This window comes from Acidiphilium sp. PA (genome assembly GCF_026191915.1).
Lineage (GTDB): Bacteria > Pseudomonadota > Alphaproteobacteria > Acetobacterales > Acetobacteraceae > Acidiphilium.
Genome location: NZ_JAIMBY010000001.1, coordinates 395,733 through 452,739, shown reverse-complemented (window position 1 = coordinate 452,739; position 57,007 = coordinate 395,733). Strand labels below are relative to the sequence as shown.

Genomic DNA, 57,007 nt, shown 5'->3' with positions numbered 1-57,007 from the left:
GCTCGACCGCTACGTGTTCGGCCAGCTTGCCCTGGGGCTGGCGGTGGCGACGGTCGGGCTGGTGGCGCTGATCTGGCTGACCCAGTCGCTTCGGTTCATTCAACTGATCATCCAACGCGGGCTGTCGCCCTTCGTGTTCGTGCATCTGACCGGATTGCTGCTGCCCAGTTTTGTCGCGGTCATCCTGCCGATCACGGTCTTCATCGTGACAATGTTCGTCTACACCCGGCTCACGGCCGATCGCGAACTGGTGGTGATGAGGGCGAGCGGCATGTCGGATGGTCTGATCGCCCGCCCCGCGATCGCAATGGCCGCACTGTCGATGATTGCGTGCTCCATATTGAATGTCTGGGTGGTGCCGGCCAGCCTGCATGATTTCAGCAAATTCGAGTTCCAGATTCGCAACAAGGTGGCGGCCTTTCTGTTGGAACCGGGCGTTTTCACGCCGATCCCGGGCCATATCACCGTCTATATCCAAAGCCGCGACAAGCATTCGGTACTGCACGGCATTCTGATCGAGGATTCCAGACAGAAGGGTCAACCGGCGACGATCCTGGCCCGGACCGGGCGGTTGGTCGCCGGGCCGAACGGTCCGGAAGTACTGCTCCGCGACGGCTCGCGCGAGCAGATCGATCCCAAGACCGGCCGCCTGAACGTGCTGAGCTTTCGGCGTAATCTGATCGATCTCGCGCAGTCGAGCACCGCGACCGATCAGGCGGCGCCCAAAACCTCGGAAGCGACCATCTGGCAGCTGTTTCACCCCAATCCCGCGCAGATCCCTCCGGCGACCCGGCGGAAATGGCATGCCGAGGCATGGCGCCGGCTGCTGACGCCGTTCGAGGTCATGTCCTACACGCTGGTTGCCCTGCTCGCCGTGCTGCGCAGCCCGTTTCGTCGCCAGTCGGGCATCATCGTCCTCGCCGGTGCGGTGCTCGGCGTCATGGCACTGGTGGCGCTGGGCATTGGCGTCGATAGTCTGGCGGCGCGGCAGAATGCCATGATCCCGCTGATATTCGTGGTCGCGGCTGGCCCCGCGCTGGTGTGTGGCGTGCTTCTGCTGCGCGGCGCGCGCTACGCGCGGGCGCAGCCGGCATGAGGCGGCCACGCGTGTTTTCGATCCCGATTACGCTGTCGCTGTATGTCGGACGGCGCTTTCTGTTGGCGGTGCTCGGCATGCAGGCGGGGTTGACCGCGATCGGCTCGCTGTTCGATTTTCTCGATCTGCTGCGCCAGGCCTCCGACAAGCCGCACGCCACGTTTGGCCGGGTGCTGGCGATGGAAATTCTGCGGGTGCCCTGGCTGGGGATGCAGATTTTGCCCTTCGCGGTGTTACTGGGCGGGATTTTCGCCTTCTGGCGGTTGACCCGCAGTTCAGAGCTGGTCGTGGCGCGGGCGAGCGGGGTTTCGGCATGGCAGTTTCTGGCCATGCCGGTGGTGTGCGCCGCCCTGGTCGGCGCCGTGACCACCACGATGGTCAGCCCGCTTTCGGCCGTGATGTACGCCCGGGCGGAGACGCTGTATGCGATGTATCTGCAGGTTGGCTCGGGCCCATTGTCGCTCACCGGCGGCCAATTGTGGTTGCGCCAGGCCGATCCGGCGAGCGGTGCGGGCGGCGTTGCGATTCTCCACGCGCGGGATGTGCATCTCAAGGGCAAGGAATTGACGACCGGACACGTCACCGTGCTGCGACTCGATCGGCATACCAGCCTGCACGATCGGATCGAGGCACAGACCGGCGTACTGCAGCCCGGTGGCTGGACGCTCTACCACGTGGCGGTACTGAAAGCCGATGCCGCGCCGGTTTTGAGGACGACGATGCGGTTTCCGACCGATCTGACGGTCGGCCGCGTGCAGGAAAGTTTCGCCAGTCCCAGTGCGTTGTCGTTCTGGGCGCTGCCGCGGTTCATCAATCTGCTGGAGCAATCGGGGTTTTCGCCGACGCGCCATGAACTCGCGTTTCAGAGCCTGCTGGCGCTGCCGTTGCTGTGCGCGACGATGGCTCTGGTCGCGGCCGGATTCTCGATGCGCCCGGCCCGGCGCGGCGGCGCGGCGCAGATGCTGGGTGCGGGGTTGGTGTTCGGTTTCATTCTGTTCATGCTATCGGACGTCGCCGAGCAGTTCGGCAAATCCGGCGCGCTGCCGGTGATCCTGGCAGCCTGGGCGCCGGCGGCGGCTGGGTTGATGCTCGCGCTTGCGCTACTGCTGCATCTGGAGGATGGCTGAGCCATGAAGGGTGCCAACCAACGCCGTAACCGGCAACGTGCTATCATCGGCATTGGTCTTGCGGTTGCAACCCTCGCTGGTGCGCCGCTGGCCCATGCGCAGATGGCCGGATTGATCGCCGGGCCGGAGCGGCCGATTTCCAAGACGGCGCCCGTCACGTTTCTAGCCGATAAGGTCTCCTACGATCGCCAGACCGGGATCGTGACCGCCACGGGTGATGTCGAGGCGTGGCAGAACGGCCATGTTCTGTATGCCGACAAGGTCGTGATCGATCGCAACAACAACACAGCGACCGCGATCGGTCATGTGGTGATGATGGAACCGTCCGGCGAAATCGCGTTCGCCAAGCGGGCCCGCCTCTCGAACGGCATGAAGAACGCGGTGATGAATAAGGTCGCGACCATACTGGCCGAAAACGGCCGCATCGTCGCCAACGGGGCACGGCGCTATGGCGGCGTGCTCAATGAATTGTCCAAGCCGGTCTACTCCACGTGCGATCTGTGTAAGCACGACCCGACCGCAGCACCCCTATGGCAGATCAAGGCACGCAGCGCGGTTGAAGATCTGCAGCACAAAGTCATTGAATACCACGACGCCGAGCTGGAGATTTACGGCTTCCCGATTTTCTACCTGCCGTATATGTCCCAGCCCGATCCTTCGGTGCGGCGCCAGAGCGGCCTGCTGATCCCCTCGTTCGGGTCATCGACGCATATCGGCGAGTTTTTCGTGATCCCCTATTTCTGGGATATCAGCAAATCGCAGGATGCGACGATCGTGCCGATCCTCGCGACCAAGGCCGGTCCGGTGCTGGACGTGAAATACCGCCAGGCCTTGAACAACGGCAAGCTGACGGTGAACATCTCGGCCGGGCATGACCGTTATGCCCAGAATACCGGACTGTCGGACGCGATTTTTTCGAACGGCGTTTTCGACCTCAACAACACCTGGCGGGCCGGGTTTTCGTATAATCACACCTCGAGCACCCAGTATCTGAACGATTTCCGGTATCTGCCGAACCAGAATTTCCTCGCATCCAACGCCTATCTTGAAGGATTCGGTGTCGGTTCCTATGCCAAGATCAGCGCCGATACCTATCAAGGCCTGGTCGCGACCGTCACCCAGAGCAATGTACCGATCGTCGCCCCCTATGCGCGCTATGATTATTTTGGTGCGCCGGATCGATGGGGCGGCCGGTTCTCGATGGCGGCCAGCGCCTACAACGTATCCCGCAATGTGGGAACCAGCAGCCGCCGCGTGGCGGTCGTGTCGAATTACGATCTGCCGGCAACCGGGCCGGATGGCATATTGTTCGATAGTCGGGTGCGGTTGATCGCGGCGGGTTACGATGCCGCGAAGCTCAACCAACAGCCGAATTATTCCAACATCGGTTCGGCTGAGACGGCGCGCGCCATTCCGATCGCGGCGGTTTCGGCGCGCTGGCCGCTGGAACGCAGCGCCGGCGATTGGGGTGAGCAGATCATCGAGCCGCGCGTGCAGCTCGAGGTCGCGCCGAACTACGGCGTGACGCAAAACCAGGTGATTCCGAACGAAGACAGTCTCGATTTCCAATTCACCGACGCCAATCTCTTCAGCCTGCAACGCTTCGGCGGGATCGACCGCTTTGCCGGCGGCTCGCGCGTCGATTACGCGTTGCAGGGGGCATGGTACCTGCCGGACGGCGCTTATGCGACCGGCTTGATCGGTCAGTCCTACGCATTTCACAAATCGCTGGTGTATCCGGTCGATAGTGGCCTGAACGATAATGTATCCGACATCGTGGGACGGGCGACGGTCGCACCGGTATCGTGGCTGAGTTTCACCTATCGGACCCGGCTTGCGCACCAGGATCTGGGCGCGCGGATGATCGATACATACGCAACCGTGGGCAACAAGGCCCTGCGGTTCAGCGGTGGTTACTTTTATAGCGCGGTCAATCCGTACTACCTGTTCACCCAGCCCGGGGCGCCGCCCGCCGCGTATTTCGTACCGCAGCGCGAAATCACGCTTGGCACCGCGACCTCGCTGATCCCGCATTGGACCTTCTCGGGCGCGACGCAGCGCAACATCGCCACGGGCAAGTTCGACAACGCCGCCCTGTCGGCCACCTGGCAGAATGAATGCACGGCGGTGAACATCAGTTTCTATCGCTCGTTTACCTCCTTCAACTACGATCACGGCACCACCACGCTGTTGATCAACATCACGCTCAAAACGCTCGGCAACATCGGATTCAGCGCCCTATGAAATTTCTGCGACGTTATGGTTTTCTGCTCGGCCTCGGGGCCGTATCTCTGGCGTCGCTCGGGCTGGCGCGCGCGCAGGACGCCCGGATTGCGGTGGTGGTGAACGGCACAGTGATCACCAATCAGGACGTGGATGCCCGGGCACGCTTGTTTGCCCTCTCGGCCGGCCTGCCGCCGACATCGCAGACGCTGGACCATCTCAAACCGCAGATTACCAGCGAATTGATCGACCAGGCGTTGCAGCTGCAAGCGATCGAGCGGAACAAGATCGTCGTCTCACAGGCCGATATCGCGAAAGCGCTCGCGCGGATCGACAAGGCAAACGGTCTGCCGCCCGGCGGACTCCAGAAAAAGCTCGAAGCATCCGGTGTGCCCTATTCCACCCTGGTCAGTCAGTTTCGCACCGAGCTTGGCTGGACCGATGTGCTGAAAAAGAAACTCGGGCCCGACCTGCGACCGACCAGGGAAGACGTGCTGGCCGAGCAACGTGCGATGAAGCACGAACTTGGCGAGACGCAATACCATATCGCCGAGATCTTCATCCCGATCGAACGGCCGTTCGACGAAGGCAACGCGAGGCTGTTCGCTCAGACCGTGATCAAGCAGCTGCGCAACGGCGCGCCGTTTCCGGTGGTCGCGGCGCAGTTCAGCCAGAGCCAGAGTGCGCTGACCGGGGGTGACCGTGGCTGGGTCGAGCCCGACCTGCTCGACCCTGCGGTGCGCGCCATCGTGCAGCGGATGCCGGCGGGCGCGATCAGTGATCCGGTGCGGGTCGCGGGCGGTTTTGAAATCGTCAACCTGCTGGGCACGCGCAAATTCGGCGAGGTGAAGGAAACGATTCTGAACATCCGCCAGGTGTTTCTGCCGTTCCCGAGTCCATTCCAGGGCGGTCAGCCCAGCGCAGCGCAATTGGCGGTCTTGACCCATGCCAACGCGCTGCGCGGCGGACTGCACAGTTGCGATGCGGTTGCCGCAGCGAACGCGGCGGTCGGCAATGTCCGCAAGGCCGATCCAGGCCCGGTCAACCTCGCGACCGTGCAGCCTGCGGCATTTCAGTCGTTGCTGGCAACCTTACCCATCGGGCAGATCAGCCAGCCGTTGGTCTCCCAGCACGGGGTCGCAATGGTCATGGTGTGCAAGCGCGCCACGAGTACCACCGGATTGCCGTCGGTTCCCGCCATTGCCAACATTCTGGTGCAGCGCCGTGTCTCGCTTGAATCGCAACAATTGATGGACGCGCTGCATCGCAACGCCGTCATCGAGCGGTATCAGGCGGGTTGAAATCATGAATCTGGACCCGCTGCGCGATGTCATAGCGCGGCATGGTCTGGCGACGCGCAAATCGCTCGGGCAGCATTTTCTGCTCGATGGCAATCTGCTCGCGCGCATTGTCCGCGTCGCCGGGCCGCTGGATGGTGTCAATGTCATCGAAGTCGGACCCGGGCCGGGCGGCCTGACGCGCGCGATCCTTGCGACCGGGGCAGCGCGGATCACCGCCATAGACATCGATCCGCGCGCGATCGCGGCGACATCGGAGCTTCTGAGCGTAGCGGGAGGGCGATTGCACGTCGTCGAAGCCGATGCGCTCACGATCGACGTTTGCGCACTGACCGACGCGCCGCGCATCGTCATCGCCAACCTGCCTTACAACGCCGGTACTGCGATGCTGGTGCGCTGGCTGCACCAGGCGGCCTCTTTTCAGGCATTGGTGTTGATGTTCCAGCATGAGGTCGCTGAACGCATCGTCGCGCCACCCGGTACGGCACACTACGGCCGTCTTGCCGTCCTCGGCGCTCTAACGGTCGATGCCAGCATCGCCATGTCGGTATCGCCCGCAGCCTTTTCCCCGCCGCCGAAAGTGGAATCAGCCGTGGTCCGGCTGATTCCGCGCTCCACCCAACTTTCATCCGCACTGTTGACCCGCGTCGGTACCGTCACGGCCGCCGCCTTCGGCCAACGACGCAAAATGCTCCGCGGTTCTCTCAAATCGCTGGGTGGCGCCGCCTTGCTCCATCGAGTCGGCATCGACCCTGAACGCCGTGCCGAAACCCTGAGCCCCGCCGAATACGTCCGACTGGCTGAGGCGCTATAGAACGGGCGCACCGATGCTGGGGAACAGCCGGGAGTTGGCGTCCCTTATCGATGCCGGATCGCCAGGCAATTAAACGGGTTCGGCGTGACGCGACCGCATCTTCCCCCGATTGTTTCAGAGCCAGGGGCGATCGGTATTATCCAAAGCTTCGACACGATCCGGCAGGGATACGACCCAATCGCGATGGATCGTTGCGATAGCCGGGGCAGTTTGTAGGCTTCGCGCTTGATATTGCGATCCGACCCGGAATGAGGGGCAGTGAACCTGGTTCACTGCGGGTGGCGCTCTGCGGCGAACCGTCAATTGGTCTGGGCGCAAATGTCTTCGGCGAGGGACAGGGGGTCTAGCAGTGTAAAAGTGGTCCAGGCGGTGACTTCTGCGTATGGCCGCAGCGCCGGCGTGATAAAGCTTTGTCGGAGGTTCCTGGCACGCGCGACGGCGTCGTAGAACAGCTTGCCGATGCCGGGTCGCTCTACGAGCAACAATCGGGCCCGGGGCGCTGTTGACAGCAGGGCCGCATGAAACGCCGAGCCTATAAATCCGGCAACCACTTCCGCGGTTGCGAACAGGTCTACCTGTGCCGCAACAGGCAAGGTCTCCGGGCGCACGATGTCCCAGCCGCGTACTGCCAACGCGGATTCGAGTGCCTCTTCGCCGTCCAGCCGGCCAAATTGCGCCGGCAGGCCACGGCGCGACAGCCAGACACGATCGTGGGAGCGGGCGTTGGCCGGCGGTCGATGCGTTGCGAGAGCGTCGACCTGTTTCTCATGCAGGAGATCGGGCGCGACCAGACCGGATCGCGGCAAGATGATCCGGGCGACGGACAGCGGCGCCGAGACAAAGCGGTGCTCGCATTGATCGAGGCCCAAAACGCGCCAGAGCTGCTCAAGCCAGCCTGGCCACGTGCGATGCGGCACGGGTAGATCGATCCAGTGCCAGAGCACGGGTAAGTCGGGCCGCTCGCGGATGAACCAAAGGCTTGCCAGGGAATCGCGGATCACATGGCCGAAATGGTCCATGAGGACACCGCCATAGATAAACGTCCGGTCATCGCGAACCGGGACATCGCTGGATTGGCGCATTGTCAACCATGGATGCGAGAAGTCAGCGATCGGTATACCCGCCCGGTCGAGAATGCCGAAACTGTAACCATAGCGACCCGCGCCATCGCGGCGAGACGGTAACAAGGTGACATCTGCATAGCGCGACGTTTCGAGCGGGTAGGCCCGTAATGCGGGGATGCCCGGGATAATGCCCGGCGCTGCGCCCTCACCCGCCGGAAAGTAACGCCGCTGTTCATCGCGTCCATGGGCCAGGAAATGGGCGTAGCCGTTTCTGAATTGTCGGGCAGCGACGGCCTGGGCGACATCGGCATGCTCCAGCAGGTAGCCACGTTCCGAAAAATTCGGCGAGGGGTCAAATGCCGTCGGCGAGTCGGTCGCCAGGTAGTGATGCAGCGCGCACGTCCAGACGCCTTGCGTGATGGCTTGCGCAACGTCCGGATATCGCATGAGATACCATGCGGGATCGAACATGTTCGAGGCGATGGGCACGCAGCCAGGCAATCGGCTATGGCGAAGGAAGGTCGTGAATGGGCCATCCTGCGCGATCCGGCAGGCAATGTCGTAGGTGGCGCGCGCCTTATAGACATCGGGGTCGAACAAATGGTGGCCGGAGAGCCCCTCGAACTGTCCGAAGCTCAGAAAATGCTCATACGGGTCTCCGTGCGTCGATGAGTCGAACGCCTTGCCGTGACGGCGGCCGAACTGGGCGGCGTAGTAACCGGGATCGAACAGCCAGGCCGGGCGCGGATCGATAGAGTCTTGTGTCGCACGACGGTCGCCCGCGCCGGCGTTACTCATGTAACATTAGGACCTGTCGAAGCCGGCGTCATCAACCTGGATGGGAGATGGGTGCTGAGGGATACCCATTCCGCCCCGGCTTATTCGTGCGCGAGGGCGTCGATGCGGGCCTGGGCGGTGATCAGCCGGTCCGAGGCGTTGCGCCAGGCGGTGGTGTCGGCTTCGTCGACCTCGCGGTACGCGGTTTCGGCGGCGGCGAGTTGCTCCATGGCGGTCTCGCGGTTGATCTCGGACGGTTTCATGATCTGGTCGGCGAGGACCGTGCAGCGGGTTTCGGTGATTTCCGCGAAGCCGCCGGAGACGAAGAAACGGTCGATGATTTCGTCGTCCTCGTAGATGTCGATCATGCCGCCGCGCAGCGAGGTGATGAGTTTCGCGTGGTCGGGCAGGATGCCGAGGTCGCCTTCGGTGCCGGGGATAACGACCATGGAGACCTGCCGCGCGAGCAGCAGGCGTTCCGGGCTGATGATTTCGAGCGCGAGCGTCATCGGATCAGACGGTGGCGTTGAGGGATTCGGCTTTCTTCACCGCGTCCTCGATGGTGCCGACCATGTAGAAGGCGGCTTCCGGCAGGTGATCGTATTCGCCGGCGCAGATGGCCTTGAAGCTGCGGACGGTGTCTTCGACGGCGACGAACAGGCCGGGCGAACCGGTGAAAACCTCAGCGACGTGGAAGGGCTGCGAGAGGAAGCGTTCGATCTTGCGGGCGCGGGCGACGGTGAGTTTATCGTCCTCGGAAAGCTCGTCCATGCCGAGAATGGCGATGATGTCCTGCAGGGATTTGTAGCTTTGCAGGATGCGCTGCACTTCGCGCGCGGTGTTGTAGTGTTCTTCGCCGACGATGCGCGGGTCGAGCGCGCGGGAGGTGGAGTCGAGCGGGTCGACTGCGGGGTAGATGCCTTTTTCGGAGATTGCGCGGTTCAGCGTGGTCGTGGCATCGAGATGGGCGAAGGAGGCGGCGGGCGCGGGGTCGGTGAGGTCGTCGGCGGGGACGTAGATCGCCTGGACCGAGGTGATCGAGCCTTTTTTGGTCGAGGTGATGCGTTCCTGCAGCGCGCCCATGTCGGTCGCGAGCGTCGGCTGATAGCCGACCGCCGACGGGATGCGGCCCAGCAGGGCGGAAACTTCGGCGCCGGCCTGGGTGAAGCGGAAGATGTTGTCGACGAAGAACAGCACGTCCTGGCCTTCCTCGTCGCGGAAATATTCGGCCATGGTGAGGCCGGAGAGGCCGACGCGCATGCGCGCACCGGGCGGCTCGTTCATCTGGCCGTAGACGAGGGCGACCTTGGAACCTGCGGTGGTGTCCTCGCCGAGCTTGATGACGCCGGCATCGATCATTTCGTGGTAGAGATCGTTGCCCTCGCGGGTGCGCTCGCCGACGCCGGCGAACACCGAGACGCCGCCGTGGCCTTTGGCGATGTTGTTGATCAGTTCCTGGATCAGCACGGTCTTGCCGACGCCGGCGCCGCCGAACAGGCCGATCTTGCCGCCCTTGAGATAGGGGGCGAGCAGATCGATGACCTTGATGCCGGTGACCAGGATTTCCGAGGAGGTCGCCTGATCTTCGAAGCTGGGGGCATCGCGGTGGATCGGCATGGTGGTTTTAGCACCAATCGGGCCGCGTTCGTCGATCGCTTCGCCGATCACGTTGAGGATGCGGCCGAGCACTTCGGGACCGACCGGAACCGAGATGGCGGCCCCGGTGTCGGACACTTCGGCGCCGCGGGCCAGGCCATCGGTGCTGTCCATCGCGATGCAGCGGACGGTGCGTTCGCCGATTTCCTGGGCGACTTCGAGCACCAGACGGCGGTCGCCGACGCGGGTTTCGAGCGCGTTGAGGATGAAGGGGAGTTCGCCTTCGAACTGAACGTCGATCACGGGGCCCATGATCTGGGTGATGCGGCCGGTGTTATTGCTTGCCATGATATTGTTTTCCTAACTCGGTCTCACAGCGCTTCGGCGCCGGAGATGATCTCGATCAGTTCGCGGGTGATGTTGGCCTGGCGTGTGCGGTTATAGTTCATGGTCAGGCGGTTGATCATGTCGCCGGCGTTGCGGGAGGCGCCGTCCATCGCGGTCATCTGGCTCGCGTAGAAGCCGGCGCTGCTTTCGAGCAGGGCGCGGTAGATCTGGATGGCGAGGTTGCGCGGCAGCAGGCGGTCGAGCAGGGAGCCGTCATCGGGTTCGATTTCGTAATCGGCCGAGCCGGATGCGTCGCTCTCCGGGCGCTGGTTATCGTTTGCGGGGCCGCCGGCGGCCGGGATGAGCGGGGTTTCGGCGACGGTCTGCACCATGACCGAGACGAATTTGTTGAACATCAAGGTACAGACGTCGAACTGACCATCGTTGAAGGCGGCGATGATGCGATCGGCGATGGCCTCGGCGTCCTTGAACTCGACGGTCTTGCGGCCGACGAAATTGACGTCGCCCATCATAAGGTCGGCCATGTCGCGGCGGAAGGAATCGCGGCCCTTGCGGCCGACCGCGAACAGCTGAACCGTCTTGCCCTCGGCCTGCAGGGCGCGGACGCGGGCCTTGGCGGCGCGGCTGAGCGCGGCGTTGAAGGGGCCGGCCAGGCCACGATCGGCGGTGACGGCGACGATCAGGTGGCGCTTGTCGGCACCGGTGCCGACCAGGAGTTTCGGCGCGTTGGGATTGCTGGCGGCCCCCTGGGCGAGGGCCGCCATCATCGCCGCCATGCGGGTGGCATAGGGTTGCGCGGCCTCGGCCTGGCTCTGGGCGCGGCGCAGCTTGGCGGCCGCGACCATTTTCATCGCCTTGGTGATCTTCTGCGTCGATTTGACGCTGGAGATCCGGTTGCGGAGGGATTTCAGGCTGGGCATCGCGGGGTTCCGCCGATCACGCGAAGCTGTTGGCGAAGGATTTGACGAACGCGATCAGCTTGGCCTCGGTTTCTTTCTTGATTTCACGGTCGTTGCGGATCGCGTCCATGATGTCGGGCGACTGGGCTTTCAGCTCGGAGAGGAGCTGGGCCTCGAAATCGCCGATCCGGTCGATCGCGATGGCGTCGAGATAGCCGCGGGTGCCGACGAAGATGGAGACGACCTGCTCTTCGACCGGCAGGGGCTTGTATTGCGGCTGTTTGAGCAATTCCGTGAGGCGCGCGCCGCGGGCGAGGAGCTTTTGGGTCGAGGCATCGAGGTCGGAGGCGAACTGGGCGAAGGCGGCCATTTCGCGGTACTGGGCGAGCTCGAGTTTGATCTTGCCGGCGACCTGTTTCATCGCCTTGATCTGCGCGGCGGAGCCGACGCGCGAGACCGAGGCGCCGACGTTGACGGCGGGGCGGATGCCTTTGAAGAACAGCTCGGTTTCGAGGAAGATCTGGCCATCGGTGATCGAGATCACGTTGGTCGGGATGTAGCCGCCGATATCGCCGGCCTGGGTTTCGATCACCGGCAGGGCGGTGAGGCTGCCGCCGCCGAATTCATCGGACATTTTGGCGGCGCGTTCGAGCAGGCGCGAGTGGAGGTAGAACACGTCGCCCGGATAGGCTTCGCGGCCGGGCGGGCGGCGCAGCAGCAGGGACATCTGGCGGTAGGCGACCGCCTGTTTGGAAAGATCGTCGTACACGATCAGGGCATGCATGGAATTGTCGCGGAAATATTCGCCCATCGCGCAGCCCGTGTAGGGGGCGAGGAACTGCATCGGGGCGGGTTCGGAGGCGGTGGCGGCGATGACGATGGAGTATTCCATCGCGCCGTTTTCCTCGAGTGTGCGGACCAGCTGGGCGACGGTGGAGCGCTTCTGGCCGATCGCCACGTAGATGCAGTAGAGTTTTTTGTTTTCGTCATCCTGCGCGTTGAGCGGCTTCTGATTCAGGATGGTGTCGATGATGACGGCGGTCTTGCCGGTCTGGCGGTCGCCGATGATCAGCTCGCGCTGGCCGCGACCGATCGGCACCAGGGCGTCGATCGATTTGATGCCGGTCTGCATCGGTTCGAACACCGACTGGCGCGGCATGATGCCGGGGGCCTTGACCTCGACCTTGCGGCGTTCGGTGAATTCGATCGGGCCCTTGCCGTCGATCGGGTTGCCGAGCGCATCGACCACGCGGCCGAGCAGGCCCTTGCCGACCGGGACATCAACGATCTGGCCGGTGCGGGTGACGGTGTCGCCCTCGCGGACCGCGCGGTCTTCGCCGAAGATGACGATGCCGACATTGTCGTTTTCGAGGTTGAGCGCCATGCCCTTGACGCCGGCACTCGGGAACTCGACCATTTCGCCGGCCATGACGTTGGCGAGGCCGAACACGCGGGCGATGCCGTCACCGACGGAGAGGACCTGGCCGGTTTCGGCCACGTCGGTTTCGGTGTCGAAACTCGCGATCTGCTTTTTCAGGATTTCGGAGATTTCGGCGGGACGGATGTCCATGTCAGGCGGCTCCCTTCATTACAAAGCGCAGCCGTTGCAGGCGCGATTTCAAGCTGGTGTCGTAGAGTTTCGAACCGATCTTCACAACCAGGCCACCGAGGAGGCTGGGATCGACCGATTCGCGGATGGTGACGCGCCCGTAGCCGGCTTCCGCAAGGCGGGCGCCAAGCTGGGCACGCTGGGTATCGGTGAGCGGGTGGGCGGAGGCGACCTCGGCGGTCATGATGCCGCGCTTGGCCGCGACGTAAGCAGCGAACCCGCTGATCAGTTCCGGCAGGTCGCGCAGGCGGCGGTTGGCGACGGCGGTGCCGATGAAATGGCGCACGAGGTCGGAAAATCCCTGGCCGGCCAGCACGGCTTCCATCGCGCGCGCGGCTTCGGCGGCATCGATCGAGCGGCTGGCGATCAGCTGGCGCAGCGGGGCGGAGTCGCCGATCAGGCTGCCGAGGGCAGCCATTTCGCTGACGGTCTGGTCGAGCTGCTTGCGCTCGTCCGCGAGGTCGTAGAGCGCCCTTGCGTAGCGGGCGGACAGACCGGAGGCGCGGTCAGCGATCGGGGATGCGGCAATGGTGGACGACACAAGTTGGACCCTGCTCTCGGTTCATTCTGACGTTTCAACCCCGGAAGGACGTCTTGCGATGACCGTGCAATCACCGTGGGCGCGTCTGTCCGTTCGCTCCTTCGAGCGATGCGCGCCACTAGCATAGGCATCCGGTCCGCGCAACGCATTCGGTCCTGAGAATAAGAGGGGTGATCACAGGAACGAGATGGGATCGATGTCGATATCGATGCGGGCGGCGCGGGGCAGGGTCGCACGGGCGAGCCAGGCGCGGATGATCGGTTGCAGGGCGACGGCGCGGGGGGCGCGCAGCAACAGGCGGCGGCGGTGGCGGCCGCGCAGCATGGCGAAGGGCGCGGGCGCGGGGCCGAGGACGATGACTTCCTCGGTGGGCGCGGTGCGGGCGAGGGCGTTGGCGGCGGCATCGGCGATTTCGGCCTGATCGGCGCTGACGATCAGGCCGGCGAGACGCCCGAACGGCGGCCAGTGACCGGGTTCGCGCAAGGCGGCCTCCGCGGCGCGGAAGCCTGAGAGATCACCCGCGCAGAGGGCCCGCATCACCGGGTGATCCGGCGCGAAAGTTTGCAGGATGACGCGGCCGGGCAGGGCAGCGCGCCCGGCGCGGCCGGCGACCTGGTGGAGCAGCTGGGCGCTGCGTTCACCGGCGCGCAGATCGCCGCCACCGAGGCCGAGATCGGCATCGACCACGCCGACCAGGGTGAGGTCGGGGAAGTGCCAGGCCTTGGCGATCATCTGGGTGCCGATGATGAGATCGACGTCATGCGCGATGATGGCGCGGGTGGCGGCGGCGGCTTGTTCGGGCGTGGTGATGACGTCGCTCGCCATGACGATGTGGCGGACGCCGGGGAAGAGTTCGGCGACTTCCTCGGCGATGCGTTCGACGCCCGGGCCGATCGGCACAAAACTGTGTTCGGCGCTGCAGAACGGGCAGAGGGTGGGCTGGCGCTCGGTATGGCCGCAATGGTGGCAGAGCAGGCTGATGCGGGCGCGGTGTTCGACCAGCCAGGCGGTGCAGTTGGGGCAGGTGACGCGGTGGCCGCAGGCGCGACAGAGCGTGAGCGGGGCGTAGCCGCGGCGGTTGAGGAACAGCATCGCCTGGCCGCCGGCGGCGATCGTGGCGGTGAGGGCTTCGATCAGCACCGGGGAGAGGAATTTGCCGCGCGGCGGTGGGGCGAGGCGGAGGTCGAGGGTTTCGATGGCCGGCATCGCGGCACCGCCGTGGCGGGCGGTGAGGGTGAGGTGGCGGTAGCGCCCGGCCTCGGCATTGATCGCGGATTCCAGGCTCGGCGTGGCGGAGGCGAGGATGCAGCCGGCGGCCGAGAGGCGGGCGCGGACCACCGCCATGTCGCGCGCGTGGTAGATGACGCCGTCTTCCTGTTTGTAGGCGGCTTCGTGTTCCTCATCGACGATGATCGCGCCGAGATCGGTGAAGGGCAGGAACAGGGCGGAGCGCGCGCCGAGCACGAGCTGGGCGGTGCCGTTGGCAATGGCGTGCCAGTTGGCGCGGCGTGTCGCGGGCGAGAGGCCGGAATGCCAGAGCGTGGGAGCAGCGCCGAAGCGGGCGGCGAGGCGGGCGGTGAACTGGGTGGAGAGCGCGATTTCGGGCAGCAGGATCAAGGCCTGCCGGCCCTGGCGCAGGGCTTGCGCGACGGCTTCGCAATAAATTTCGGTTTTGCCCGAGCCGGTGACGCCTTCGAGCAAGGTGACGCTGAACGCCTTGGCGGCGATGCTGGCGCGGATGGCGTCCGCGGCGGTGGTCTGTTCGGGCGATAGGATGGGGGGTGCGGCATCGGGATCAAGCCGCGCGGCGCCGGGATCGCGCCGGATTTGCGTGAGCAGCCCTGCATCGGCCATGGCGCGGACGGTGCCGGGCGAGACGCCGGCGGCGGCGGCGAGGGCGGCGGTGTCCGGCCGGTCGAGCGTGGCGAGGGCATCGAGCACGGCCTGGCGGCGGGGGCTGGTTGCGGTGGCGCTGGTCGCGGCCCAGCCGAAGCGGTCGGGCGGGCGGTCGAGCAGGTTGGATTTCAGGGCGAGGGCCAGCACCTCGCCGCGCGGGGCCATGGTGTAATTGGCGACCCAATCGATGAAGCGGCGCAGGGTTGCCGGCAGGGTTGGTGCGTCGATGATGGCCGCGATGGGTTTCAGGCGCTGGTCCGGCATGGCGGCGTCGGGCGGATCGTCCCACACCACGCCGGGCACCATGCGCTTGCCGAGCGGCACGGTGACGATGGTGCCTTTTGGCAAGGTGTCGGGCGTCGTGACGAGCGCATCGGGCAATGTGTAGGCGAACGCGCGGTCGAACGGGTAGGGCAGCAATACCGCAACCCGTGTCGCGGCCATCGCGCGGTCTCAGACGTTGAAGCGGAACAGCAGGACGTCGCCGTCCTGGACGGTGTAGTTGCGGCCTTCGATGCGCAGCTTGCCGACCTCGCGCGCGCCGGCTTCGCCGTTATGGGCGATATAGTCTTCGTACGCGATGGTTTCGCAGGCGATGAAGCCGCGTTCGAAATCGCCATGGATCACGCCGGCGGCGGCGGGGGCAAGCATACCGCGCGTGATGGTCCAAGCACGGGTTTCCTTGGGGCCGACCGTGAAATAGGTAATCAGTCCTAAAAGCTCGTAGCCGGCGCGGATCACGCGGTCGAGCCCGGAGTCCGACAGGCCGAGGCCTTCGAGGAATTCGGCGCGTTCGGCGAGCGGGAGCTGGGCGACCTCCGCCTCGATCGCTGCGGAGACGACGACGGATCGTGCCCCCTGGGCGGCGGCCATGGCGGCGACGCGCGCGGATTGGGCGTTGCCGGTGGCCGCCGAGGCTTCCTCGACATTGCAGACGAACAGGACCGGCTTGGCTGTGAGCAGGTTGAGGCGGCGGACCGCCTCCTCCTCGCCCTTGGGGATGGCGGTGCGGGCGGGTTTGCCGGCTTCGAGGGCCGCGAGGATGGGTTCGACCAGGGCGAGTTCCGCGGCGGCGGTACGGTCGTTGCCGCGGGCTTTTTTCTGCAGGTTGGGGACGCGCTTGAGCAGACTGTCGAGATCGGCGAGCATCAGCTCGGTCTCGACGGTCTCCGCGTCGCGCAGCGGGTCGATGCTGCCTTCGACATGGGTGACATCGTCATCGACGAAGCAGCGCAGGACGTGGATGATGGCATCGACCTCGCGGATGTTGGCGAGGAACTGGTTGCCGAGACCCTCCCCTTTCGCAGCACCCCGCACCAGGCCGGCGATGTCGACGAATTCGAGGCTGGTCGGGACGATTTTCACCGATTTGCCGATTTTCGCCAGGGCGTCGAGCCTGGGATCGGGCACGGCGACGCGGCCGACGTTGGGCTCGATGGTGCAGAATGGATAGTTCGCCGCCTGCGCCGCGACGGTGGCGGTGAGCGCGTTGAACAGAGTGGATTTGCCGACGTTGGGGAGGCCGACGATGCCGCAGTTGAAGCCCATGGTTTTGCCTAGTGGTTGGGTGAGGAAGAAGACGTCTTTTTTGGAAAAAAGAAGCAAAAAACTTTTATTTGCTGGTTCGGGGGCGCACGGCCGTCAGGGGCAATGCACTGGAGTCAGAAAGTTTTTTGGTTCTTTTTTACAAAAAAGAACCCTTACCCTACCCCCTTCGTCTCCAGCGCCACCCTGGTCATGAACTCCTCTGGCTTGCCCTGCGCCAGCAGCGGCGCTGCGTCCGACACCGATTCCAGCGTCGGGATCAACCAATCTTCGTCGCCCTTGGCGAAATTGCCCAGCACCCAGCCGTGGACGCGGGCTTTGTCACCCGGGTGGCCGATGCCGAGGCGGACGCGCCAATACTCCGGCGCGGCGAGATGCTGGTCCATGCTGCGCAGCCCATTGTGGCCGGCGGCACCGCCGCCTTGCTTGACCCGGATTTTGCCGGGCGCGAGGTCGAGCTCGTCGTGGAAAACGGTGATGGCGGCGGGTTCGAGCTTATAGAAGGCGGCGGCCGGCTGCACCGAGAGGCCGGAATCGTTCATGTAGGTCAGTGGTTTGAGGGCGACGATTTTTTCGCCGCCGATCGTGCCCTCGGCCACCAGACCGGAAAACCGCCGCCGCCAGGGGGTGAACCCGTGGCGGTCGGCGATGATGTCGATCGCCATGAAGCCGATGTTGTGCCGGTGCCGCGCCATTCCCGGTTCGGGATTGCCGAGGCCGACCCACAGCTTCACGGCGGGTTACTTCTTGGCGGCTGGCTTGGCCGGCGCCTTGGCCGCCGGTGCGGCTGCCTTGGCGGGACCACCCTTGCCACCCTTGGCCGGTGCTGCCGCCGCTGCCGCACCCGGTTCCGGCGCCGCTTCGGCGATGACAGTGGGGGCGGCGACCGTCGCGATGACGAAATCGCGGTCGATGATGGTGGGGCGGGTCTTTTCGGTGCCCTTCAGATCGTGCCAGCGGATGTTGTCGTTGATGTCGAGCGGGCCGAGATCGGCTTCGAAATGGTCGGGGATCGTATCCGGATCGCACCACACTTCGACCGCGTGCCGCACCACGTTCAGCACACCGCCGCGCTTCATGCCGACCGAGAGCAATTCGTTCATGAAATTGACCGCAACCGCGACGCGGACCGGCTCACCAACCGCGAGGCGCTGGAAATCGATGTGTTCGGGCTGGTCGGTCACCGGGTGGAACTGCACGTCGCGCATCAGGGCGCGCGTCTTGCCGGTGGCGGTTTCGATTTCGTACAGGCGCGAACGCCAGCCGCCGCGCTTGAGTTCGCGCATCACCACGCGCGGGTCGATCGCGATCAGGGTAGGGTCCTGTTTCGCGCCATAGATCACGCCGGGCACCATGCCGGCTCGCCGTGTCGCCCGCGCCACCCCCTTGCCGGCCCGCGCGCGATCCTCGGCCGCAATAGTCTCGAAATTGGCCATGTGTCGCTCCTTCAACCAATGAAAAAAGGTCGGCCTCCAGGGGTGCCGACTGGGGCGGGCAGTAGCGGATCGGGGGGGGTTAGGCAAGCGGCGGCCGGGGTGGCGGGTGGGCGTTACTGATCCGCGTGGGGGTGCGGGGTGGAAAACGGCCGGTGACGGGTCGCGTGGAAACTGTTAGATTTTCGGTAACGTGGGGGGTGTGCATGATTTCATACGGTCCGTTTGGTGATCCGGTCCGGGCGAAAATCGGGCTGAACCGTTTGATCGGTCACAAGCTTGGCGTCACGCGTGCGGCGAACATGGGGATCATGTGGCGAGACGGGGATCAGTGCCAGTTCCTCCAGCCATGTCTGCCGTATCCGAACGGGTATTCGGAACTGATGGTCGTGACGGCGGATCATGTGAAGAAGCCGGGGCCGAAGCTCGATGATGTATCGGCTGGAAAAATGGCTTGGGAGGTGGCGAATGACGTGGGGGATGCGGCGTTCGTTTATCTTTCGGTAGCTGCCGCGTCCGCAGCGATCGTCGCGGCCTTTGCCGCTGCTGCGGATGCCACTTTGACGGCTGGTGTTATTTTCATGGCGGCGTTCACGGCGGTCGAACTTTTGGATGGGGTGGCTCTTCTGCTGGCCGATGGAAGGATGACGATTTCGGAGGCGATTGATAAAGCCACCGGAACGGATTACGCGCGGTCCCTGAAAGCGAGCAAAACCTACAATTTCATCGAGACGTGGGGACCGATCATCGCATTGCCGGCGGTTGCGCACGATATATTTTTGGCATTCAGTATTCCGCGTGATGTACGTCTTTTGACTGAATTACGGGCCCAGATGCTGACGCGCGCGAAAGCGGTGCTGCGGGAAATGAGGGCGACGGAGGCGTTCATCGGCGCCGAGGGCGATCTGGCGGCGCGCGATTCATATGAGTTCCTCAAGGAGAGCGTTCATGAGTTGCGGGAAAATCTGGTGGATATCAAGCGCGATCTAACGCTACTGACGCGTGTTGCATTGCCGGCTGATGCGATCGGTCTGATCAACGATGAAGTTAATTGGCACGATATTCGCGATGGTGCGATGGCGGATTTGACCAGCATGGATGTTTCGATACGGAGCGGTTTCACCGGCATCGATGCTGCGGCGGGACGATGGGCGCATAGTGCCGGGGCATGGTTAGGGGCCGGCACGGCCCGCGCCGCTTCTCATATGCCGCGGCAGGTTGGGTCGAGTTACCAAGCTGCCCGGTTCGGTGGCATTCATAATAGTCCCGGCGAGGCCAGATTGAAGATTAAGAGCATGTTTCCGATTACGTTGCATCTGATTGGCGGAACCCATGCCAAGCGGGTGAAAGGCAAGAGATGATAAATTATCGGTTGGATTCAGGGGAAGGTGAACATGACCGTTTAGCGGAGGTGAAGCGGTTCGCTTTTTATTTGATTTGTGCGATGTATTCTTATACTTTTGCACTTGTTACTGCTGGAGTTTTGATATTTCGTAGAAGTATGGATTTTGATACTCAGATAATGGTGGCCGTGGGTATAAGTACCGGCGTTATCTTTCTGTTTTTTATGTATTTTGGTGTCATCAGAAAGCGAATGATCGTTATTCCCATTCTCAGGGTGTGGACGATCGGCTTTCTTACGTTGCAATGTTTGGTCTTTGTGGTCGCACTTGCGGTCTGGTTGCACTACGGGGTGCACAATCCGGCGCTTGCAGGGGCAGACAGCGCGATGGCGGCGGGACTTTCGTTGATCGGCCTGTTTTTCGGAGTGTTCGGCCTGGTGCGTGGCATAAGGCATCGGTGGTTCGAGGCTGTGCTGCTGCCGCGGTAGCGGGGCGGCTTCATGGGTATTGCGGCTACTGCGGGACGATGGGCGCATCGTGCAGGGCATGGTTAAAGGGCCGGTACGGCCCGCGCCGCTTCTCATATGCCGCGGCAGGTTGGGTCGAGTTACCAAGCTGCCCGGTTCGGTGGGATTCATAATAGTCCGGGTGAGGCTAAATTGAAGATTAAGAGCATGTTTCCGATCACGTTGTATCTGATTGGCGGAACCCATGCCAAGCGGGTAAAGGGTAAGAAATGAAAAACTTTCGATTCGAACCAAGGGTACGTGATGATGATCGTTTTGCTGAAGGGAAGCGTTTCGGGTTTTATTTGATTTGTGCGATGAATTCTTATGGTTTCGCACTCGTTACTGCTGGAGTTTTGATATTTCGTAGAAGTATAGACTTTGATATGAATTTAATCGTGGCCGTGGGCATAAGTCTCGGCGTTATCTTTCTGTTTTTTATGTATTTTGGTGTCATCAGAAAGCGAATGATCGTTATTCCCATTCTCAGGGTGTGGACGATCGGCTTTCTTACGTTGCAATGTTTGGTTCTTGTGGTCGCACTTGCGGTCTGGTTGCACTACGGGGTGCACAATCCGGCGCTTGCAGGGGCAGACAGCGCGATGGCGGCGGGACTTTCGTTGATCGGCCTGTTTTTCGGAGTGTTCGGCCTGGTGCGTGGCATAAGGCATCGGTGGTTCGAGGCTTTGCTGCTGCCGCGGTAGCGGAGCGGCTTCATGGGCATTGCGGCTACTGCGGGACGATGGGCGCATAGTGCAGGGGCATGGTTAGCGGCCGGTACGGCCCGCGCCGCTTCTCATATGCCGCGGCAGGTGGGGTCGAGTTACCAAGCTGCCCGGTTCGGTGGGATTCATAATAGTCCGGCTGAGGCTAAATTGAAGATTAAGAGCATGTTTCCGATCACGTTGCATCTGATAGGAGGAACTCATGCCAAGCGGGTGAAAGGCAAGAGATGATAAATTATCGGTTGGATTCAGGGGAAGGTGAATATGACCGTTTAGCGGAGGTGAAGCGGTTCGCTTTTTATTTGATTTGTGCGATGTTTTCCTACGTCTTCACTCTGGTGACGTCCGGCGTATTGATCCGACGTGGAAGTATAGAGTTCGACATGGATTTGATCATAATCGCAAGCTTAAGTGGCGGACTATTCGTTGGTTTGTTTACATACTTTAGTGCCATAAGAAAACAAGTTATTGTTATTCAAATTCTTAAGCTTTGGACGATTGTTTTTTTGGTATTGCAGTTTTTGACCTTTATTATTGCCTTGGTAGTCTGGCTGCATTATGGGGTTCACAATCCGGCACTTGGAGCGGCAGACAGTTTTTTAGCGGCGGGTCTTTCATTGATCGGCCTATTTTTTGGGGTGTTCGGTCTGGTGCGTGGCATGAGGCATCGGTGGTTTGAGGCTGTGCTGCTGCCGCGGTAGCGGGGCGGCCTGATGATCGAGCGTTTTTTGGTTCTTTTTTGCAAAAGAGAACAGGGTTCCTGGCTTTCCAAGCGTCAATTGGCGGGTCAGTCGGCGGCGGCCTGAATCGGGTTGATGGCTTCGTCGTGCCAGGCGCTGTCGCCGGTCAGGCGGAGGCGGCGGGTGTGGTATTTCACGATGGTGGAGCGGTGGCCGACGCTGATGATGGTGGCGCGGGGCAGGGCGGTGGTGAGGGTTTGGTACATCAGGGCTTCGTAGTCTTCATCAAGGGCGGAGGTGGCTTCATCGAGAATGATGACGTCGGGTTCGAGCAGGATGCAGCGGGCGAAGGCGATGCGTTGTTGTTCGCCGGGGGAGAGTTCGCGGTCCCAGGGTTCGGCGGTGTCCAGTTTGGTAGCGAGGCGGCCGAGGCCGACGCTGGTCAGCACGGCGGCGACGCGGGTGGGGTCGAGCGGTTGGTTGTAGGGGAAGGTGAGGCTCTGGATCAGGGCGCCGTTGGGCAGGTAGGGGCGTTGCGGGATGAACAGCACACGCCCGGCAGGGGTGCGGACGCTGCCCGCGCCGAACGGCCAGATGCCGGCGATGGCACGGATGAGCGTGCTTTTGCCTGAGCCGGTCGGGCCGCTGATCAGCACGCGGTCGCCGGGGGCGACGTGGAGGTTGAGGTTGGCGATCAGGCAGCGATTGTCGGGCACGGTCAGCGAGAGATTGTCGATATCGAGGGCGCTGGTGGGGTTTGCTGCATATTCGATCTGGGGCGCGGCGGCGTCGGTTTCATGGTGGCGGAGGCTGACTTCGAGCGTGTAGAGACGATCGATCACGGCGCGCCATTCGGTGATCGACAGATACCCCGATCCGAGCGTGCTGAAATTGTTGATGATGAAGGCGAAGGCCTGCTGCGTCTGGTTGAAGGCGCCGAAGGTCTGCGACACGGTGCCGATGAGGATGCGTTTGGCGAGGTAGGAGGGCAGCACCAGCAGGAACGGCAGAATGCCCGATGCGCCGGAGTAGGAAAACGAAAACAGATTGACCATGATGGTCCGCCGGATTCGTTGATAGAAGATATCGACGACCGGTGCGAAACGCGAGGTCAGGCGGGCGGATTCGGCGCTGCCGGAATGGGCGGTGGCGATGGTTTCGGAATTATCGCGGACTCGGATGAGTTCGAAGCGGAAGTCGCCGACGGCGCGCTGCTGGATGTTGTTGAGAAAGAACAGGGGACGGCCGATCAGCAGCATCAGATACGTACCGCCGAAGGCGTATACCAGATTGAACCAGAACAGCATGCCGGGGATGTAGACGCCGAACATGCGGAGATTGCGCGACAGTCCCCAGAGCATGAAGCCGAACGAGACGATGGTGACCGCCGATTGCAGCGCGTTGATCGGCAGGTTGACGGTCTGGCCTGAGAAAAAATCGACGTCGTCGGAAATACGCTGGTCGGGGTTGTCGACCTTCGTGGCATCGATCTGCATGCGGTAATGGGTTTGATTGCGCATCCAACGGCCGAGCAGGTGATTGGTGAGCCAGCCGCGCCATTCGATTTGCAGTTTCTGGATCGTGTATTGCTGCACGGTGCTGATCAGGGTGATGACGGCGACGATGCCGAAGAACAGGAAGCCGAGAAACCAGAGGCGGTTGACGTCGTATTTCTGCATCGCGTTGTAGAAACTGCCGTTCCAGACGACGATGGCGTAGTTCGCTGCTACGACCAGCAGTGTCAGGACGACGTTGACGATCGCCAGAAACCAGGCGGTTTTTTTGCGCTCGGAGCGAAAAAACGGTCCGACCAGATAGCGGAGCCTGTAGAAAAATCCGGTGCGGGCAAGGTCAGCGTCCATCAATCTCTCCTAGAAGCATCGGCATTGGCCGTGGCGGGCGTCCCTGATTCGTAAAAGTTTTTTGGTTCTTTTTTTCAAAAAAGAACGCCTTACTTCTTCACCTACGCGTCGATCTGCATAGCCCCCGACTGCCGGCGCCAGAGATTCGCATAAATCCCGCCGCGCGCAAGCAGTTCCTCGTGTTTGCCTTGTTCGACGATGCGGCCGGCGTCGAGGATGATCAGGCGGTCCATGCGTGCGATGGTCGAGAGGCGGTGGGCGATGGCGATGACGGTGCGGCCTTCCATCAAGCCGGCCAGTTGTTCCTGGATGGCGGCCTCGACTTCGGAATCGAGCGCCGAGGTCGCTTCGTCCAGCACCAGGATGGGTGCGTCCTTGAGGATGACGCGGGCGATGGCGATGCGCTGGCGCTGGCCGCCGGACAGTTTGACGCCGCGTTCACCGACATGGGCATCGAAGCCGCGCCGACCATCCCAGTCTTCGAGTTCCTCGATGAAGTCGAGCGCGTGTGCTTCGCGGGCGGCGTCGAGCACGTCCTGCATGGTCGCTTCGGGGCGGCCATAGCGGATGTTTTCGGCGATCGAGCGGTGCAGCAACGAGGTATCCTGCGTCACCATGCCGATGGCACCGCGCAGCGATTCCTGGGTGAGGGATTTGATATCCTGGCCATCGATGGTGATGCGGCCTGTGGCGGGGTCGTGGAAGCGGAGCAGCAGGTTGACCAGGGTGGATTTGCCGGCGCCGGAGCGGCCGATCAGGCCGACGCGTTCGCCGGGCTGGATATCGAGCGAGAGATCGTGCAGCACACCACCCCGCGCGCCTTTTTCACGGATGCGGCCGTAGTCGAAGCTGACGTGCTCGAACCTGATCAGGCCCCGGTGGAATTTGAAGGGGATGGCGTCGGGCGCGTCGCCTATCTGGCGGGGCTGGGCGATCGAGCGCATGCCGTCCTGCACGACGCCGAGATTTTCGAAGATGGTGGAGATGCTCATGGAAATCCAGCCCGAGAAATTCGCCATGTTCCAGGCCATCGGCAGGGCGGTGGCGACGGCGGCGAGGCCGATCCTGCCGTGGACCCAGAGCGCGATGGCGACGGTGCCGGTGCCGGCCACCATCAGCGCGTTCAGCACGGTGAGCGAGAAGATCCAGCCGGTGACCATGCGGGTCTGGCGGCGGAAGATATGTGTGTGGTTATCGACGGTTTCCTGCACGAAGGAATCTTCGTCCGACGAGCGGGCGAACAGTTTGACGGTCAGGATGTTGGTGTAACTGTCGACGATGCGGCCGGTCAGGGCCGAGCGTGCCTCGGACACGCCGCGCGAGCGTTCGCGCAGGCGGGGCACGGTGAAGGTCATGAGACCTGCGTATGCGATCAGCCAGGCCAGGATAGGCAGGCCGAGCCGCCAGTCGGCGTGACTGAGCAGCAGGATGGCGGCGGTGCCGTAAACGATGAAGTACCAGACCGCGTTGGTGGCCATCACCATCGATTCCCGCAGCGCCGGGCCTGTCTGCATGACGCGGTTGGCAATGCGGCCGGCGAAATCGTTCTGAAAGAAACTCCAGCTCTGGCGCACCAGATGAAAATGGTTCTGCCAGCGGATCAGATTGGTCAGGCCGGGGTTGATCGCCTGATTGGTGAACAGATCCTGCATCAGCCGCACGGTCGGGCGGAGGATCAGCACGACGAAGCCCATCAGCGCAAGGATGCGCCAGTGAAGCGCCAGCAGGGTCTGCGGCTTGGTGTGCGACAGAATGCTGGTGATCTGGCCGATGAACAGCGGCAGCGTCAGATCGAGGCCGGCCACCATGATGCCCGAGACAAACAGCCCGACGATCAGCCAGGGCGCCTGACGAAGGAAATGCAGATAGAACCGGCCGAGCGCGCGGGGTTCGCCCAGCACGGGCATGGGGCGATGCGGCGGGCGCGCCGTCGGGTCGAGCAGGTGTTCGAAAAATGAAAACATCGGGGTTGATCGCTGCCGCGGCCGGGTAGCGTCAAGCAAAAAGTGAGGATTGGAGCAGCCGTTATTTTCTGTCTTTCAGCGGCTTGCGGATGGTTGTTTGGATGGTTTCCCGCCTTGCGCCGGTCATAAAATACCGCCTTGGTCGGCGCTGTCGCAATTTCGTGATCGGGTCACGTGGGTTTGGCTTGAACTGACGGGCGCGGATGCCAACGCTAAGCAGGGCTGGAGGCGACCGGTTTTCGTCCCATTCATTCATAATGAATGTATGCAAACCCTGTCTTGCCGAGGTCTCCGGCGCACCGTAAGAGATTTCCCAACAGGAGGATCACCATGGCCAGCACCAGCGATCACGCCAGCAACGAGCTTGCGCTCGCCCGTCAGAAAGAGGTGCTCGCGCGCCCGATGACGGAGACGCGGATGTTGGCCAATGCCGTGCGCGCCCTGTCGATCGATGGGGTCGAGGCCGCCAAGAACGGCCATCCCGGAATGCCGCTCGGCATGGCGGATGTGGCGGCGGTGCTGTGGACCAAATTCATGAAATACGATGCGGCGGACCCGCATTGGGCGGATCGCGACCGGTTCATCCTTTCGGCGGGCCATGGCTCGATGCTGCTGTACAGCCTGCTGCATCTGACCGGCTATGAGAATATGTCGATCGATGATCTCAAGGCGTTCCGCACGCTGGGATCGACCACGGCGGGACACCCCGAGCGCCACGAGCATCCGGCGATCGAAATGACGACCGGGCCCCTGGGGCAGGGGATTTCCACCGCGACGGGTTTTGCGCTGGCCGAGAGAATGCTGGCGGCGCGGTTCGGCAAATCGCTGGTGGATCACCGGACCTGGGTGATCGCCTCGGACGGCGACATGATGGAGGGCGTTTCGCACGAGGCCTGCGCGATCGCCGGGCATCTGGCGCTCAACAAGCTGACCGTGCTGTATGACGATAATTCGATTTCGATCGACGGCGGCACCGAGATCGCGATGACCGATGACGTGGTCAGGCGCTTCATCGGATACGGTTGGGCGGCGCGGCGGATCGACGGGCATGACCCCGCCGCGATCGAGGATGCGATCAAATGGGCGATGCGCAGCCGCAAGCCGACCCTGATCGCCTGCAAGACCATCATCGGGTTCGGCGCGCCGCATAAGGCGGGCACGTCGGGCACCCATGGCTCGCCGCTCGGCACCGAAGAAGCCGCCGCCGCCAAGGCAATGCTCGGCTGGACCGCGCCGCCGTTCACCGTGCCCGAGGATATTCTGACGCCGTGGCGCGCGGCGGGCGCCAAGGGTGCGGCGCCGCGGCGCGCGTGGTTGAAGCGGATGGCGAGCAGCAACCGGCGCGCCGAGTTCGATGCCGCGATGGCCAGCGAGCTGCCGGCGGCCTACGCCCGCGCGATGGATGAGCTGCGCGCCAGGATCGCGGAGACCAAACCGAATGTCGCGACGCGGCAGGCCAGCCAGATGGCGCTCGAGGCGATCGTGCCGGTGGTGCCGGAGATGGTCGGCGGTTCGGCCGATCTGACGCCGTCGAACAACACGTTCGTCAAATCGATGGGCACCTGCCTGCCGGGCGACTACACGGGCCGCTACATCCATTTCGGGGTGCGCGAGCATGGCATGGGTGCCACGCTGAACGGGCTGGCGCTGCATGGCGGCCTGATTCCGTATGGTGGCACGTTCTTCGTGTTTAGCGATTACTGCCGCCCGGCGATCCGGCTGGCGGCGATTTCGAAGGCGCGCTCCATTTTCGTGCTGACGCACGACAGCATCGGCCTCGGCGCCGATGGGCCGACGCACCAGCCGATCGAGCATCTGGCGTCGTTCCGCGCGATGCCGAACGTGCTGGTGCTGCGCCCGGGCGATGCGATGGAGACCGCCGAATGCTGGGACATCGCGATGCACCACAAGGATGGGCCGGTGCTGCTGGTGCTGAGCCGCCAGGCGATGCCGGCGCTGCCGCGCGACCATGGCGCGGAGAATCTATCGGCACGGGGCGGCTATATCGTCAAGGGCGCGACCGGGGCGCGGCGCGCCACACTGATCGCCACCGGATCGGAAGTGTCGATCGCGATCAAGGCGCAGGCGATGCTGGCGGGCGAGGGGATCGGGGTCGCGGTTGCCTCGGTGCCGAGTTTCGAATTGCTGGCGCGCCAGGATCATGGCTACCGGATGGAGGTACTGGGCGAGGCACCGCGCATCGGCATCGAGGCGGCGAGCGGCTTCGGCTGGGAGCGGCTGCTGGGGGACAGCGGCACGTTCATCGGCATGCACGGGTTTGGCGCGAGTGCGCCGGAGGCCGATCTGTACAAGCATTTCGGCATCACGCCGGAAGCGGCGGTTGCCGCCGTCAAGGCGAAACTGTAACGGGATATCTGGGTTTTTAACGGAGGCTTAACGAATGGCTGTCAAAGTCGCGATCAATGGTTTTGGTCGCATCGGTCGGTTGCTGCTGCGCGCGATGATCGAAAGCGGGCGGACCGACATCGAATGCGTGTTGATCAACGATCTGGGCAGCGTCGAGGACAACGCGCATCTGTTGCGCTATGATTCGGTACACGGCCGGTTCCCCGGCCAGGTCGAGGTCAAGGGCGACAGTCTGGTGATTTCCCACGCCGGGCGGACCTATGCACCGATCCGGGTTTCAGCCGAGCGCGATCCGTCGAAAGTGCCGCTGCAGGGCGTCGATGTCGCGATGGAGTGCACCGGGTTGTTCACCAAGCGCGACGCGGCGGCCAGGCTGATCGAGGCGGGCGCGCGCAAGGTGCTGGTCTCGGCCCCGGCGGATGGGGTGGATGCCACCATCGTCTACGGCGTCAATCACCAGTCGCTGACCAAGGACATGACGATCATTTCCAACGCGTCCTGCACTACCAACTGCCTGGCGCCGATGGCGATGGTGCTGCACGAGGCGTTCGGCATCGAACGCGGGTATATGGTAACGATCCATTCTTACACCGGCGATCAGAAGACGGTGGATACGCTGCACAAGGACCGCCATCGGGCGCGGGCGGCCGCGCTGTCGATGATCCCGACCTCGACCGGGGCGGCCAAGGCGGTCGGGCTGGTGCTGCCGGAGCTGGCGGGCAAGCTGGACGGTACCGCCATCCGCGTGCCGACGCCGAACGTGTCGCTCGTCTCGCTCGATGTGAATTTGAAGAAACACGCGAGCAAGGACGAGATCAACGCGGCGATGAAGGCGGCGAGCGAGGGCAAGCTCAAGGGCATTCTCGACTATTCGACCGCGGCGCTGGTGAGTTCGGATTTCAACCACGTCGCGTTCTCGTGCAGCTTCGATGCGCCGCAGACCACCGTGGTCGATCATGCGCTGGCGCGCGTGATGGGCTGGTACGACAACGAATGGGGGTTCTCGAATCGCATGAGCGATACCGCGGCGCTGTTCGGGTCGCTGTAATGGCGTACCGGACGCTCGACGGGGTGGCGGTTGCGGGCAAGCGCGTGCTGCTGCGCGCGGATCTGAACGTGCCGTTGCGCGATGGCAGAATTACCGATCTGACCAGGTTGGAACGCCTCTCGCCCACCATCGTCGAGTTGTCCGGCAAGGGTGCCAAGGTCATCGTGCTGTCGCATTTCGATCGGCCGCAGGGCAAGCGGGTGGAGAGCATGTCGCTCCGTCCGGTTGCCGCGGCCCTTGGCGAGGTGCTCGGCCGCGCGATCGGCTTCGTGGATGATTGCGTCGGCGAGCCGGTGGCGCGCGCGGTCGCCGCGATGCGCAACGGCGATGTGCTGGTGCTGGAAAACACCCGTTTCTACGCCGGCGAGGAGGCGAATGATGTCGCGCTCGCCACGCTGATCGCGACGCATGGCGAAATGTTCGTCAATGACGCGTTTTCCGCCGCACACCGCGCCCATGCGACGACCGAGGGGATCGCGCGGCTGCTGCCCGCCTATGCCGGCCGGCTGATGCAGGCGGAGCTCGATGCGCTGAACGCGGCGCTGGGCACGCCGGCGCGGCCGGTGGGGGCGATCGTCGGCGGGTCGAAAGTGTCCACCAAGCTCGATCTGCTGACCAATCTGATCACCAAGGTCGATCTGCTGGTGATCGGCGGGGCGATGGCGAACACGTTCCTGGCCGCGCAAGGGGCAGAGCTTGGCAAATCCTTGCAGGAACCCGCGCTGCACCAGACGGCGCGCGACATCATGGCGGCGGCGGCGGCGCATGATTGCCAGATCCTGCTGCCGGTCGATTTCGTGGTGAGCGAAACCTTCGCGGCCAATCCGGCGACCCAGGTGGTCCCGGCCCAGGCGGTGCCGGCGAATGCCATGGCGCTCGATGTCGGGCCAGCGACCACGGATGCGATCATCCAGGCGATCAAGCGCCTGAAAACGCTGATCTGGAACGGCCCGCTGGGCGCGTTCGAAACGCCGCCGTTCGAGGCCGCGACCATGCGCCTCGCGGCCGCGGTGGCGGCGGCGACCGATTCCGGCATGATTTCGGTGGGCGGCGGCGGCGATACCGTGGCCGCGCTGAAACAGGCCGGGATCATCGAGCGGATGACCTATGTGTCGAGCGCCGGCGGGGCCTTTCTGGAATGGATGGAAGGCAAGGCGCTGCCGGGGGTTGCGGTCCTCACGGCCTGAGGCGTTCGCCGCCGCCTCAGCCGAGGCCGCCGGTTCGGACGATGAAATCGGCGATCTCGGCGACGCCCCGGCCCGCGCGGATATTGGCGAACACGAAGGGGCGTTCGCCGCGCATGCGTTTGGCATCGCGGTCCATCACGCCGAGATCGGCGCCGACCATGGGAGCAAGGTCGATCTTGTTGATCACCAGCAGATCGCTGCGGGTGATGCCGGGGCCGCCCTTGCGGGGGATTTTGTCGCCGGCCGAGACATCGATGACATAGAGCGTGATATCGGCGAGTTCGGGGCTGAAGGTGGCGGCTAGGTTGTCGCCGCCGGATTCGATCAGGATGAGATCAAGGCCCGGAAAGCGGTGCTGCAGATCGGCAACGCCGGCGAGGTTGGCGCTGGCATCCTCGCGGATGGCGGTATGCGGACAGCCGCCGGTTTCGATGCCGAGGATGCGTTCGGGCACCAGCGAGCCGGCGCGGGTGAGGAACTCGGCGTCTTCCTTGGTGTAGATGTCGTTGGTGATCGCCGCGATGTCGAACCGGTCGCGAAAGGCGCGGCACAGCGCGTCCATCAGTGCGGTCTTGCCGGAGCCGACCGGGCCGCCGACGCCTACCCGCAGCGCGGTCTTGGTTTTGTGGTGCAGGGCGGTTTCACTCATGAGCGGAATAACCTCGTGTATTGGGTTTCATGGCGCATCGAGCCAATGTCGGCGGCGATGCAGCAGGCGGCGATATCGTCCAGCTCGGCACCGCGGGTCTGCTCGGCGATGGCGCGGATGATCGGTTCGAGTGCGGCCTGCACGGCAAGGCCGGCGCTCTGGCCGAGCGGGATCAGCCGCACGCCGGCCAAGACCAGAGTGGCGCACCAGGCGTGCAGATAGGCGATGGTGGTCGCCTCCTGATCGGTACCGGTGGCGCCCGCGAGGGCGCCGACCGCAACGGGGTAGGCGATCGGGCCGATGGCTGCCAGAACGGCGGCGAGGTCGGGGGGCAGCCAGGGTTTCGCGGCGGCGACGAAGGCGGTGCCCTGGTTGAGCGTTTCGGCGGCGAGTTCGCGGGTGGGCGCGCAGGCAGCGGCGAAGGCGGCGATGCGCGGCAGATCATCGGCGCGATAGGCGTGGCGGAGCAGGATGGCATCGGTGCGGCCGGCACCGTAGCGTAGCAGAGCGCCGATCCACTCGCGCAGCATCGCGCCGTCGGTGACATCCCTGGCTTCCACCGCGTATTCCAGCCCGTGCGAATAGGCGAAGCCGCCGGTCGGGAAGGCGGGTGAGAGCCAGGTGAGCAGATGCAGCAGATCGTCAGCCATGATCGTGCGCATAGGCGCCGGATTCCGGGTCGAACGCGGCCTCGCTGTGCGTGATGGTGCCGCCGAGGCCGGTGACCATGGCTTCGATCACGTGATCGGACCGGATCAGCAGGGCGGTGCCACGGAACGCGACATCGAGATGGCGGTTGCCGAGATGCCAGGCGAGACGGACCAGCAGATCAGGATCGCCGGTGATTTCGGCGAGCGGTTCGGTCGCCGCAATGACGCGGACGATGCCGTCGTCGCCGCAATCGAGCCCGTCGCCGTCGCGGAGATGCGTAGTCTCGGCAAGGTCGAGCAGGAGATCGGCCCCGCCATCGGTGCGCAGGCGGATGCGCCGGCGGTGACGATGGTGATAGTCGAGCGTGATGGTGTCGGCTGGCTGCCAGTCGCCCTGTGGTCGAACCGCGGTGGCGCGCATCAGAACAGGAAGTAGCGCTGGGTCATCGGCAGGGTGGCGGCCGGTTCGCAGGTGAGGATTTCGCCATCGGCGCGGACTTCGTAGGTTTCGGGGTCGACCTCGATATGCGGGGTGGCATTGTTATGAATCATGTCGCGCTTGCCAATGCCGCCGCGCGTGTTGACGACGGGGCGGATCATCCGCGCGAGGTTCAGGCGCTGGGCGATGCCATCGTCGATCGCGGCTTGCGAAACAAAGGTGATGCATGTGGCGCCGATCGCGCGGCCGAACGCACCGAACATCGGGCGCGCGTGGACCGGTTGCGGGGTCGGGATCGAGGCGTTGGGGTCGCCCATCATCGCAAAAGCGATGCTGCCGCCCTTGACGATCAGATCGGGTTTTACCCCGAAAAACGCCGGGGTCCAGACCACCAGATCGGCCAGTTTGCCCACCTCCACCGAGCCGATCTCGCGCGACAACCCGTGCGCGATGGCCGGATTGATGGTGTATTTCGCGACATAGCGCTTGATCCGCGCGTTATCGGCCGCGCCATCGCCCGCGAGCGCCCCGCGCTGGGTCTTCATCTTGTGCGCGGTCTGCCAGGTGCGGGTGATCACCTCGCCGATCCTGCCCATCGCCTGACTGTCCGACGACATCATCGAAAGCGCGCCGAGATCGTGCAGAATATCCTCGGCGGCGATGGTCTCCTTGCGGATGCGGCTTTCAGCAAAGGCGAGATCCTCGGGGATCGACGGATCGAGGTGATGACACACCATCAGCATGTCGAGATGCTCGTCGATCGTGTTGATCGTGTAGGGGCGGGTCGGGTTGGTCGAACTCGGCAACACGTTAGGCAGGCCGGCGACCTTGATGATATCCGGCGCATGGCCGCCGCCGGCACCCTCGGTATGGAAGGCGTGGATGGTGCGGCCCTTGAAGGCCGCAATGGTGTCCTCGACGAAGCCGCTTTCGTTCAGCGTGTCCGAATGGATCATCACCTGCACGTCGAACGCATCGGCCACCGAAAGGCAGGTGTCGATCGCGGCGGGGGTGGTGCCCCAGTCTTCGTGCAGTTTCAGCGCGCAGGCACCGGCGCGGATCATTTCCTCCAACGCCGCCGGGCGCGAGGCGTTGCCCTTGCCGGCGAAGCCGAGATTGACCGGCAGACCCTCGGCCGCTTCCAGCATCCGCGCCAGATGAAACGGGCCCGGTGTGCAGGTGGTCGCCGCCGTGCCGGTCGCGGGTCCGGTGCCGCCGCCGAGCATGGTGGTGATGCCCGACGCGATGGCTTCCTCGACCTGCTGGGGGCAGATGAAATGAATATGCGCATCGATGCCGCCGGCGGTGATGATCTTGCCCTCACCGGCAATGATCTCGGTCCCCGGACCGATGACGATGGTGACACCGGGCTGGATGTCCGGGTTGCCGGCCTTGCCGACACCGCTGATCCGGCCCTGGGTGATGCCGATATCGGCCTTCACGATGCCCCAATGGTCGATGATCAGCGCATTGGTGATCACGGTATCCGCCGCCCCCTCGGCCTGGCTGCGCTGGGACTGGCCCATGCCGTCGCGGATGACCTTACCGCCGCCGAATTTCACCTCCTCGCCGTAGATGGTGAAATCGCGTTCCACCTCCGCGAAAAGCTCGGTATCGGCGAGGCGGATGCGATCGCCGGTGGTCGGGCCGAACATGTCGGCATAGGCGGTGCGGGAAAGCCTCGCCATTACAGCGCCCCCATGGTCAGGCCGCGCAACCCGTAGACGATGCGATCGCCGCGCAACGGCACGAGGACGACATCGCGCGTCTGGCCGGGTTCGAAGCGGATGGCGGTGCCGGCCGGGATATCGAGCCGATGGCCGTGCGCTTTGGTGCGATCGAACCGCAGGGCGGCGTTGGTTTCGGCAAAATGATAGTGGCTGCCGACCTGGATCGGCCGGTCGCCGGTGTTCGCGATGGTCAATGTCAGGGTGGCAAGGCCGGCGTTCAGCTCGATATCGCCCTCGGCACACATGATTTCACCCGGAGTCATCGCACTGTTCCCTTCATCGGATCGGATCGTGCACGGTCACCAGCTTGGTCCCGTCCGGAAACGTCGCTTCGACCTGAACATCCGGTATCATCTCGGCGATGCCCCCCATCACCTGTTCGCGGGTGAGGACATGGGCACCCTGTTCCATCAGTGCGGCGACGCTCATTCCATCCCGCGCGCCTTCGACCACGAAATCAGTGATCAGGGCGATGGCTTCGGGGTAGTTGAGCTTGACGCCGCGTTCGAGCCGGCGGCGCGCGACGATGGCGGCCATGGCGATGAGGAGTTTGTCTTTTTCGCGAGGGGAAAGATTCATGATGCCGGCTCATGGCGTGCAAGTTGGAACAGCAGATGGGTGCGTACGGTCGGCCATTCCGGCGCGATGATGCTGTACACACACGTATCGCGCAGATTGCCGTCCTTGTCGCGCTGATGATGGCGCAGGACGCCATCGAGCTTGGCACCCAGCCGTTCGATCGCGCGGCGGCTCTGGTGGTTGAAGAAATGGGTGCGGAACTCGACCGCGATGCAGTGCAGCGTCTCGAACGCGTGGCCGAGCAGGAGGCGTTTGGCTTCGGTGTTCAGCGGGGTTTTCTGCACGCGTCCGGCATACCAGGTCGAGCCGATCTCGACCCGCCGGTGCACCGCATCGATGTTCATATAGGTGGTCATGCCGACGATTTTGCCCGATGCGTCGAACACCGTGAAGGGCAGCATCGAGCCGGCCTCCTGCAAGGCGAGGCGGCGGTGGATTTCGGTTGCCATGGAATCGGGTGCCGGGATTGCGGTGTACCACAGGCGCCACAGGCTGCCGTCCTGCACCGCTGCGATCAGCCCCTCGGTATGGGCGATGCTCAGCGGTTCCAGCCGGACGTGCTCGCCGGTGAGCGTGACCGCGCGGAACGCCCCTGCGGGTGGCGGTGCATTCAGATCCATCAACATCCCCATACCCGTGGCATCGGCCGGTCCTGACGCAGGACCGACAAGACGCGCAGCGAGGCGACCCGCAGCGCCGCGCCAGTTTGAGCCAGAAGCCGCACCAGAAGCAAGCCGTTCCAGGCGCTGACCCCGGCTGTGACGCCAGGATTGCGGCCGGAAAGCGCATCGCGCACCGCATCGAGAAAACTGGCGGCATCGGGGGATGCGAGCAGGATGGTGGCGATCGCGCTTGCCCCGCCGAACATCGCGCGATGCGTCTGCGCTGCGGCGAACTCACGCGGCGGCCTCAGCTTGTCACGGAACACCAGCGCGTCGTCGCGGTGGAGTTCCACCGTGTCGGTCAGGTCGAGCGCCGCGATGGTTTCGCCCATCGCGGCGCGACCGAAAATCAGGGATTCGATGCCGAGGTAGCGCGCCGAGCCGGCCAGATCGATCCGCAGGCTTCGGTTGAGGCCAGCGTTGTCGAACAGAATGGTTTCCTGCGGCAGATATTCGAGTGTTGCGGCAGCGCCGATGGCGATGCGCGTGGTGATGCGCGACGGCAGGTCGCCGATGCCGGCACGGTAGATACGCTCGGCACCCTGGCTGCTGAGCGTGAGCGCGGTGCGCGGTGCGGCGGTGATATCGATCCGGTTGACATCGCCGCCCGCGATGCCGCCGCCGGTGTTGAGCAGGATGGCGGTGGTTGCGGTGTCGGGTTCGGAACGAACCACCCTCAGGCGCAGTGGGCCCGATTGGTGCAAGCGGTCCAGTACCGTCGTTTGATCGCGCAGGCGAACGCTCAATCTGATGTGACCGACTGCGCGCTGGGCGCACGACTGGCGAACGAAAAACCTATCGGGCACGGAACCGACAATGAGGGAACGATCGGCACTGCCATTGGAGCACTTCAATTGGTGCGTTTCATTGGGGGGTCTGGAGGATTAAATCGATCTGATCGAGCTGCGTTCCCGGAAGACCGTAGGCGAGAACCACCTGTGCGTCTGGCGATTTTGTCGCGCCGCCGAACGCCACTGGCCAATAGATCTGGGTGCCACCGTGGGGCCCTGCGATGATTTTTCTCGGACGGCCCAGTCGAGGGTTCGCCGAGAGTGCTTGCTGCAGACCCGGTCCGGATGCGCCCAGCACAGAGACGCCACAGACTGTGATGTTCGATGCGCCGTTCCGCGACGGACCGCTGATGACGCTCAGAAGCAAAGGTGCTGCTTTTGGCATGATCGGAACAAGCCATTCTTTCTGATGCGCCCCAGCGCCGATCATGCGGTTTTGAAACACCTGATAGCCGGCGCTCGATGCAGCCCGATCGACCGATGCAAAGGTCGGCGGCGCTTGCAGGCAGGATTTCCCGAACAAGGCACCGGCGAAACGGGAGCGGCCGGACGATGGCGCAGCGCTGGCGGTCGGCAGGATCACCGCAGCGCCTGTCAGTACGATTGCGCTCAGAACTGCCCGTCGTGCCGAAGCACGCATATCATGATTTTCCTTGGCGAAGTAACGCGGTCTCATATCATGGTTGATGGCCCGGCCAAACCGGGCGGATTGATCGCGCTCAGTGGCCGATCATCCATGGGCGCTTGCCGGGGAAGGATTTCTTGACATTGGCATTGGGCACGACCGGCTTGCAGCAGCCGCAACTGGCCGGGTGCTTGCCGGTGCGGCGCGAGGTTTCCGGCGCGTTGGCGCTGCGCTCGTTGGTGGCGAAGGCGCGTCGCTGCGCTGCGCCCATGATCGCGAGCATAGGCACCGAGAGCAAGGCGCGCGGCGCGGCATCGCCGCAATCGGGGCAGGGCTGCGGCTGATCGAACTGGGCGATCGGGGCGATGGTTTCGAAACCGCCGCAGGTGGGGCATTCGTATTCGTAGACCGGCATTTCGGCTCCGTGGGCTGGGGGCAGGAAAGATAATCAAGCACTTCTTTTTTGTAAAAAAGAAGCAAAAAACTTTTTTGATCTGGGGCACGGGCGGTTGAGTTGGCACGAGCCCAGAAGAATAGAAGTTTTTTTGCTTCTTTTTTTTCAAAAAAAGAAGTGCTGTCCTCGCCTTACCTAAACGTCAGAGATCAGGCGCAAGCAGCACATCCGATCCTGCCATATCCCGCGGCACCGGTCCATCCGCGCTCGGATTGATATCGAAATCGAAAATCTCGGTCGGCAGATAGAGTGTCGCGCAGGCGTTCGGGATGTCGACCACGCCGGAGATGTGGCCGTGGACGGGGGCGGTGCCGAGGATGGCGTAGGCTTGGGCGCCGGAGTAGCCGAATTTTTTCAAATAGTTGATCGCGTTCAGGCAGGCCTGCTGGTAGGCCACGAACACGTCGAGATAATGCTGCCCGCCTTGGTCATCGACCGAGATGCCTTCGAAGATCAGGAAGTCGTTGTAGTCGGGCTTGATCGGGCTGGGTTTGAAGATCGGGTTCTTGATGCCGTATTTGGCAACGCCGCCCTTGATCAGCGAGTGGATGCCGAGGTGGATCCAGCCGGGCATTTCGATCGCACCACAGAAGGTGATTTCACCATCGCCCTGGCTGAAGTGGAGGTCGCCGACCGAGAGGCCTGCACCCTTAACGTAGACCGGGAAATAAACCCGCGCGCCGCGTGACAAATCCTTGATGTCGCAATTACCGCCGTGTTCGCGCGGCGGCACCGTGCGGGCACCGGTTGCTGCGGCGGCGTCGCGCGCTTCGCCCTTCAGGCGGCCCATATGAGCGGTGCCGGGGAATGGGGCGTTGGCCAGCGGCGGGATGCGGGTGGGGTTGGTCGCGATGAAATCGACCTCGCGCTTATTCCAGGTCGCGAGCAGGGAGGGATCGGGCAGGCAGCCGATCAGGCCGGGGTGGACCAGGCCGGCGAACCGCACGCCGGGGATGTGGCGCGAGGAGGTGAACATCCCCTTGATGTCCCAGATCGATTTCTGCGCCTGGGGGAAGTAGTCGGTCAGGAAGCCGCCGCCGTTCTTTTTGGAGAAGAAACCGTTGAAGCCCCATTCATTGCCGGGCAGGGTGCCGATGTCGAGAATATCGACCACGAGCAGGTCGCCAGGTTCGGCCCCTTCCACCGCGATCGGGCCGGACAGGAAATGGACGGTGGTAAGATCGATATCCCGCACATCGGCGGCGGATTCGTCGTTCTTGATGAAGCCGCCGGTCCAGTCATAGGTTTGCAGGATGAAATCGTCGCCCGGTTTCACCGTCGCCACCATCGGCACATCCGGGTGCCAGCGGTTGTGGATCATGTCGTTTTCGTAGGGGGATTGGCTGAGATCGACCTTGATCAACGTTTCCGTCATGGCATTCTCCTGAAAAACCGGTCAATGATATCGTCAATCGTCCGGCTTAATCGGATCGGGCTGAATACGGCGTTCGGCGTATAGGCATGCGCGACATCGCGGGCGAAGACCCGCCGAGCCTCAGGGAAGCACCGCCGCGCTATGGAAAGGGACACTCGTTTGGCTTTGCGCCAACGCATTACCGGGCCGCGTCGTTCGTATAATCAATGGGTTGCGAACGAAACGATGGAGGATTACGCGCTGCGCTTCACCGCGCTGAGTGCGCGGCGTTTCTCGGCCGGGCGCGTGGCGGATACCGCGTTCGGCGCCACCGCGTTCCTGGCGCTCGAAGCGATCGGCGGCGCGATCACGCTGCGCTACGGATTTGCCAACGCGATGCCGGCAATCCTGGCCGCCGGGCTGATCATCGCGCTCACCGCCGGCCCGATCGCGCTGGTGGCGGCGCGCGCGGGGGTCGATATCGATCTGCTGACGCGCGGCGCCGGGTTCGGCTATCTGGGCTCGACCGTCACCTCACTGATCTATGCCTCGTTCACCTTCATCTTCTTCGCGATCGAGGCCTCCATCCTGTCCGGCATGCTGGCCTATTGCCTCGGGATTCCGGAATGGCTCGGCTACATTATTTCGGCCGGCATGGTGCTGCCGATGGTCGCGTTCGGCATCACCTTCATCAGCCGGTTCCAGTGGCGCACGCGCGGATTGTGGCTCGTGCTGAACTTTTCCCCGCTGATCGCCATCATGCTGCTCGCCGCGCGCGGGCGGATCGATCTCGGGCCGTGGGTGCGGTTCGGCGCGGGGTTCCGCTGGCTCGATTTCGGGGCGGCGCTGTCGGTGATCGTGTCGCTGATCGTGCAGATCGGCGAGCAGGTCGATTACCTGCGATTTCTGCCGCCGCCGGCGCAGGGCGAGCAGGCGGCGTGGTGGCGCGCGGTGATCATCGCCGGGCCGGGTTGGGTGGTGCCGGGCATCGTGAAACTCGCGGCCGGGTCGCTGCTGGCGGTGCTGGCGGTGCGCGCGGGGGCGGCGATCAACGAAGCCGGGCAGCCGGTGATGATGTACCGGACCGCCTGGGCGATCATTCTACCGCACGGATTGGCGTTCCTGGCGATTCCGCTGACCGTGGCGCTCGTGCTGATCGCGCAATTGAAAATCAACGTGACCAACGCCTATGCCGGGTCGATCGCGTGGTCCAATTTCTTCTCGCGCCTGACCCATCGGCATCCCGGGCGGATCGTCTGGGTCTTCTTCAACGTGGCGATCGCGCTGCTGCTGATGGAACTGGGGATCTACCGCGCGATCGAGCATATTCTGGCCTTCTATGCGGTGCTCGCCTGCGCCTGGGTGGGCGCGATTTTCGGCGATCTCGCTATCGCCAAGCCGCTCGGGCTCGCCCCGGCGCGCATCGAGTTCAAGCGCGCGCATCTGTTCGACATCAATCCGGTCGGGCTGGGCGCGATGGGTTTGGCCGTGCTGCTCGGCAGTGCGGCGATCGGCGGGCTGCTCGGGCCCATGGCGCGCGCGTTCGCCCCGGTCGTGGCGCTGCTGATCGCAATCGGCGCGGCGCCGGCCATCGCGGCGCTCACCCGCGGGCGGTTCTACCTCGCGCGCAAGCCGCGCAAATCGTGGCAGGGCACGGGCGCGCGCGTGTGCGTGGTCTGCGCCAATCCGTTCGAGGGCGAGGACATGGCGCATTGTCCGGTCTATGCAGCACCCATCTGCTCGCTGTGCTGCACGCTCGAAGCGCGCTGCCATGACGCATGCAAGCCGCAGGGACGCTATGGGATGCAGCTATCCGCGGTCTTCAAAACCGCCCTGCCGGCCTCGGTCTATCGCCGCCTGTCGCCGGCGACGCTGCGGTTCGGCTTCGTGTTCGCCGTGGCCGTGCTGCTGCTTGGCGGCCTGCTCGCGGCGCTGTACGGCATCGCGGGGCCGGCCGATCCCGCCTCGTCCGCGCTGCTCGCGCGGGCGTTGTGGCGGGCGTTTCTGCTGCTGGCAATCGTGGCCGGGGTGGTCGCCTGGCTCGGTGTGCTGGCACGCGAATCCCGCCGTGCCGCGGAGGACGAGACCGCACAGCAGACCCGCCTGCTGCTGGCCGAGATCGCCGCGCACAAGCGCACCGATGCCCAGCTGGCCCGCGCGCGCGAGGCGGCGGAATCGGCCAATCTGGCCAAAAGCCGTTTCGTGGTGGGCATCAGCCATGAATTGCGCTCCCCGCTCAATGCGATCCTGGGATACGCCCAATTGCTCGAAGTCGATCCCGCGATTCCCGAAAAGCGCCGCCATGCGCTGCGGGTGATCCGGCGCTCCGGCGAGCATCTGTCCGGGCTGATCGAAGGGCTGATGGACATCGCCAAGATCGAGGCCGGGCGGATCGAGATCGAGCGGCGCGAAATCCGGCTGCACGATTTCCTAAGCCAGATCGCCGACATGTTCCGCCACCAGGCCGAGGCGCGCGGCATCGGCTTCGTGTTCGATTGTCCGCAGACATTGCCTGAAACCGTAACGACCGACCCGACGCGGCTGCGCCAGATCCTGATCAACCTGCTGTCCAACGCGATCAAATTCACCACTGCGGGCGAGGTGCGGCTCGCCGTGCGGGTACCGGGGCAGGTGGCGGAGTTCACCATCAGCGATACCGGGCCGGGCATCGCGCCGGAGCATCGGGCGCGGATTTTCGAGCCGTTCGAGCGGATTGCTCCCAAGGCGGGCGCGGCACCGCCCGGCATCGGGCTTGGACTCACCATCACCAAACTGCTGGCGCAGATTCTCGGCGGCGATATCACCGTCGCATCCGAGCCCGGCCGGGGCAGCATCTTTACCGTGCGGCTAATGCTGTCGCACCGGGCTCGTGGGGTGGCGATTGCGCCGCCGCGCCCTGCAGTGACGGGCTATGCCGGTGCGCGCAAGCGCGTGCTGGTGACCGATGACAACGCGACCCACCGGGCCTTGCTGGAGGATGCGCTGACGCCGCTGGGATTTACGGTGCTCTCCGCACCGGATAGCCGCTCCTGTCTCGATCTCGCGCAATCGACGGCGCCCGATCTGTTCATTCTCGATCTGACGATGCCGGATGGCGATGGCGTTTCGCTGGCGCATCGGCTGCGCGCGGAAGGGCATCAATCGACGCCGATGATCCTGGTCTCGGCCGATGCGGGCGAGGTGGCGCGGTTACGCGCCGGGGACTCGCCGTTCGATGCGCTGTTAGTCAAGCCGGTCGATCTGCGGCAGTTGGTTGCGGACATCGGCAGGCTGCTCGGGCTCGACTGGGAAACCGGGATGCCGGCGCCGATGGTTGCAACGGATGCCGCGCCAGCCTCGCTGCGCCTGGTGCCCTATGCCGGCGAGTTGCGCCGCCTCGCCGAAATCGGGTTCGTGCGGCCATTGCGGGAACGGATCGATGAATTGACCGCCACCGACCCCGGGGCAGCACCGGTGTTAGGCGAGCTGCGCCGCCTGCTCGATGAGTTCCGCCTGCCGGAGTTGATCGCCGCACTCGCCGACCTCGATCGGGACGCCGCATGAATTTCCGCCCCACCATCCTCGTCGTCGACGACGATCCGGCGATGCTCGGCCTGCTGACCGAAACGCTCGAGGCCGCCGGCTACAATGTGCTGGTCGCCTTGCAGGGGGAGATGGCGCTGAGCATCATCGAGCGGATCACGCCGGACGCCGTGCTGCTCGATGCGATGCTGCCGGGCATCGACGGGTTCGAGACCTGCCGGCGGATCAAGCAATTACCGGCCTGCGCGCTGGTGCCGGTGATTTTCATGACGGGTCTCGCCGAGACCAATCACGTGATCGATGGCCTGCAGGCCGGCGGGGTCGATTACGTGACCAAGCCGGTGCGGCCGGACGAGGTCGCCGCGCGGCTGAAGGTGCATCTGGCCAATGCCGGGCTCACCCGCAGCGTGCAGGCGGCGATGGATGCGGCGGGGCGGTTTCTGCTCGCGTGCGACAGGGGCGGCAAAATATTATGGAGCACCCGCCAGGCGGCGAAACTCGCGGGGCTTGGCACTGGCGAGCCCCTGCCGGCGGCGATTGCGGCGTGGCTCGCCGAGCGGATTGCCCGCGAGACCACCAGCGAGACGCAGATGCTCGATCTGGCGGACCGCGTGGTCGAGATCGCGCTGCTCGGCCAGATCGGCCCCGATGAGTTTTTGTTGCGCATCACGCAGCAGGATGTCGAGGCGGATCTCGCGCGGTTGCGCACCCATGCGGCGCTGACGCCACGCGAGGCCGAGGTGCTGTTCTGGCTGGCGCGGGGTAAATCGAACCGCGACATCGGCGCGATTTTGACGGTCAGCCCCCGTACGGTCGATAAACATCTCGAACAGATCTACGTCAAACTCGGGGTCGAAAACCGCGCCTCGGCGGTCGCGATTGCGATGCGCGCGCTCGGCTCTACGTAGCTTCACGTAGAGTAGCGCGCGATAAGCCGCATTCCGTTGCGAGGGCCATGCATGGCCAGATGATTTTACTATTTGGTAATCTCTGACCCTCGAAAGGTGCAACCATGTCGATCGTCATGCCCGACGGCGTCACCAAGCCGAAACGAAAATTCAACCGTTTTGTCAGTAATCCGGTCATCGAGGATTATTCGCTGCGCTACGCGCCCAAGAGTTTCCGAACCTGGTCGCAATATGCGGTGTTCTCGGCGGCCCTCGGCGGCATCGCGTATCTGGCGGATCAGGCGATCGGCGGATCGCTCGCGGTGCAATACGGCTTCACCAACGCCTTCTACGGCATTCTCGCGGCCGCGACGGTGATCTTTCTGACCGGCATCCCGGTTGCGTATTACTGTGCGAAATACAATGTCGACGTCGATCTGCTGACCCGCGGCGCCGGCTTCGGCTATCTCGGCTCGACCATTACCTCGGTCATCTATGCCAGTTTCACCTTCATATTCTTCGCGCTCGAAGGTTCGATCATGGCGCAGGCGTTCAACCTCTATTTCGGCATTCCCCTGCCGATCGGCTACGCCATCGGCTCGCTGATGATCATCCCCCTCGTCGCCTTCGGCATGACGCTGCTGTCGAAACTGCAGACCTGGACGCAGCCTTTGTGGTTGTTCCTGCTGTTCTCACCGCCGATCGCGGTGCTTGCGGTCGATCCGCACGCGATCAGCCAGTGGACCAGCTTCGCCGGCTCCTCGCCCTCCGGCACCGCCTTCAACCCGCTGCTGTTCGGCGCGGCCGCCGGCATCGCGTTGTCGCTGATCGCGCAGATCGGCGAACAGGCCGACTATCTCCGCTTCATGCCGGACAAGACCAAGCAGAACTCGATCGGCTGGTGGCTCGCCGTGCTCGGCGCCGGTCCGGGCTGGGTCATTCTGGGTGCGGCCAAGCAGCTTATGGGCTCTTTCTTCGCCTCGGTCGCGTTCAACCACGGCACGCCGCTCGCCAAGGCCAATGAACCGATCCAGATGTATCACGCCGGTTTCACCGCCATGTTCGGCGCCGGCATGGTCGCGATTTCGGTGGCGACATTCTTCGTCATTCTCTCGCAGATCAAGATCAACGTCACCAACGCCTATTCCGGTTCGCTGTCGTGGTCGAACTTCTTCTCGCGCCTGCTGCACGCCCATCCGGGCCGCATCGTCTACATCTTCCTCAACATCGGCATCTCGTTGACGCTGATGGAAGCCAACATGTTCAGCTTCCTCGGCAAGATCCTCGGGTTTTACTCGAACGTCGCGGTCGCCTGGATTGGTGCGGTGGTCGCCGACCTCGTGATCAACAAGCCGCTGCTGAAGCTCAGCCCGTCCTACATCGAGTTCAAGCGTGCCCATCTCTACAACTTCAACCCGGTCGGCTTCGGCGCCATGGTGATCGCTTCGATCATTTCCGTCGCGGCGTTCTTCGGGGTGTTCGGCGCCTATGGCGCGGCGTTCTCGTCCTTCATCGCACTCGGTGTCGCCTTCGTCGCCTCACCGATCATCGCGATCGCGACCAAGGGCAAATACTACATCGCCCGCGAGGCAACCTATGTGGCCGGCATCGACCACAGCACGCTCAACTGCGTGTCCTGCGGCTATGAGTACGAAAAACAGGACATGACCTCGTGCCCCTACCACGCCGGCAGCATCTGCTCGCTGTGCTGCTCGCTCGACAGTGATTGTGGCGACATGTGCAAAAAGCCGCACGCGCTGCCCGTGCTGTCGTATGGCACGCCGCCCGTAGTCTGAGCGGCCCGACGGCATAAGGGCGGGCCGGATGGCAGCATCCGGCCCGTTCACATTGCGGCACGGTTCTTGCTTGTTCCGTGACGTGACGCGACAGCAACGGAATTCACCGGACTTGTCAACTTTGGAGTGATGAATGGCGAACTTAATCAAAAGAGGCTCGGCCATCGCAGCGGCCGCCTTGTCGATCGGTCTCGCAGCGCTCACGCTGCCCTGCGCGCGGGCGGCGTTGCCGGCGGCGATGATGAAATCGAAGACCATCCGCTACTGCAGCGCGATCAACCTACCGCCGATGGAATTCATGAGCCCGCAGACCAAACCTGAAGGCGTCGATATCGACCTCGGCGATGCCCTGGCCAAAAACCTCGGGTTGAAGCCAGTGTATATCAACATGCCGTTCGCCGGATTGATCCCGGCCTTGCTCGCGGGTCATTGCGACGCGATCATTTCCCAGTTGTTCATCAAGAAATCGCGGCTGAAGGTGATCGACGAAATCCCGTATATGCTCTCGCACGAGGCGGTGCTGCTGAAACCCGGCGCGCCGAAAGTGCCGGATCTTGAGGCATTGTCGGGCAAGAAAGTGGCAACCGTAACCGGCACCACGGCGACGGTGCTCCTCGATAAGGCGAACATCGCTTTGAAGGCGGCCGGCAAGACGCCGATCGACATTGTCGCCTTTCCCGAAAACACCCAGGCCCTGCAGCAATTGCAGTTCGGCCAGGTCGCGGCTTACGGCGTGGCCTATGAGACGGCGCGCTACTACGTGCACAAGGTGCCCGGCCAGTTCGCCATGGGCGGACCGCCTTATTTCAAGATCGCGACCGGGATCGGCCTGCGCAAGAACGAAACCGCGCTCAACCAGGCGCTGTCCGCATCACTCGCCACATTGATGAAGAACGGCACCTACGCCGCGATCTTCAAGAAATGGGATCTCGGGATCGACATGCTCAAGCCAGCCGCCGGTTGAGAGGCGATGCATTTCGATTGGCCATATTTCTGGCATCAGCTGCTGCAGCCCGACGGCGCGTTCCTGCAGGGTCTATGGCTGACGATTCTGATCAGCATCGGCGGGCAGGTCATCGGTCTGGTGATCGGCCTGCCGATGGCGCTGGCGCGGCGTTCGGCCTCGGTGTTTCTGATGTGGCCTGCCCGGTTCTATATTTTTCTGATGCGCGGCACGCCGCTGCTGGTGCAGATCGTGTTCATCTACACCGGTCTCGCGGCGGCGGGGATTCTGCGGTTTCATGACATCACCGCCGGGCCATTCACCATTTCGGGCAATGTGCAGGCCGGGATTCTGGCGCTCGGGTTGAACGAGGGCGCCTATATGGCCGAGATTTTCCGCGCCGGGATCGATGCGGTGGATCGCGGCCAGACCGAGGCGGCAAAATCGCTCGGCATGGTGCCAGCACAGATCCTGCGCTTCGTCGTGTTGCCGCAGGCGCTGCGGATTATTCTGTTGCCGATCGGCAATCAGTTCAACATCATGCTGAAGAACTCGACACTGGTCAGCGTCATCGGGGTTTCCGAAATGCTGCTGGTAACTGAGACGATCAACTCCGCGACGTTTCGGACCTTCGAGCTCTATTCGGTGCTGGCGCTCTATTTTCTGGCTCTGACATCGATCTGGGGTGGGGTGATGCGCTATGTCGAATGGCGGATGGATCGCGGTTCCGCGCGCGGCGATGCGATGGTGATCGGCCCATTGCAGGGCGAGCACGCCTGATGGCCGAGGTATTGGTGCAGGCGGAGCGGGTCGAGAAATTCTTCGGCCCCAACAAGATCCTCGATGGCGTCAGCTTCACCGTGACACGCGGGGAAACCGTGGTGTTGATCGGCTCATCCGGCTCGGGCAAGACCACGCTGCTGCGCTGTATCAATCATCTGGAAAAAATCGAGGCGGGACGCATCACGGTCAACGGCTTTCTGATCGGCTATCGAGACCGGCGGGGCGTGTTGATCGAGGATCGGGAGCGCAATATCGCGCGCCAGCGCCGCGATGTCGGCATGGTGTTTCAGCGGTTTAACCTGTTCGCCAATCTGAGCGTGCTGGACAACATCATCCTCGCACCGATGCGCGTGCGCGGTGAAAGCCGGGCGGTGGCGAGCGAACGGGCGATGCGGCTGCTTGCCCGTGTCGGTCTTGCGGAAAAGGCGCGCAGCTTTCCAGCCTCGCTCTCGGGCGGCCAGCAACAACGTGTCGCGATCGCCCGCGCGCTGGCGATGGAACCAGCCGTGATGCTGTTCGACGAACCGACCAGCGCGCTCGACCCGGAAATGGTCGGCGAAGTGCTGGCCGTCATGCGTGGCCTGGCGCAGGACGGCATGACCATGATGATCGTCACCCATGAAATGGGCTTCGCGCGGCAGGTGGCCGACCGCATCATCGTGATGGACCAGGGCCGCATCGTGGAAGACGGCCCGCCCGAACGCTTGTTCAACGCTCCTGCCCATCCGAAAACCCGCGCCCTGCTCGCAACGAGGCATTGACAGGCCGAGGCAGGTTTTGATGGGTCGGTGAACAACCGGGCGGGTGCTGCCCCTGGCTTTGCTTATTCGCTTTTCAGAAACAGCAGCAGCTTGTCGATCGCTTCCTGTTTGCCGAGTCCTTCGAGCGCGCCGTATTCCGCGGCCAACCGCTCAAGGGCGGCCTCGAAGATCTGGCGCTCCGAGAAGCTCTGGTCGGGCTGACCGGCGTTGCGGTGCAGGTCGCGGACGACCTCGGCAATGGCCATCGGGTCGCCCGAATTGATTTTCGCTTCGTATTCCTGGGCCCGGCGCGACCACATGGTGCGCTTGATGCGGGCGCGGCCTTTCAGGGCGGCAAGCACCTCGTCGAACTGCTTGCGGCCGGAGAGTTTACGCAACCCGGCGGTGCGTGCCTTGTTGACCGGCACGCGCAGCGTCATGCGGTTTTCATCAAAGGTGATATGGATGAGTTCGAGCGTCTGGCCGGCGATTTCTTCGGCCGCGATGCGCTCGACCTTGCCGACGCCGTGGGTCGGGTAGACCACGTGATCGCCGGCCTTGAAGTTCTCCGCCTTGGCGATGGCGCGTTGCGGCAGCATCGGGCGCGGGCCGGGCGGCGGCATGGCATCGCGCTCGACAGCGGTTTCCTTGGCGGCAGGGGTTTCGACGGCGATCTCGTCTTCAGGTTCGGCGGCGGTTTTAGCGGCGGCTTGGGATGCGGCAGTCATGTCGGATGGGGCGCCTTTTTTTGAAATCGAACGCAACGCGGCTGGTTCGGGTGCGGGTTCAACAGATTTGGCCGGCCGGGCACGCGCCGGCGAGACCTTCGATGGGGGCGACGGTCTATCGGTCGTTTGCGTCGATTTTACGGCGCGCGTCTCCGTTGCCGCTGGTGCCTTGGCGGCCGCCTTGCGTGTGGGCTTCACCGGTTTTTCCGCGCTGACCTGGTCCTGTCTCATCATAACCCTCGTCCATGAACGGATGCGGCAACAAAAAGCCGCAGAGGGTCACCATAGTATCACAAAAACATCGAGTCGGGAACGCTGCCCCTGGGAGTGGTCAGGCGACGCCCGGTTCGGCGGAGAACAGCGCGGCCTTGCCGGGTTTGTCTTTCCACTCGTCGGCATCGTCGGGCGGAGTGCCCTTGCGGGTGATGTTCGGCCAGGTGAGGGCGAAATCGCGGTTTTTCTCGAGCCAGGCGGCCGCCTTGTCGTCGGAATCGGGCACGATCGCCTCGGCCGGGCATTCCGGTTCGCAGACGCCGCAATCGATACACTCGTCGGGATGGATGACGAGCATGTTTTCGCCGACATAAAAACAGTCGACCGGACAAACCTCGACGCAGTCCATGAACTTACATTTGATGCAGTTTTCGGTGACCACATAGGTCATCGGGCACTCCTGAGACATGAAAAAACTTAACCGCGATATGCCCCTTACATGGCATTTGCGCAAGATTAGCCGGGACCGGCTTCCTTGACCTCGTCATAGAGCTGCCGCGCTTCCTCGGCCGGCCCGCGCCGCTGGGCGAGGCTGCGGACCCGCACCACCAGCACGTCGCGCGGCAAAGCCAGGGTGAGCACGTCGCCCGGGCGCAGTTTGGCGTGGGGTTTTTCGGTCATCTGCCGATTGATCCGCACGCAACCGGCGCCGATCAACGTGGCGGCGATGGCACGGGTGCGGGCGAAGCGGGCGTGGAACAGGAATTTGTCGAGCCGCTGCCAGCTGACATCTTCGATCTGCGCCGTCTGGCGGGGATCAGGAGGCTTCACGCCGGTAGGCGGCGAGCACCGCGAAAGGATGGTCCGGGTTCGGCGCCGGCGCGGGTTCGGCGGGCGGTGCGATGACCGGCTTGCGCGGGGCGGCGATGGCGATGCGCGCCGGTTGCGGCGGGCCGAACTGGGTATCGTCCAGCAGCTCGGCGGGGATCAGCCGCAGGCCGAGGCCGCGCAGGACCGGGGCAAGCTCGTCCTGGCTGATGCCGAGGCGCGAGGCGAGGCCGGGCGGGACCGGCGCGGGGCGGCGGCGGGCGGCGTAGCGCAGGTCGGCCGCGATCCGTTCGGCGATATCGAGCCGGACCGCGCGGGGGCCGCAATCGAGCCAGCCCATGAAACTTGCGAGGCCGGCCGGCCAGTCGGGGGTGGCGATGGAGACCATGCCGGGCGCGGGCAGCGGCGGCAGCCAGCGTTTGCGCCATGCGGCCCACAGGATGGCGCGCAGCGTTGCCGGGCGGGGCTTGAGCAGGGCGGGCAGATAGAGCGCGAAGGTGCCGGCGCGCACGCCGATGCGGCGCAGTGCCGGGCGCAGCGCCGCATCGATCGGGGCGGCGGGCAGCACGCCCGCCTGTTCGGCGAGGCGGTGGACGACGCCGCGCAGGGCCGGGTTCTGCTCGGCGGCGCGCGCGGCGGCGAACAGGGGCATCAGGTCATGGGCGATGATCGCATCGACATAGCGGGCGAGGCGGGCGCGCAGGGTTTCGCGCTGGGCGCCATCGAGAAATTCGCTGTCGATGATTTCGATGGCGGGGGCGAGCAGGGCGCTGCCCTGGCGCAGCCGTGCGATCGGGGCGCCCTGCCAGGCGATCACGCCGTCGGGTTGCAGGGCGAAGGCACCGTCCGGTGCTGATTCGACCCTGGCGACCCGGCGCGGCATTTCACCGCCCAGGGCGCGGCGCGCGGCGCGCAGGACCAGGCGCTTGTCGGCACCGCCGATCGTGGCGTCCGGCTCGAAGCGGAACCCGTCGACCCGGCCGACCGGATGACCTTCGACCACCACTTCGCCGGCGCCGGTGACCGCCGAGATCAGCCCGGCGGGCTCGCCGGCATCGAGGCCGCGGGTGATGCGGGCGGCGCGGCGATCGACGAAGCGCGCCATCAGTTTTTCATGCAGCGCATCCGACAGCAGGTCTTCCGCCTCGCGGGCGCGGCCCTGCCAGACCAGGGCGTTGCGCACCCAGTCCGCCCGTGCTGCGATATAGGCCCAGATGCGCACGTCCGCGAGGCGCTGCATCAGCGTGTCGATATCGCCGTCGGTGCGGCCGAGGACCGCGATTTGCGCGGCGACCCATTCCTCGGGCAGCACGCCGTCTTCGAGCAGATGCTGAAAGACGCGGGCGCAGAGCTTGGTGTGGATATCGGTCGCGAGTTTGCGGAAATCCGGGATCTGGCAGGCGTCCCACAGCAGGCGGACGGCGCGGGGGGTGCGGGCACGGTCGCTGATAGCGCGGTCGCCGGACAGGGCGGACAGGGTCAGCAGATCGGACGCGTCGTGGCCGCGGGTGAGGCCCTGGCGGTCCGGGGCCGAAAGCAGGCTCGCGAGGAGCGCTTCGATCGAGGAGAAATCGAGGGTCGAATTGCGCCAGGCGAGTTGCTCGAGCGGTTCGAATGCATGAGCCTCGACCGCGCTGACCAGATCCTCGGTCAGGGGGCGGCAGCGGCCGGTGGTGCCGAAGGTGCCGTCGCGCATGCCGCGGCCGGCGCGGCCGGCGATTTGGGCGATTTCGGCGGCGGCGAGCGGGCGGGGGCGGTGACCGTCGAATTTCGAGAGGCCGGCGAAGGCGACGTGATCGACATCCATGTTCAGACCCATGCCGATGGCATCGGTCGCGACCAGGAAATCGACCTCCTTGTCCTGATAGAGGGCGACCTGGGCGTTGCGGGTGCGCGGGCTGAGGCGGCCCATGACGACGGCGCAGCCGCCGCGGCGTGAGCGGACCGCTTCGGCGATGGCGTACACTTCGGCGGCGGAGAAGGCGACGATCGCCGAGCGGGGCGGCAGGCGCGAGAGTTTGGTGGCACCGGTGAAGCTGAGTTGCGACAGGCGCGGTCTGGTTTCGATTTCGGCGTCCGGCACCAGGCGTTTGAGGAGTTTGCGGATGGTCTCGGCGCCGAGGAACATGGTCTCGACCATGCCGCGGGCGTTGAGCAGACGATCGGTGAAGACGTGGCCGCGATCGGCATCGGCGCAGAGCTGGATTTCATCGACAGCGATGAACTCCACCGGCCGGTCGAGCGGCATCGCCTCGACCGTGCAGGAGAACCATCTGGCATCGGGGGGGACGATTTTTTCCTCCCCGGTGATCAGGGCGACGTGGCGCGCGCCTTTGAGGCTCACCATGCGGTCGTAGTTTTCGCGGGCAAGGAGGCGCAAGGGAAAGCCGATGATCCCCGAGGAATGGCCCAGCAGACGCTCGATGGCGAGATGCGTCTTGCCCGTGTTGGTGGGGCCAAGCACCGCTTTCACACGCGGGGCGAATCCGGACATGCAGAGAGTGTGGCGATTTCTGGACGGAAAGCAAGGCCGCGGGGCCATCGGCAGAGGCGCCGGGTCTTTTTTCGGTCAACAGAAGAGGCGCGAGACTCCTGGTTAATTCTGGCTGGTGCCTGGCGCGGCACCGCCGATCGATGTCAGGGCGAGGCCGAGGCGGCGGGGGTCGTCACCCTCGCCGGCGGCCAGGGGGGATGCCGGTGCCAGCATGTGAAACGACAGGCGGATGGCGCCGTTGACGCCCTGCCAGAGCGAGATCGGCAGCGCGAGGGTCGGGGTGGGACGATCGGGCTTGCCGTAGTCGCGGCGATGGAAATCCCAGCGCGCCAGCAGGCGGCCGCCCGATCTGACCTCAACCGAGCGGACCGTATCGGGCGGCTCGGCCGAGGGGAAGTAATGATGGCACTGGAGTTTGAGCTGACCGCGCCATTCGGTGATCAGTGCAACCGGCAGGTCTAGTGTGGCGACCGGGGCGATGGTCCAGCAGCCCCAGTCTTCGGCGGCGGCCCAGCCTTCGCCCAGCAGCCCAAGGCTGCGGCTGGCGGCGGTGAAGCCGATGATGGCGGGCATCAGGCGTTCGAGCCGGGCGCGGCCGCCGAGCCAGGCATCGAGGCGGATGAGGCGGGCTTCAAGGGCTGCGCCGGAGCGGTAAAGATCGGGCGGCAGGTCGAAGCGGGGCAGCGCGCGTTCGAGGAACGCCGCGATACCGGAGGGCGCATCGGGCAGCGGGCTTGCCAGGATTGTTTTGTACAGCGTTTCGTAACGGGGGATCATGTCGTCGAGCGAGAGTTTCTGCGCGACGATGGCGGCGACCTGTTCAGCGTTGCGCGGATCGCAGGCGGCGATGGCGGCGGCGACGGCGGCGGGTGTCACCGGGTCGGGCAGGACGCGGCGGGCGAATTTACCGTCGGGGTATTCCTGGGCGTCGGCCACGCTCAGCAACCCGCCGAAGCCGAATTCGTCGCACAGAATGACCGAAGCGCCGGTTGCCGCAGCTTCGGCGGCGCTGCGCGACCAGGCGAACACGATATCGCTGGCGGCCATGCGGTCGGGCAGATCGGCGACAATGTGATCGACCGCGGGGCCGACCGCGGTCAGAGATATGCCGGCATCGGCGCACGCGGCGCGCACCGCAGCGAGCCAGGGGGCGCGGGACTTGGTGACGGCGAGGGCCGTGCGGGGCACGGCGGCAAATGTGGTGCGGCAGCAAAAGCGGCTGAGATCGACCGCGTTGGGGACCAGATGGATCTGCCCCGCCGGCGCACCTTCGACGAGCAGACGCGCGGTACAGGCCTGATCGACGCCGACATAGGCGCCGATTCGCGCATCGATAATGGGTGAATCATAGGCCATCGCGGAATCGTGGCAGACGAACACGGCCCGGCTGGTGGGAAAGCGGACCATCGCCACGGCGAGGGCGGTGTTATGGTGGCCGTGGATGAGATCCGGGGTGAAGCCGATCGCATCGATCCGGTCGGTGACGGGGACGCCGCAGGCCATGACGGTCTCGGCCAGGGCACCGAGCCTGGGGGCGTAGATCGCGACTTGATGGCCGCGCGCCAGGAGGGCCCGCGCGAGTTCGGCCGTCATGACTTCGGTGCCGGTGCGCGAGCGCAGCGCGATATTGGTGATGAGGATCGCGGTCGTGGTGATCTCCCTGCGCGGCGGGTTATGTGAAGCGTGCCGAGGTCACGAATCGGACCCCAGTCTGGCGCATTTTCGGGTTTGACGAAAGCAGACTTCGTGGGCAGCGCGAGAGCACCTGCCGCTGGTTCTTATTGTTTCGATATCGTAACTAAATGGGCATGCATCAGCCCCGTGGGCCTTTGCGCCACATTTTTTTGGCGTCGAACGAGGGCACGAAGGGGTGGTGCCAGGGCGGGACGGGTGGTGGGGGTGGGCCGAGGATGTCGCGGAGTTGTTCGGGGGTGAAGTCGATACTGCCGTCGGGGTTGACTTTGTATTGGGCCATGAAGTCGGGCTGGCGCCTGGGGCGGGGGCGTTTGGGGCGGGGGGTGGCGGGGTTTGTGGGTTCGCTCCGGGGTTTTCTGGGGCGTTTGATGATTTGGGAGGGACGCAGGCCGAGCATGGTGTGGAGGGGGCGGAGGATGCGGCCGAGGCTGGGGTGGGTGGCCAGCAGCTCCAGCACGATGGGGTCTTCCATGAAGAGCTGGAGATCGGCGCGGGCGGCGGCACCGGCGACTACGGTGGCGGGGCCGTTGGGCAGCAGGCGGATCAGCCAGGCGAAGCCGCGCGGCAGGGTGAGGGGTGGTTTGGGATTGGGGATGGCGGTGGCGGGTTCGCGCTCGACCGTTCCCGACGCGGGAGCGCGGGTGCGGGTGCGCGGGGATTGGGGTGGGCCGGATGCGATGCGGGCGAAGCGGGCGATCTGGCGGGCGAGGTAGTTCCAGATCAGGACGATGAGCGGGCCGTGGATTTTGAGGCGGTAGCCGTTGTCCGCGACCGAGCGCTGCAGGGCACGGAAAATCACCGTGAAGCGCTCGGTCGGATCGGCAGGCATGAACGGCGCGTTTGCGATCATGACCGTACGTAAACCATGGTCGGTGGGGGGTGAGAAAGGGGTTTGTTAGGGGGATTGTTAGATTCTTGGTCTTGGGGTTGGATGGTCAGGCGAACAGGTGCGGGACCAGGACCGTGGCGGCGAAGGTGAGGCCGCTGGCGACGAGGAAGAGGGTGACGCCGATGCCGGCGATGTTGCCGAGGCGGCCGTTGCGGTGCTCGCCCATGATTTCGGCATCGTTGGCGATGACGATGAGGAACAGCAGGGCGGGGGGCATGGCGAGGGTTGCGACGACGTTGACCAGGATGACGATGTCTTCGAGCGGGGCGCCGGGGATCAGGGTCAGGCCGCCGGCGGCGCAGGCGGAGCCGAGCAGGACGGCGTAGAAGCGCCAGCCGTCGCGCAGGGGCGCGTTGAGACTATGGGCGGTGCCGGTGACTTCGCCGAACGCATAGGCCGATGAGGTGGATATCGCGATCGCGGCGACCAGCCCGGCCTCGAAAATGCCGATCGCGAACAGGGAGGCGCCGAGGCGGCCGATCAGGGGTTGCAGGGCCTCGGCGAACTGGGCGGTCTGGAAATTGGCCGCGCTGATGCCGTGCGCGAACAGGGGCGCGGTGGCGACGACGGCCGCGATGGCGAAGGTTGCGGCGAGGAGCGTGCCGATCAATGTATCGATCCGCGCGCCGGACAGTTCGGTCGATGTCAGTCCTTTGTCGGCCACGGCGCCTTGCTGGAAAAACAGCATCCAGGGTGTGACGGTGGCGCCGATGTCGGCGATCATCAAAGTGATCGTGCCGGGTTTCAGGCCGCCGGGCAGCGGGCTCCAGGTGAGCATGGCGTGGCCGATCGCCGCGGCATCGGGGTGGGCGAGCAGGGCGACGGGGAGAAAGATGGCGTTGCCGAGGGCGAGCGCCATCGCGAAACGCTCCCAGGTGCGGTAGCGCGAGGTCGAGATGGCGAGGCCGATCACCAGGATGCTGCCGCCGACCGCAACGGCGGGGGGGACGCCGAAATAGCCGAGGCCGGCGCGGATGCCGATGAATTCGGTGACGAGGGTCAGGAAATTGCCGGCCGAGAGATCGAGCATCGCAAAGCCGCCCCAGAACCGGCCGAACCGGGCGAAGATGAGCTCGGCATGGCCCTGGCCGGTGGCCGCACCGATGCGGGCGACCATTTCCTGCACCACAAACCCGATCGCAAAGGTGAAGAGGATGAAGGGCAGGAAGAAGCCGATGCCGAATTGCGCGCCGGTGGCGGCGTAGGACAGCATGCTCGGGGCATCGTTCTCACCGAGGAAGGTGATGACGCCGGGGCCGACCAGGAGCAGCAGGACGCGGGCGCCGAACCAGCGGGAGGTGTGGCCGCGGGCGCGCAGGATGGTCTGGCGGTCGGCCGCGCGATCGAAATCCTCGTGCGAGGGGGTGGTGGGCGCGGCCTTGTCGGCGCCGGTCATTGCAGGAGGCGCGCGAGGGCGATGGCGACGACTACCAGCATGAGCACGACGTAGAGGCGCAGGGACCAGAGCAGCAGCCGCAGGCGGGGTGAGATCGTGCTGCGCTGCCAGGCCATGGTGCGGCGGGCGGCGTAAAATGCGGCATCCTGGTGAACGGTCTGTTCGTCGTTCAGGAGGGTATTAATTGTTGCCATGGCTACATGATAAAGTTATAGGTCTAACAAAGTCAACAGCGGCGGCCGGGACGCGGCGGCCGGGACGCGGCGGACAGAGGGGCGCGATGACCAAGGCGGGTAGGGCGGGGACATTGCCATCGGAACCGGCGCAGGCGCGGCGGTTTGGGCGGGTGCGGGATGCGCAGGCGACGGCGCTGCTGGAGGATTATGTCGAGCTGATCGCGGATTTACTGGCCGATGCCGGTGAGGCGCGGCTGGTGGATATCGCGCGGCGGATGGGGGTGGCGCATCCGACGGCGGCGAAGACGATCAACCGGTTGAAGCGGCAGGGGCTGGCGATGTCCGAGCCTTATCGCGGGGTTTTTCTGACCGAGGCGGGTGCGCGCATGGCCGAGCGGGCGCGGGTGCGGCATCGGCTGGTGGTGCGGCTGCTCGAGACGCTGGGGGTGCCGAGCGAGGTGGCCGAGGCGGATGCCGAGGGGATGGAGCATTATATTTCGGATGTGACCGAGCGGGTGTTTACGCAGTTTGTTGGGAGGAAGGGTGTCTGATGCCGAAATGAAATTCACTTGATATTTTCAAGCGTGACGGATTTCAATGTCTCTACTGCGGGTGGGACGGGAGAACATTCGAAGGGTGGCGATATCTCACCATCGACCACATAAACCCGTCGGGGTCACGGGATGATCCAAATAATCTCGCAACCTGTTGCCGTCATTGTAATTCATGCAAGGGCAACGATCCCTGCCAGAGTGTGAAAGAGGCGAAGGAGATTTTAAAGCGTCACGATGAGACCAACCGCGCTTACTGGGCCAAAAATGTTAAGCCTCTGATCTCGTGACGTAACGGTGCAACGGTCAACAAGTTGAGATGGGTTTTGTACCTGCAATATCGCCGCGCTTGGGCGGTGGCTTTGTTGGTCAGAGTGCGGGCGGTTGGACCCGAAGGCGGCGGATTACGCCTCGCTTTTCCGCCCTGCGGTAGTTGAGTGGCCAGCGGGTTGGGGCGCAGGGACCTAGATAATAAGAGTTTTTTTGCTTCTTTTTTTGCAAAAAAAGAAGTGCTTGCCTTGCCGTTTCAGAAACACGACGGTTGGCGCGGGGGTAAAAAAATGCCCCGGACGGCTGGCGTCCGGGGCGAGTTGACAGAACGGATGCCGGCACCATGCCGGCATCGCGGGGACTGGTAATTTGAGCGGGGCTTAGCGGTCGGGGGCGCTGACCGCCCAGCTGTGGTGGTGGACCAGGCCGTCGTCGTGGTCGTGGTTGTGGGCGGGCTGGTGATCGTGATCGTGGAACTGTTCGGTTTCGGTGCTGCCGGCCATGGCGGTGGTGGAGGCTTTGCCGGCGGAGACGGCGACGGCGACGGCGTCGAAATAGGAGGTGCCGACTTCGCGCTGGTGGCGGGTTGCGGTGTAGCCCTGGGGTTCGGCGGCGAATTCGGCCTGCTGGAGTTCCGAGTAGGCGGCCATGCCGCGTTCGGCGTAGCCTTTGGCGAGCTGGAACATCGAGTAGTTCAGCGAATGGAAGCCGGCGAGGGTGACGAACTGGAATTTGTAGCCCATGGCTGCGATTTCCTGCTGGAAGGTCGCGATTTTTTCGGGGCTCAGTTTCTTTTTCCAGTTGAAGCTCGGCGAGCAATTATAGGCGAGCATCTTGCCGGGGAATTGCTTGTGGATGGCTTCGGCGAACTGGCGGGCTTCATCGAGGTTGGGTTCGGAGGTTTCCCACCAGAGGAGGTCGGCGTAGGGCGCATAGGCCAGGCTGCGGGCGATGGCGTATTCGACGCCGAGGCCGGGCTTGATGCGGTAGAAGCCTTCGGGCGTGCGTTCGCCGGTGATGAAGGGGCGGTCGCGCTCATCGACGTCGGCGGTGAGGAGTTGGGCGGCGTGGCTGTCGGTGCGGCAGAGCAGCACGGTGGACACACCTTCGACGTCGGCGGCGAGGCGGGCGGCGTTGAGGGTGCGGATGTGCTGGCTGATCGGCACCAGGACCTTGCCGCCGAGATGGCCGCATTTTTTTTCGGACGCGAGCTGG

At 64.2% G+C, this 57,007-nt stretch carries 52 protein-coding genes (2 of these 52 only partly in view); 20 read left to right on the top strand and 32 right to left on the bottom strand.

The features are described 5' to 3' along the window. The 5 genes in view from lptF to rsmA are tightly spaced (at most 4 nt apart) and all read left to right on the top strand, a layout consistent with a single transcriptional unit that may run on beyond the window. On the top strand, positions 1 to 1,096 hold the 3' portion of the coding sequence (gene lptF, locus AruPA_RS02115) for an LPS export ABC transporter permease LptF (protein WP_265634648.1). The gene continues 26 nt to the left of window position 1, outside the view; the window shows 1,096 of its 1,122 coding nt (coding positions 27-1,122); its start codon lies off the left edge, out of view; it ends in the stop codon at positions 1,094 to 1,096. Continuing rightward, positions 1,093 to 2,223, top strand: a complete 1,131-nt coding sequence (gene lptG, locus AruPA_RS02110; protein WP_265634646.1) for an LPS export ABC transporter permease LptG — start codon at positions 1,093 to 1,095, stop codon at positions 2,221 to 2,223. The genes lptF and lptG overlap by 4 nt, the downstream gene beginning before the upstream one ends. Positions 2,224 to 2,226: 3 nt before the next feature. Next, positions 2,227 to 4,467 (top strand): LPS-assembly protein LptD, encoded by a 2,241-nt coding sequence (locus AruPA_RS02105; protein WP_265634644.1) that lies wholly within the window; start codon positions 2,227 to 2,229, stop codon positions 4,465 to 4,467. Further along, positions 4,464 to 5,747 (top strand): peptidylprolyl isomerase, encoded by a 1,284-nt coding sequence (locus AruPA_RS02100; RefSeq protein WP_265634642.1) that lies wholly within the window; start codon positions 4,464 to 4,466, stop codon positions 5,745 to 5,747. Before AruPA_RS02105 ends, AruPA_RS02100 begins: the two co-directional genes overlap by 4 nt. 4 nt (positions 5,748 to 5,751) lie before the next feature. Beyond that, positions 5,752 to 6,558 (top strand): 16S rRNA (adenine(1518)-N(6)/adenine(1519)-N(6))-dimethyltransferase RsmA, encoded by an 807-nt coding sequence (rsmA, locus tag AruPA_RS02095; protein ID WP_265634640.1) that lies wholly within the window; start codon positions 5,752 to 5,754, stop codon positions 6,556 to 6,558. 299 nt (positions 6,559 to 6,857) lie between these two features. On the opposite strand, the gene AruPA_RS02090 is transcribed toward rsmA, so the two are convergent. From AruPA_RS02090 to AruPA_RS02045, 10 genes are all read right to left on the bottom strand, one after another. Further along, positions 6,858 to 8,420 carry a glycosyltransferase 61 family protein gene (locus AruPA_RS02090; protein ID WP_265634638.1) on the bottom strand — a complete coding sequence of 521 codons (1,563 nt, stop codon included), beginning with the start codon at positions 8,418 to 8,420 and terminating at the stop codon, positions 6,858 to 6,860. An 80-nt stretch (positions 8,421 to 8,500) separates the two neighbouring features. Next, positions 8,501 to 8,908: an ATP synthase F1 subunit epsilon gene (gene atpC, locus AruPA_RS02085; protein WP_265634636.1), complete on the bottom strand. Its 408-nt coding sequence runs from the start codon at positions 8,906 to 8,908 to the stop codon at positions 8,501 to 8,503. A 4-nt stretch (positions 8,909 to 8,912) separates the two neighbouring features. Then, positions 8,913 to 10,343: a F0F1 ATP synthase subunit beta gene (gene atpD, locus AruPA_RS02080; protein WP_265634635.1), complete on the bottom strand. Its 1,431-nt coding sequence runs from the start codon at positions 10,341 to 10,343 to the stop codon at positions 8,913 to 8,915. A gap of 23 nt (positions 10,344 to 10,366) precedes the next feature. Continuing rightward, positions 10,367 to 11,263, bottom strand: coding sequence for a F0F1 ATP synthase subunit gamma (locus AruPA_RS02075; RefSeq protein WP_265634633.1), 897 nt, complete (start codon positions 11,261 to 11,263; stop codon positions 10,367 to 10,369). 16 nt (positions 11,264 to 11,279) lie between these two features. Continuing rightward, on the bottom strand, positions 11,280 to 12,812 hold the full coding sequence (gene atpA / locus AruPA_RS02070) for a F0F1 ATP synthase subunit alpha (RefSeq protein ID WP_265634631.1): 1,533 nt from the start codon (positions 12,810 to 12,812) through the stop codon (positions 11,280 to 11,282). Between the two features lies 1 nt (position 12,813). Continuing rightward, positions 12,814 to 13,392 (bottom strand): F0F1 ATP synthase subunit delta, encoded by a 579-nt coding sequence (locus AruPA_RS02065; RefSeq protein WP_265634629.1) that lies wholly within the window; start codon positions 13,390 to 13,392, stop codon positions 12,814 to 12,816. A 174-nt stretch (positions 13,393 to 13,566) separates the two neighbouring features. Then, a complete protein-coding gene (locus AruPA_RS02060) occupies positions 13,567 to 15,732 on the bottom strand; it encodes a primosomal protein N' (protein ID WP_265634627.1) in 2,166 nt (721 codons plus the stop codon). Positions 15,733 to 15,741: 9 nt separating this feature from the next. Beyond that, positions 15,742 to 16,836: a redox-regulated ATPase YchF gene (gene ychF / locus AruPA_RS02055; protein WP_265634626.1), complete on the bottom strand. Its 1,095-nt coding sequence runs from the start codon at positions 16,834 to 16,836 to the stop codon at positions 15,742 to 15,744. Positions 16,837 to 16,988: 152 nt separating this feature from the next. Continuing rightward, the gene (gene pth / locus AruPA_RS02050; protein WP_265634624.1) at positions 16,989 to 17,567 is read right to left on the bottom strand and encodes an aminoacyl-tRNA hydrolase; all 579 of its coding nucleotides are present in this window, start codon (positions 17,565 to 17,567) and stop codon (positions 16,989 to 16,991) included. Positions 17,568 to 17,573: 6 nt separating this feature from the next. Then, positions 17,574 to 18,269: a 50S ribosomal protein L25/general stress protein Ctc gene (locus AruPA_RS02045; RefSeq protein WP_265634622.1), complete on the bottom strand. Its 696-nt coding sequence runs from the start codon at positions 18,267 to 18,269 to the stop codon at positions 17,574 to 17,576. Between the two features lie 203 nt (positions 18,270 to 18,472). Between AruPA_RS02045 and AruPA_RS02040 the strand changes: the two genes are divergently transcribed. The 4 genes from AruPA_RS02040 (at position 18,473) to AruPA_RS02025 (ending at position 21,541) form a co-directional block, all read left to right on the top strand. Continuing rightward, complete coding sequence (locus AruPA_RS02040; RefSeq protein ID WP_265634620.1) at positions 18,473 to 19,627, top strand: hypothetical protein; 1,155 nt, start codon at positions 18,473 to 18,475, stop codon at positions 19,625 to 19,627. A 140-nt stretch (positions 19,628 to 19,767) separates the two neighbouring features. After that, entirely contained in the window at positions 19,768 to 20,097 is a 330-nt protein-coding gene (locus AruPA_RS02035; protein WP_265634619.1) for a hypothetical protein, read from the top strand. A gap of 248 nt (positions 20,098 to 20,345) precedes the next feature. Continuing rightward, on the top strand, positions 20,346 to 20,819 hold the full coding sequence (locus AruPA_RS02030) for a hypothetical protein (RefSeq protein ID WP_265634617.1): 474 nt from the start codon (positions 20,346 to 20,348) through the stop codon (positions 20,817 to 20,819). A gap of 404 nt (positions 20,820 to 21,223) precedes the next feature. Beyond that, the gene (locus AruPA_RS02025) at positions 21,224 to 21,541 is read left to right on the top strand and encodes a hypothetical protein (RefSeq protein ID WP_265634615.1); all 318 of its coding nucleotides are present in this window, start codon (positions 21,224 to 21,226) and stop codon (positions 21,539 to 21,541) included. A gap of 86 nt (positions 21,542 to 21,627) precedes the next feature. Here the strand turns inward: AruPA_RS02025 and AruPA_RS02020 are convergent, their stop codons facing one another. Continuing rightward, positions 21,628 to 23,382, bottom strand: coding sequence for an ABC transporter ATP-binding protein/permease (locus AruPA_RS02020; protein WP_265634614.1), 1,755 nt, complete (start codon positions 23,380 to 23,382; stop codon positions 21,628 to 21,630). 101 nt (positions 23,383 to 23,483) lie between these two features. After that, positions 23,484 to 25,346 (bottom strand): ABC transporter ATP-binding protein, encoded by a 1,863-nt coding sequence (locus AruPA_RS02015; RefSeq protein WP_265634612.1) that lies wholly within the window; start codon positions 25,344 to 25,346, stop codon positions 23,484 to 23,486. A 330-nt stretch (positions 25,347 to 25,676) separates the two neighbouring features. Here AruPA_RS02015 and tkt point away from each other — a divergent pair, with 330 nt between their 5' ends. Genes tkt through AruPA_RS02000 form a run of 3 tightly spaced genes read left to right on the top strand, consistent with a single transcriptional unit; the run spans position 25,677 to position 29,948 of the window. Then, positions 25,677 to 27,713 (top strand): transketolase, encoded by a 2,037-nt coding sequence (gene tkt, locus AruPA_RS02010; protein ID WP_265634611.1) that lies wholly within the window; start codon positions 25,677 to 25,679, stop codon positions 27,711 to 27,713. A 34-nt stretch (positions 27,714 to 27,747) separates the two neighbouring features. Beyond that, positions 27,748 to 28,761 carry a type I glyceraldehyde-3-phosphate dehydrogenase gene (gap, locus tag AruPA_RS02005; RefSeq protein ID WP_265634610.1) on the top strand — a complete coding sequence of 338 codons (1,014 nt, stop codon included), beginning with the start codon at positions 27,748 to 27,750 and terminating at the stop codon, positions 28,759 to 28,761. Then, a complete protein-coding gene (locus AruPA_RS02000; protein ID WP_029312847.1) occupies positions 28,761 to 29,948 on the top strand; it encodes a phosphoglycerate kinase in 1,188 nt (395 codons plus the stop codon). The genes gap and AruPA_RS02000 overlap by 1 nt, the downstream gene beginning before the upstream one ends. A 16-nt stretch (positions 29,949 to 29,964) precedes the next feature. Here AruPA_RS02000 and ureG read toward each other — a convergent pair whose 3' ends face one another. The 11 genes from ureG to fmdA form a co-directional block, all read right to left on the bottom strand. Beyond that, positions 29,965 to 30,597, bottom strand: coding sequence for an urease accessory protein UreG (gene ureG, locus AruPA_RS01995; RefSeq protein WP_051657492.1), 633 nt, complete (start codon positions 30,595 to 30,597; stop codon positions 29,965 to 29,967). After that, a complete protein-coding gene (locus tag AruPA_RS01990; protein ID WP_211252800.1) occupies positions 30,594 to 31,247 on the bottom strand; it encodes an urease accessory protein UreF in 654 nt (217 codons plus the stop codon). The genes ureG and AruPA_RS01990 overlap by 4 nt, the downstream gene beginning before the upstream one ends. After that, on the bottom strand, positions 31,240 to 31,668 hold the full coding sequence (locus AruPA_RS01985; protein WP_051657491.1) for an urease accessory protein UreE: 429 nt from the start codon (positions 31,666 to 31,668) through the stop codon (positions 31,240 to 31,242). The genes AruPA_RS01990 and AruPA_RS01985 overlap by 8 nt, the downstream gene beginning before the upstream one ends. Further along, complete coding sequence (ureC, locus tag AruPA_RS01980; protein ID WP_265634605.1) at positions 31,668 to 33,374, bottom strand: urease subunit alpha; 1,707 nt, start codon at positions 33,372 to 33,374, stop codon at positions 31,668 to 31,670. Before ureC ends, AruPA_RS01985 begins: the two co-directional genes overlap by 1 nt. Further along, on the bottom strand, positions 33,374 to 33,679 hold the full coding sequence (locus AruPA_RS01975; protein ID WP_265634603.1) for an urease subunit beta: 306 nt from the start codon (positions 33,677 to 33,679) through the stop codon (positions 33,374 to 33,376). Before AruPA_RS01975 ends, ureC begins: the two co-directional genes overlap by 1 nt. Before the next feature lie 13 nt (positions 33,680 to 33,692). Beyond that, positions 33,693 to 33,995 carry an urease subunit gamma gene (locus AruPA_RS01970; RefSeq protein ID WP_029312841.1) on the bottom strand — a complete coding sequence of 101 codons (303 nt, stop codon included), beginning with the start codon at positions 33,993 to 33,995 and terminating at the stop codon, positions 33,693 to 33,695. Next, positions 33,992 to 34,615, bottom strand: a complete 624-nt coding sequence (locus AruPA_RS01965) for a GNAT family N-acetyltransferase (RefSeq protein WP_265634600.1) — start codon at positions 34,613 to 34,615, stop codon at positions 33,992 to 33,994. Before AruPA_RS01965 ends, AruPA_RS01970 begins: the two co-directional genes overlap by 4 nt. Further along, entirely contained in the window at positions 34,615 to 35,331 is a 717-nt protein-coding gene (locus AruPA_RS01960) for an urease accessory protein UreD (RefSeq protein WP_265634598.1), read from the bottom strand. The genes AruPA_RS01965 and AruPA_RS01960 overlap by 1 nt, the downstream gene beginning before the upstream one ends. Positions 35,332 to 35,521: 190 nt before the next feature. Beyond that, positions 35,522 to 36,124, bottom strand: a complete 603-nt coding sequence (locus AruPA_RS01955; protein ID WP_265634596.1) for a hypothetical protein — start codon at positions 36,122 to 36,124, stop codon at positions 35,522 to 35,524. Between the two features lie 43 nt (positions 36,125 to 36,167). After that, entirely contained in the window at positions 36,168 to 36,488 is a 321-nt protein-coding gene (locus tag AruPA_RS01950) for a zinc ribbon domain-containing protein (protein ID WP_265634595.1), read from the bottom strand. A gap of 181 nt (positions 36,489 to 36,669) precedes the next feature. Beyond that, positions 36,670 to 37,902 (bottom strand): formamidase, encoded by a 1,233-nt coding sequence (gene fmdA, locus AruPA_RS01945; protein WP_265634593.1) that lies wholly within the window; start codon positions 37,900 to 37,902, stop codon positions 36,670 to 36,672. A gap of 225 nt (positions 37,903 to 38,127) precedes the next feature. Here fmdA and AruPA_RS01940 point away from each other — a divergent pair, with 225 nt between their 5' ends. From AruPA_RS01940 to AruPA_RS01915, 6 genes are all read left to right on the top strand, one after another. Continuing rightward, a complete protein-coding gene (locus AruPA_RS01940) occupies positions 38,128 to 41,424 on the top strand; it encodes an ATP-binding protein (protein WP_265634591.1) in 3,297 nt (1,098 codons plus the stop codon). Then, positions 41,421 to 42,311 (top strand): response regulator, encoded by an 891-nt coding sequence (locus AruPA_RS01935; RefSeq protein ID WP_265634590.1) that lies wholly within the window; start codon positions 41,421 to 41,423, stop codon positions 42,309 to 42,311. Before AruPA_RS01940 ends, AruPA_RS01935 begins: the two co-directional genes overlap by 4 nt. 104 nt (positions 42,312 to 42,415) lie before the next feature. Continuing rightward, positions 42,416 to 44,086: a cytosine permease gene (locus AruPA_RS01930; protein ID WP_265634589.1), complete on the top strand. Its 1,671-nt coding sequence runs from the start codon at positions 42,416 to 42,418 to the stop codon at positions 44,084 to 44,086. A gap of 133 nt (positions 44,087 to 44,219) precedes the next feature. Beyond that, entirely contained in the window at positions 44,220 to 45,050 is an 831-nt protein-coding gene (locus AruPA_RS01925) for an ABC transporter substrate-binding protein (RefSeq protein WP_265634588.1), read from the top strand. A gap of 6 nt (positions 45,051 to 45,056) precedes the next feature. Next, positions 45,057 to 45,809 (top strand): amino acid ABC transporter permease, encoded by a 753-nt coding sequence (locus AruPA_RS01920; RefSeq protein ID WP_265634586.1) that lies wholly within the window; start codon positions 45,057 to 45,059, stop codon positions 45,807 to 45,809. Next, complete coding sequence (locus AruPA_RS01915; protein WP_265634585.1) at positions 45,809 to 46,573, top strand: amino acid ABC transporter ATP-binding protein; 765 nt, start codon at positions 45,809 to 45,811, stop codon at positions 46,571 to 46,573. The genes AruPA_RS01920 and AruPA_RS01915 overlap by 1 nt, the downstream gene beginning before the upstream one ends. 62 nt (positions 46,574 to 46,635) lie before the next feature. Here the strand turns inward: AruPA_RS01915 and AruPA_RS01910 are convergent, their stop codons facing one another. From AruPA_RS01910 to AruPA_RS01875, 8 genes are all read right to left on the bottom strand, one after another. Continuing rightward, positions 46,636 to 47,280, bottom strand: coding sequence for a CarD family transcriptional regulator (locus AruPA_RS01910; RefSeq protein ID WP_265634583.1), 645 nt, complete (start codon positions 47,278 to 47,280; stop codon positions 46,636 to 46,638). A 331-nt stretch (positions 47,281 to 47,611) separates the two neighbouring features. Next, positions 47,612 to 47,944, bottom strand: coding sequence for a ferredoxin FdxA (gene fdxA, locus AruPA_RS01905; RefSeq protein ID WP_265634582.1), 333 nt, complete (start codon positions 47,942 to 47,944; stop codon positions 47,612 to 47,614). A gap of 65 nt (positions 47,945 to 48,009) precedes the next feature. After that, on the bottom strand, positions 48,010 to 48,324 hold the full coding sequence (locus tag AruPA_RS01900; protein WP_265634580.1) for an RNA-binding S4 domain-containing protein: 315 nt from the start codon (positions 48,322 to 48,324) through the stop codon (positions 48,010 to 48,012). Then, complete coding sequence (locus AruPA_RS01895; protein WP_265634577.1) at positions 48,311 to 50,815, bottom strand: helicase-related protein; 2,505 nt, start codon at positions 50,813 to 50,815, stop codon at positions 48,311 to 48,313. Before AruPA_RS01895 ends, AruPA_RS01900 begins: the two co-directional genes overlap by 14 nt. 102 nt (positions 50,816 to 50,917) lie before the next feature. Further along, positions 50,918 to 52,408 carry a glycosyltransferase family 4 protein gene (locus AruPA_RS01890; RefSeq protein WP_265634576.1) on the bottom strand — a complete coding sequence of 497 codons (1,491 nt, stop codon included), beginning with the start codon at positions 52,406 to 52,408 and terminating at the stop codon, positions 50,918 to 50,920. Between the two features lie 220 nt (positions 52,409 to 52,628). Next, entirely contained in the window at positions 52,629 to 53,360 is a 732-nt protein-coding gene (locus AruPA_RS01885; protein WP_265634575.1) for a hypothetical protein, read from the bottom strand. A gap of 85 nt (positions 53,361 to 53,445) precedes the next feature. Continuing rightward, on the bottom strand, positions 53,446 to 54,795 hold the full coding sequence (locus AruPA_RS01880) for an NRAMP family divalent metal transporter (protein WP_265634573.1): 1,350 nt from the start codon (positions 54,793 to 54,795) through the stop codon (positions 53,446 to 53,448). Then, positions 54,792 to 54,989, bottom strand: coding sequence for a hypothetical protein (locus AruPA_RS01875; RefSeq protein WP_265634572.1), 198 nt, complete (start codon positions 54,987 to 54,989; stop codon positions 54,792 to 54,794). The genes AruPA_RS01880 and AruPA_RS01875 overlap by 4 nt, the downstream gene beginning before the upstream one ends. Before the next feature lie 86 nt (positions 54,990 to 55,075). On the opposite strand from AruPA_RS01875, the gene mntR reads away from it, so the two are divergent. Then, positions 55,076 to 55,522: a manganese-binding transcriptional regulator MntR gene (gene mntR / locus AruPA_RS01870; protein WP_265634570.1), complete on the top strand. Its 447-nt coding sequence runs from the start codon at positions 55,076 to 55,078 to the stop codon at positions 55,520 to 55,522. A 23-nt stretch (positions 55,523 to 55,545) separates the two neighbouring features. Continuing rightward, positions 55,546 to 55,812 carry an HNH endonuclease gene (locus AruPA_RS21760; protein ID WP_408858567.1) on the top strand — a complete coding sequence of 89 codons (267 nt, stop codon included), beginning with the start codon at positions 55,546 to 55,548 and terminating at the stop codon, positions 55,810 to 55,812. Between the two features lie 360 nt (positions 55,813 to 56,172). On the opposite strand, the gene aceA is transcribed toward AruPA_RS21760, so the two are convergent. Next, on the bottom strand, positions 56,173 to 57,007 hold the 3' portion of the coding sequence (aceA, locus tag AruPA_RS01865) for an isocitrate lyase (RefSeq protein WP_265634568.1). It continues 551 nt past the right edge of the window; 835 of the gene's 1,386 nt are visible here — the last part of the coding sequence; its start codon lies beyond the right edge, outside the window; it ends in the stop codon at positions 56,173 to 56,175.

Excerpts from the sequence above, each read along its gene's own strand:
- AruPA_RS01880 (WP_265634573.1), bottom strand. The coding sequence starts at position 54,795 with ATGACCGGCGCCGACAAGGCCGCGCCCACCACCCCCTCGCACGAGGAT.
- AruPA_RS02105 (WP_265634644.1), top strand. The coding sequence starts at position 2,227 with ATGAAGGGTGCCAACCAACGCCGTAACCGGCAACGTGCTATCATCGGC.
- atpC (WP_265634636.1), bottom strand. The coding sequence starts at position 8,908 with ATGACGCTCGCGCTCGAAATCATCAGCCCGGAACGCCTGCTGCTCGCG.
- AruPA_RS01895 (WP_265634577.1), bottom strand. The coding sequence starts at position 50,815 with ATGTCCGGATTCGCCCCGCGTGTGAAAGCGGTGCTTGGCCCCACCAAC.
- fdxA (WP_265634582.1), bottom strand. The coding sequence starts at position 47,944 with ATGACCTATGTGGTCACCGAAAACTGCATCAAATGTAAGTTCATGGAC.
- AruPA_RS01925 (WP_265634588.1), top strand. The coding sequence starts at position 44,220 with ATGGCGAACTTAATCAAAAGAGGCTCGGCCATCGCAGCGGCCGCCTTG.
- AruPA_RS01890 (WP_265634576.1), bottom strand. The coding sequence starts at position 52,408 with ATGACGGCCGAACTCGCGCGGGCCCTCCTGGCGCGCGGCCATCAAGTC.
- AruPA_RS01970 (WP_029312841.1), bottom strand. The coding sequence starts at position 33,995 with ATGAATCTTTCCCCTCGCGAAAAAGACAAACTCCTCATCGCCATGGCC.
- AruPA_RS01955 (WP_265634596.1), bottom strand. The coding sequence starts at position 36,124 with ATGAGACCGCGTTACTTCGCCAAGGAAAATCATGATATGCGTGCTTCG.
- ureG (WP_051657492.1), bottom strand. The coding sequence starts at position 30,597 with ATGAGTGAAACCGCCCTGCACCACAAAACCAAGACCGCGCTGCGGGTA.
- ureC (WP_265634605.1), bottom strand. The coding sequence starts at position 33,374 with ATGGCGAGGCTTTCCCGCACCGCCTATGCCGACATGTTCGGCCCGACC.
- AruPA_RS01935 (WP_265634590.1), top strand. The coding sequence starts at position 41,421 with ATGAATTTCCGCCCCACCATCCTCGTCGTCGACGACGATCCGGCGATG.
- AruPA_RS02090 (WP_265634638.1), bottom strand. The coding sequence starts at position 8,420 with ATGAGTAACGCCGGCGCGGGCGACCGTCGTGCGACACAAGACTCTATC.
- AruPA_RS01885 (WP_265634575.1), bottom strand. The coding sequence starts at position 53,360 with ATGATCGCAAACGCGCCGTTCATGCCTGCCGATCCGACCGAGCGCTTC.
- AruPA_RS02075 (WP_265634633.1), bottom strand. The coding sequence starts at position 11,263 with ATGCCCAGCCTGAAATCCCTCCGCAACCGGATCTCCAGCGTCAAATCG.
- gap (WP_265634610.1), top strand. The coding sequence starts at position 27,748 with ATGGCTGTCAAAGTCGCGATCAATGGTTTTGGTCGCATCGGTCGGTTG.
- ychF (WP_265634626.1), bottom strand. The coding sequence starts at position 16,836 with ATGGGCTTCAACTGCGGCATCGTCGGCCTCCCCAACGTCGGCAAATCC.
- AruPA_RS02025 (WP_265634615.1), top strand. The coding sequence starts at position 21,224 with ATGGATTTGATCATAATCGCAAGCTTAAGTGGCGGACTATTCGTTGGT.
- AruPA_RS02040 (WP_265634620.1), top strand. The coding sequence starts at position 18,473 with ATGATTTCATACGGTCCGTTTGGTGATCCGGTCCGGGCGAAAATCGGG.
- fmdA (WP_265634593.1), bottom strand. The coding sequence starts at position 37,902 with ATGACGGAAACGTTGATCAAGGTCGATCTCAGCCAATCCCCCTACGAA.
- lptG (WP_265634646.1), top strand. The coding sequence starts at position 1,093 with ATGAGGCGGCCACGCGTGTTTTCGATCCCGATTACGCTGTCGCTGTAT.
- mntR (WP_265634570.1), top strand. The coding sequence starts at position 55,076 with ATGACCAAGGCGGGTAGGGCGGGGACATTGCCATCGGAACCGGCGCAG.
- AruPA_RS02000 (WP_029312847.1), top strand. The coding sequence starts at position 28,761 with ATGGCGTACCGGACGCTCGACGGGGTGGCGGTTGCGGGCAAGCGCGTG.
- AruPA_RS02060 (WP_265634627.1), bottom strand. The coding sequence starts at position 15,732 with ATGGCCGCGACACGGGTTGCGGTATTGCTGCCCTACCCGTTCGACCGC.
- AruPA_RS01965 (WP_265634600.1), bottom strand. The coding sequence starts at position 34,615 with ATGGATCTGAATGCACCGCCACCCGCAGGGGCGTTCCGCGCGGTCACG.
- tkt (WP_265634611.1), top strand. The coding sequence starts at position 25,677 with ATGGCCAGCACCAGCGATCACGCCAGCAACGAGCTTGCGCTCGCCCGT.
- AruPA_RS02015 (WP_265634612.1), bottom strand. The coding sequence starts at position 25,346 with ATGTTTTCATTTTTCGAACACCTGCTCGACCCGACGGCGCGCCCGCCG.
- AruPA_RS01985 (WP_051657491.1), bottom strand. The coding sequence starts at position 31,668 with ATGCGCGCCACCGCGGTTCGACCACAGGGCGACTGGCAGCCAGCCGAC.
- atpD (WP_265634635.1), bottom strand. The coding sequence starts at position 10,343 with ATGGCAAGCAATAACACCGGCCGCATCACCCAGATCATGGGCCCCGTG.
- AruPA_RS02035 (WP_265634619.1), top strand. The coding sequence starts at position 19,768 with ATGGATTTTGATACTCAGATAATGGTGGCCGTGGGTATAAGTACCGGC.
- AruPA_RS01910 (WP_265634583.1), bottom strand. The coding sequence starts at position 47,280 with ATGACTGCCGCATCCCAAGCCGCCGCTAAAACCGCCGCCGAACCTGAA.
- AruPA_RS01940 (WP_265634591.1), top strand. The coding sequence starts at position 38,128 with ATGGAGGATTACGCGCTGCGCTTCACCGCGCTGAGTGCGCGGCGTTTC.
- AruPA_RS02030 (WP_265634617.1), top strand. The coding sequence starts at position 20,346 with ATGAAAAACTTTCGATTCGAACCAAGGGTACGTGATGATGATCGTTTT.
- AruPA_RS02045 (WP_265634622.1), bottom strand. The coding sequence starts at position 18,269 with ATGGCCAATTTCGAGACTATTGCGGCCGAGGATCGCGCGCGGGCCGGC.
- AruPA_RS01920 (WP_265634586.1), top strand. The coding sequence starts at position 45,057 with ATGCATTTCGATTGGCCATATTTCTGGCATCAGCTGCTGCAGCCCGAC.
- rsmA (WP_265634640.1), top strand. The coding sequence starts at position 5,752 with ATGAATCTGGACCCGCTGCGCGATGTCATAGCGCGGCATGGTCTGGCG.
- AruPA_RS01975 (WP_265634603.1), bottom strand. The coding sequence starts at position 33,679 with ATGACTCCGGGTGAAATCATGTGTGCCGAGGGCGATATCGAGCTGAAC.
- AruPA_RS01950 (WP_265634595.1), bottom strand. The coding sequence starts at position 36,488 with ATGCCGGTCTACGAATACGAATGCCCCACCTGCGGCGGTTTCGAAACC.
- AruPA_RS01915 (WP_265634585.1), top strand. The coding sequence starts at position 45,809 with ATGGCCGAGGTATTGGTGCAGGCGGAGCGGGTCGAGAAATTCTTCGGC.
- AruPA_RS01875 (WP_265634572.1), bottom strand. The coding sequence starts at position 54,989 with ATGGCAACAATTAATACCCTCCTGAACGACGAACAGACCGTTCACCAG.
- AruPA_RS01930 (WP_265634589.1), top strand. The coding sequence starts at position 42,416 with ATGTCGATCGTCATGCCCGACGGCGTCACCAAGCCGAAACGAAAATTC.
- AruPA_RS02100 (WP_265634642.1), top strand. The coding sequence starts at position 4,464 with ATGAAATTTCTGCGACGTTATGGTTTTCTGCTCGGCCTCGGGGCCGTA.
- AruPA_RS01990 (WP_211252800.1), bottom strand. The coding sequence starts at position 31,247 with ATGGCTGACGATCTGCTGCATCTGCTCACCTGGCTCTCACCCGCCTTC.
- AruPA_RS02020 (WP_265634614.1), bottom strand. The coding sequence starts at position 23,382 with ATGGACGCTGACCTTGCCCGCACCGGATTTTTCTACAGGCTCCGCTAT.
- atpA (WP_265634631.1), bottom strand. The coding sequence starts at position 12,812 with ATGGACATCCGTCCCGCCGAAATCTCCGAAATCCTGAAAAAGCAGATC.